Origin of the sequence: Leucobacter sp. UCMA 4100 (assembly GCF_027853335.1) — a bacterium.
Taxonomy (GTDB): Bacteria; Actinomycetota; Actinomycetes; order Actinomycetales; family Microbacteriaceae; genus Leucobacter_A.
The window spans coordinates 1,204,041-1,261,711 of the sequence record NZ_JAFEUS010000002.1 but is presented as its reverse complement, the minus strand read 5'-3'; the positions used below and the strand labels follow the sequence as shown (position 1 = coordinate 1,261,711).

Below are 57,671 nucleotides of genomic sequence, written 5' to 3'. Positions count from 1 at the left end.
GTAGTTTTCTTGCAACCGTTCAGTACCCAGCAGCGGATCGCGCCCGCCATCGTCCAGATCGAATGTCCACGACCGTACGTCGTGCGTTGGGCCGGGCATGCCGAGTGAGATGGCGTCTTCGAGCCCGAGCAGGCGGCGCACGATGATCGTGCGGTTGGCCCACGGGCACGCGGCTGCCGCGATGAGGCGGTAGCGGCCCGGCTCAACGGGCCAGGCTTCGGCGCCCTCGCTCAGCCCGTAGCCGAGCGATCCGATGTTCGACTTCGGGGGCGCGGGCAGACGCTTCACTGCCTCGGGGTCGCGCACGATGCGGTCTTCGATGTAGTTCGTGTCGCGCGAGAACTCGTTTGCGCCGGTCACGTAGGCGCCCTTCGTTGAGAACTGGCCGGTCTCGGCTGTGGTGTCGGTCATGGTGGCGGCTCCTTCACGGCTCGGGCGAAATGCACGATCTCTCGGGTGTAACGCGTGCGGGGTGCGAAGTATTCCGGGCTCGGACGTTCCCGGCGACACTACCTGGCCATGCCCGACCAAACCCGCCCGCACCAAACCCGCCCGACCAAACCATTGCCTGATTTCTTGCCCATTTTCAGCGAAAAACCCTCGAAAGTGCTCGAAAATCAGGCAATGGTTGCCTGGGTGAGCCCGTGCGTCTCGGCGCGACGTCTGGTTCAATAGAGCGACCGCACCGCACCGCACCCGAAAGACCGGGTATTTCGCGCGAACCGTAGCGGCGAACGCTACGCGTCCGAGCCGGCCTCGGCGCCCGAGCCCGCACTGCCCGCAACCCGCGCCTCGAGCCCCTTAAAGTAGCTGCGCTTCGAGCGGCGCACGTGCAGCGCCATGAGGCGGCCCGCGGTCTCGGCGTCGCCCGCGTCGATGGCCTCGATGATCGTGTGGTGCTCGGGCCAGGAGCGGCGGGGGCGGCGCTCGGCGTCGGCGACGTAGAGGCGCTCGATCGTGCCGGCGATGGTGCGCAAGAGGAGGGCCTGCACGGGGCTTCCGGCTAGGGCGGCGACGCCCTGGTGAAAGCGCATGTTGAGGCCGGCCATGAGGTCGGTGCGGCCTGCGGCGAGGGCCGCGTCACCCTCGGCCAGAATCTCGGTGATCTCGGCGCGGGCCTCGGCCCAGTCGGGCGCGACCTCGGCGGTGCCGCCGTCGGCACTGCCGTCAGCGGCAGCCCCGCCAGCGCCTGGAGCCCGCCTGGCAGCCTTGCGGGCAATCGCCTTTTCGATCGCCTCCCGCACCTCGAAGAGGTCGGTCGCGTCTTCGGCGGGGAGCTCGCTCACGTGCGAGCCAGAGTAAAGCTTCGAGTCGACGAGGCCCTCTGACTCGAGGGCCCGAATGGCCTCGCGCACGGGAACGCGGCTCACGCCAAACTCGCGGCTGAGGGCGAGCTCGTTGAGGTGCTCGCCAGCCTGCAGCTCGCCGGTGATGATGCGCTGGCGCAGGGCGCCACGAACCCTCTCGACATTGCTCACGGTCACGGGCACTCCCTTGTTCATTGCGTGAGGCCGGCCGGGGTGCCGAGCTTCGCCTTGATGGCGTGGCTCGGCACCCCGCACGCGCCTAGGCGAAAAACGCCGCCCCGGGAATCGAGTCGAGCAACTGTGCGGTGTACTCGGTTTCTGGCGTTTGGAAAATAGTATCAACAGGCCCCGACTCGACGACGGCTCCCTGCTTCATGACGAGCACTTCGTGCGCGATCTGACGCACCACGGCGAGATCGTGCGTGATGAAGAGGTACGTGAGCCCGATATCGGCCTGCAGTTCGGCGAGCAGATCGAGAATCTGGTCTTGCACGAGCACGTCGAGGGCCGAGACGGCCTCGTCGCACACGACGAGCTGCGGGTTAATCGCGAGCGCACGGGCGATCGCGACGCGCTGGCGCTGGCCGCCCGAGAGCTGCGCGGGCCTGCGCTGCGCGACCGCGCGGGGCAGCGATACCTGGTCGAGCAGCTCGGCGACGCGGGCCCTGCGTGAGGCACGATCGCCGATGCCGAAGATGCGCAGCGGTTCGTCGATGAGGCGTTCGATGCTGTAGGTCGGGTCGAGCGAACCGAAGGGGTCCTGGAACACGGGCTGCATGCGCCTGCGCGCGGCCCGCATGCGGGCACCCTTCGCGGCGGCGATGTCTTCGTCGCCGAGGTGCACGGTTCCGCTCGTGGGGTATTCGAGCCCGAGCACCATGCGCGAGAGCGTCGTCTTGCCAGAGCCCGACTCGCCCACGATCGCCGTCGTGGTGCCGGGAGCGACGTCGAACGAGATGTCGTTCACGGCGCGCAGGGTCCCGCCACCGCCACGAATGCGGTAATCCTTGGTGAGGTTGCGCACGCGAAGCAGCGCGTCTTGCCCGGCGGCAGCACCGCCCGCGGCACCCGCGACCGCTTCCGGCTCGCTCAGCACCTTCGCCGCGTCATCGTCGCCGTCGCGTGAACCGTCGCGCACCGCGACGAGCGAGGGAGCCGCGTCGACGAGGCGACGGGTGTACTCTTCGCGCGGATCCTTGAGAATCTGCTCCGGAGTTCCCTGCTCAACAATGCGCCCGTGCCGCATCACGATGACGCGGTCGGCACGGTCAGCCGCGAGGCCGAGATCGTGGGTGATGAACAGGAGCGCGATGCCCTCGGCGTTGATGAGGGTTTGCAGGTGGTCGAGAATCTGCCGCTGCACCGTGACGTCGAGCGCCGAGGTGGGCTCGTCGGCGATGAGCAGCTGCGGGTTGCAGGCGAGGCCGATCGCGATGAGCACGCGCTGGCGCATGCCGCCCGAGAACTCGTGCGGGTACTGCCGCGAGCGGCGCTCGGCGCCGGGAATGCCCGCGAGCGACATGAGCTCGGTGACGCGCTGCTTGACGCCAGTGCGCGACAGGTCGCCGTGGCTCGCGGGGTGCGCCCGAATCGTGTCGGCGATCTGCGCGCCGACCTTCATGGTCGGGTTCAGGTTCGACATCGGGTCCTGCGGAACGAGGCCGATCTGTTCGCCACGAATGCTGCGCATGTCGCGCTCGCTCGCGCCCGTGAGCTCTTGGCCACGCAAGGTGATCGATCCGCCGCTTACTCGGCCGTTTGAAGCGAGCAAGCCCATGATCGCCGCTGCGACCGTCGACTTGCCCGATCCCGACTCGCCAACGATCGCGACGCGCTCGCCGGGAAAGATGTCGAGGTCGATGCCGTGCAGCACCTGGGTCTCGCCCGAGTCGGTCGTGAAGGCGACCGTGAGGCCGTCAACCGAGACGAGTGCGTCGGTGGCGTTCGTGTTAGCGTCCTGCTGCATAGCCCTGCGCTCCTCGGGGGTTAGCGGCGGCCTGAAGCTCGCCGGTTTCGGGGTTACGGCCCACGCTTGACAGGCGCCCGAGGGCCCAGTCGCCTGCGCGGGTGACCTTGTGGCCCATGGCCTCGAGGCGTTCGATGACCTCGGTGCCGAGGCGATCCTCGACGACCATGCCGCCCGGGGTCCAGGTACGGGGCCAGAACGACTCGGGAATCGAGGTGGTGTGCAGGGCGGGGGCGTCGATGGCCTCTTGCATCGTGTAGCCGCCCACGATCACGCGCAGCAAGAAAAGCAGCTGCCACTGGTCTTGCTGGTCGCCGCCGGGCGAACCGAGCGCCATGACGGGCTCGCCGTCTTTGAGCACGAGCGTCGGGGTGAGCGTCGTGCGGGGGCGCTTGCCCGGGGTGAGCGACGAGGGGCCGCCCGCCTCAAGCCAGGTCATCTGCAGGCGTGAGCCGAGGCAGAAGCCGAGCTCGGGAATCACGGGTGACGACTGCAGCCAGCCGCCAGACGGGGTCGCCGAGATCATGTTGCCGAAGCGGTCAACGACGTCGATGTGGCAGGTGTCGCCCTTCGTCACGCCGGTCTTTTGCACGGTCGGCTCGCCGACGCCAGCGATGCGCTCGCCGGCCGCGAGGGCAGGTGGCTGGTACTCGGTGCGAAGCGGGGGCGCGAAGGGGGTGAGACCCGGCACGATGCCGGGGCGGTACTCGGCCGAGGCGTCGTCGGTGATGAGGCTGCGGCGTGCGCCCGCGTACTCCTCAGAGAGCAGCACGTCGAGCGGAACCTCGTGATCGCCGTAGTAAGCCTCGCGGTCGGCGTAGGCGAGCTTTTGCGCCTCGATGATGCGGTGCGCCCCCTCGGCGGTCGAGGGGTCGATCTCGTGGTCGTCGAAGCCCGCGAGAATCTGCAGGGTCTGCAGGAGCGCCGGGCCCTGGCCCCACGCGCCCGTCTTGGCGATCGTGTAGCCGCGAAACTCGATCGTCACGGCGTCTTCGGTCGAGGCCCTGAAGGCCGCGAAGTCGTCGCGCGTGATGACGCCCGCGTGGTCGGTGCCCGATGAGTGGCGGTGCGGGGCCTTCACGAACTCGGCAGCGGCCTCGGCGACGAAACCCTCGCCCCAGGCGCTGCGTGCTGCCTCGATACGCTCTTCACGGCTCGCGCCCTCACCGAGCTCGGTGCCGGCGGCGACGAGGCGGTCGAGCGTGCGGGCGTAGGCCTCATTGCGAATGATCGCGCCGGGCTTCGGTGCCTCACCGTCTTCGAGCCACAGCGCTGCCGAGCTCGGCCAGTGCTCGAGAAACAGCTCGCGCACGCTCTCGATCGTGGTGCTCACGCGGGGCAGGGCGGCGTGGCCGTCGCGGGCGTAGCCGATCGCAAAGGCGAGCACGTCGCCGAGCTCCCAGGTGCCGTGCTCTTCGAGCAGCAGCAGCCAGGCGTCGACAGCGGCGGGCACCGCGGTCGCGAGGGCGCCCGATCCGGGAACGAGCTCGAGGCCCTCGCCGAGGTAGTGCTCGGCGGTCGCGCCAGCGGGTGCGGGGCCCTGGCCCATGAGCACGCGCGGGCCCTGCTCGTCGCTCGCGTCGAAGAAGACGCCGGTCATGTCGCCGCCGGGGCCGTTCAAGTGGGGCTCGACGACGTGCAGCACGAAGGCACCTGCGACGGCAGCGTCAAAGGCGTTGCCGCCGCGCTCGAGCACGGCCTGCGCCGATGCGGTCGCGAGCCAGTGCGTTGAGGCGCTCATGCCAAACGAGCCGTTGAGCGTCGGGCGGGTGGTGAATTCAGCGGGTGGGGTGAAACTCATGTCGGTTACTTTCTCGCGCTCGACGGATCGAGCGCGTCACGAAGGGCGTCGCCAAAAAGGTTGAAAGCGAGGCAAATGATCATGATGGCGAGGCCGGGGAAGACGGCCGCGCTGGGTGCGCGGAAGATGTACTGCTGCGCGTCAGAGAGCATGATGCCGAGGCTCGACCCGGGAGGCTGAATGCCGAGGCCCAGGAACGAGAGAATGGCCTCGCCAATGACGGCGACGGGAATGATCACGGTGGCCTGCACGATGATCGCCGAGGTGATGTTCGGCAAGACGTGCCCGCCGAGAATGCGGAACGGCTTCGCGCTCATGGCCTTCGCGTTCATGACGAAGTCGAGCTCTTTGACCCTGAAGGTTTCGGCACGAACGACGCGGATCATCGTGGGTATCTGCGCAATACCGAGCGCGATCGCTGCATTGCCGAGGCTGGCGCCGTTAATGGCGGCGAGGCCGACGGCGATGATGAGGAAGGGGAAGGCGAGCATGACGTCGGTCAGACGCGAGACGATCGCGTCGAGCCAGCGCCAGTAGCCGGCGAGCAGCCCGAGGGGTGCGCCGACGACGATGGCGAGGGCGACCGAGAGCAGCCCCACCTGCACCGAGGCCTGGGTTCCGTAGAGAATACGCGAGAGAATGTCGCGGCCGAGGTCGTCGGTTCCAAGCGCGAAGCCGACGGTTCCTGGTACCTGGAACGGGGTGTCGAAGTGCACCTCTGCCGGGTCATAGGGCGCGAGCAGAGGCGCGAACACCGCGACGATGAGCACGATGACGAGTAGCACGCCGCCGGCGAGGCCGAGGGGGCTGCGCTTGAGCGAACGCCAGATGCGGCCGCGATCTGAACCGAGATCGTCGGTGAGTGCGAGCGCCGCGGTGCTCGGGGGCATGGCCTGGCTCATGCCAGTGCGTGAAGATTTCGAGGCCATTACTTCCTCCCTCCCACGCGAATGCGGGGGTTTAAGACCGAGTAGAGCACGTCTACGGCGAGGTTAATCACAATGTACGCGAGGGTCACGACGAGCACGACGGCCTGAATGACCGGGTAGTCGCGGGTGAACACCGCGTCGAGGGTGAGCTTGCCGAAGCCCGGCAAGCCGAAGATGCGCTCGGTCACGACCGCACCAGAGATGAGGCCGCCAAGCTGCAGGCCCACGATCGTCATGACGACGATGAGCGAGTTGCGCAGGCCGTACCTGAACAGAATGCGAAAGCGGCCGAGGCCCTTCGCGCGGGCGGTGCGCACGTAGTCAGAGCCCATCGACTCGATCATCGAGGCGCGCGTTTGGCGCATGATGACCGCGGCGAGGCTGATGCCAAGAATGATCGCGGGCAGCGTCAGGTAATAGAGCCCCGTGATCGGGTTATTGAGCACCGGAACGTAGCCCGACGCGGGGAACCAGCCGAGCATGACCGAGAGGTACATGATCGCGAGAATACCGAGCCAGAAGTTCGGCACTGACAGGCCAACGATGGCGAAGATGTTCGCGATCCACTCGGGCCAGCGGCCGCGAAAACGCTCGGCGATGACGCCGGCGAGCACGCCGACGATCACGGCGATGACGATCGCGTAGGTCGCGAGCCAGAGGGTCACCGGCAGCGTCGCCCCGATGAGGTCGCTCACGGGTGCGCCGGTGCGCACCGAGTTGCCGAAGTCGCCACGAAACATGTTGGCGATGAACGCGAAGTACTGCACGATGATCGGCTTATCGAGGCCGAGCTTCTCGCGGGTTGCCGCGATCATCTCGGGGTCGGCCTCTTCGCCCGCCATCGCGAGCGCCGGGTCGCCCGGAATCATGCGAATGCCAACGAACACGACGATCGAGGCGAGCACGAGGGTGAGGGCCGACTGCCACAGTCGGTTGAGCAGGTATTTGGGCATGGCGCGCTACTCCTTCTCGGCCACGAAGGCGGCGCGGGCGAGCCGCACGACACCGTCACTGTAGGTTCGAACACCGGTCACATCGACCGAGTGGCCGGTGATGTTTCGCTGGCGGTACGTGTAAATGAGCGGAACGTCTTCGTGCACGAGCTCGACGACCTTGCCGTAGAGCTCGGCGCGCTCGTCGATGTCGTTCAGCTGTGCTGCGCGCACGAGCAGATCGTCCATCTCGGGGCTCGAATAGCCACCGTCGTTGTTGCCGCCGCCCGTCATCAAGAAGTTGGCCATGTTGCCGTGCGGATCGATGCGGCCCGACCAGCCCAACTGGATGAGGTCGAACTTGCCCTGCTTTTGCATGTCGAGCAGCGTCGAGTACTCGACCGGGTTAATGCGCAGGTCGAAGCCGCCCTCGCGCACGCTCGCCTGGAGTGCCTGCGAGTAGCGCAGCGCGTCGGGCGAGTTGGCGACGAGCATGTCGACGCGCAGCGGGGTCTCGATGCCGGCCTCTTCGAGCAGCGCCTTCGCCGCTTCAGGGTCGTAGGTCGGGCACCCGGTCGACGCGTCGGTCGCGTACGGGGTCGTGGGAGCGACCGCGCTGCACGCGGGGTCGTACCAGTTGTTGAACACCGAGTTCACGAGCGCCGGCCGGTCGATCGACAGGTCGAGCGCCTGCCTCACGCGCGCGTCAGAGGCGAGTGGGCCCTCGCGCTGCTCGACGGGCTGGCCCGAGCCGTTGGCGTTGCCGATGTTGATCGTGAGGCCCTGGTAGCCGAGCGAGCCCGACTGCAGTAGCTCAAGATCGTTCTCGAGCAGCAGCGCGTCGGCGTCCTGCGGTGAGATCGAGTCGGCCACGTGCACGTCGCCCGAGCGCAGGTTTGCCGCGCGAATGTTCGCGTCAGACATGATGCGGTAGCTGATCGTGTCGAGGTGAATCTCGTCGGCCGCATAGTAGTTCGGGTCGCGCTCGAGCTCGATCGAGGTCTGCGGAATGCGCTTCACGAACTTGAAGGGCCCAACGCAGCTCGGGTGCTCGGCGAACTCGCCCTCTTCGGCAAGCGCCGTGGGCGACATGATCATGCCCGCGCGGTCGGCCAGTGCCGCCGTGAGCGGGGCGAAGGGCGTGCCGTACTCGATGACGACGGTGGTGTCGTCGGGGGCGCTCACACGCTCGATCGGCCCGAGCTCGGTCTTGCGCACCGAGGCCTCGTGCGTGAGGTTGCGTTCGAGGGTTTCGCGCACCGCATCGGCATTGAAGGGCGTGCCGTCAGAGAACACCGCGCCCTCGCGCACCGGAATCGTCACGCGCAGCCCGTCACCGCTCACCTCGGGAAGGTCGGTCGCGAGCTGGCCCACGATCTCGCCCTTCTCGTTGATGTCGTAGAGCTTCTCGCACATCGAGCTCATGACGAAGCGCGTGTACAGCGACGTCGACGTCGTCGGGTCGAGTCGGTCGGGCTCTGACGAGAGCGCCATGACAAGGTCGCCGCCCTCTTTCGCGGTGATGCCGTCGGTGGGCGCCTGAACGACGTCGGCCCGCTGGCTTGCCTCGGGTGGGTGCTGAATGGGCACGCACCCGGTCGCAGCGATGGCGAGCACGGCAAAACCAGCCACACCCATCAGTTTGCGGGACGCACGTGCTCGCGTTCCGTCTGTTTGCATGGTTCTCCTGACTCCGAGTTCGCCTTCGCTGGCGAACGAGACTGCCCATAAGTGTATACAAACTTCGGGGCATTTTCACAGTTTTTGTATACAAACAAGCTCGCGCGACGGGCGCGTGCTGGCACAATCGAGGCGCTTCGGAGGCGCGGCAGGGCTCTCGCCGGGCTGGTGCTTGCCCCGTGATGCGCCGGGGCCGATCCGCCAACTATTGCCTGATTTTCGGCGTAGAAATCGGGTTTTCGGGGCGATTCGGCGCGAAAGTCAGGCAAAGGTTCGCTCGGGCGCCGACACCGCGCCGCCCGGCTCGCATAGCCCGTTAGTGGCGGATCGCCGACTCACCCTGCGCACGAGCCCGTGCCCGGCGGCGGGCAATCGCGAGCGCGGCCCAGCCCAGGGCGGCTCCAAGAATCGCGCCGAGCGTGTTCGAGAGCCAATCACCGGTCGAGCAGCTGCGGCCAAGGGCGGGCACGAGCACCTGCACGGTCTCGATGAGCGCAGACCCGGCCGAAGCAACGATCGCGGTCACGACGGGGCGGCCGCTCACGAGCGCGGCGAAATAGGCCAGCGGAACAAACATGGCGAGGTTCGCGAAGGGCTCGACGTACTTGGGCAGGGGCAGCATCCACTCAACCTCGCACACCATGCTCATCTCGTACCCGGTCGGCGTGAACACGAGCGCCGCCACGGCGAGAACCGCGAGCGCGAGCAGCACCCGCGTGAGCCCCTTGCGCGCCAGCAGCCACGGCCCGACGAGCACGCTCACGATCGCGAAGCACAGCACGACGGTGGGGGTGACCCACGGGTATTCGACGAGGTATGTGGCGAGCAAGGGCGCTCCTTTGCGGCTGAAAGGGTGTTTGCAGAGTAGCAGTGCGCGGTTGACGGGGGCTTCGCATTCGCCCTAGGCTTTTCACATCGGGGTAAAAGACTGCGCCGCGTGACCCACGTCACGATCGGCGCAGCGCGTACACACGGTGCATCGGCGCCGTCACTCCTTCACTTGACTGAAGGAGCACTGTGCCCTCACCCGACCACGCCCCACGCCCGCACGCCTCGCTGCGATCAGCATGGCTGCCCATGACCGGCCTCGCTGCCGTGTTTCTCGTCGAGATGCTCGACAACTCCATCTTGAACGTTGCCCTGCCGTCGATCGGCCGCGAGCTGGGCGCCTCGACCGCGGCCCTGCAGTGGATCACCCTCACCTATAGCGTCGTGTTCGGCGGTCTCATGATTGCGCTTGGCGGCCTTGCCGATCGCTTCGGACGCCGCCGCATGATGTTCGTTGGCCTCACCATCTTGGCCACAGCGAGCCTCTCGGTGCTGCTCGTCACCGAGGTGTGGCAGCTCATCGCGATTCGCGCGGTGACGGGCGTTGCGGCCGCAATGACCGCTCCCGGCTCGATGGCTCTCGCTTTTCGCCTCTTCGCCACCGACGAGCTGCGCGTGCGCGGCATGAACATCATCGCGACGGTGGGCCTCGTCGGCATGGCCGTCGGCCCCGTCGCCGGCGGAATGATACTCGCAATTGCCCCGTGGCAAGCCCTGCTCGCGATGAACGCGCCGATCGCGCTGCTCGCGTTCGCCGCGATCGCGAAGGGAATAGCGGCGGATCGCCCAGCCGATCTGCACCGCGCCCCCATCGACATCACCGGTTCGCTGCTCGGCACCGCCGCGATCATGGGCGTCATGCTCGTGCCCACCGCCTTCACCGAGGCGGGCGCTGCCTCGCCGCTGCCATGGGTGACCGTCGCGGGGTCTGCCATAGCCGCCGTACTCTTCGTCGTGCGCGAGCGCAGTGCCACGCACCCGATCATCGAGCTCGAGCTCATCGCGCGCCCCCTCGTCGCGAGCGGGCTGCTCTTTAAGGCGGCCGCCTCGCTCGCGGTGGGCGCGCTCGGCTATCTCGTGACGCTGCACCTGCAACTCTCGCTCGGTTGGAGCCCAGCGCAGGCCGCCCTCGGCATGCTGCCCCAGGTCGTCGTGCTCATCGCGGGCGGCGCTCTCGTCACCCCGCTCGTCGCCCACGTCGGCATGACCCAGGCTGCCCGCTACGCCTCGACGCTCATCGTCGCGGGCCTCGCCGTGTACGGTCTGCTCGGCACCCGCTCATACCTGTGGATCGCGCTCGCGCTCACCCTCGTCGCCTTAGGCATGCGCGTCGTCGCGGTCGTTGCCGGAACGAATGTGATGCGCGGCCTGCCCGAAAACCGCACGAGCGTCGGGGCGGCGCTCGCCGACACTGCCGGCCAGGTGGGCACCGCTGTGGGCCTCGCCCTCGCGGGCACGACCCTCACGGCACTCTTCGCAGGTTCCCTTGCCGCCTCATCGTGGAGCCCCGACCAGTATGCCGAGTTCGACACCGCGGTCACGGTGGCTGGCGCGGTGCTGGCAGCCGTGACCGCCCTGCTCGTGGGTGCGGGACTGTGGCTTTCGCGAAAGAGTGAGCGGTGAGGTGCGTACGTGTTTAACTTGCCAGCATATCCTTCACCATCGGCACAACTTTCTCGCCGTACAGTTCGACGGTGCGCTGCTGTGCCTCGTGCGGAACCGGCTGGTCATACTTCAGATCGAACCGGTCAACGCGCAGCGTCTTCAGTGTTTCAGCGATCTTCTTCGCGACGGTCTCTGGCGACCCCACGTACAGCGCACCTTGCTCGATCTCTCGTTCGAAATCGCCAACCTGTGGCGGGGGCCAGCCGCGTTCGCGACCCATTTGCTGGCGCATCTTGATCCACCCGGGGCGCACGATCTCGCGCGCGGCCTCGTCGGTCTCGGCAATGAGGCCCGGCGAGTGCACCGCGACGGGCTTGCGCGGCGTGCCGAGCTCGTCTTGCGAGCGCTCAAAGAGGTCGATGTAGGGGGCGAAGCGTGCCGCGGGCCCACCGATGATCGCGAGAAACAGGCCGAACCCGTGCCGCGCGGTGCGCACGACCGACTCGGGGCTGCCGCCAACGCCCACCCACGTCTTGATGCCGCCCTCGGTCGTCGGGAACACGCGCTGCTCGGTGAGCCCCGCACGTGTGGTGCCCGACCACGTGACTGGCTCCTCTTTTAAGAGCGCCGCGAGTAGCTCGAGCTTCTCTTCGAAGAGCACCTCGTAGTCTTGCAGGTCGTAGCCAAACAGGGGAAACGACTCGATGAACGACCCGCGCCCCGCCACAATCTCGGCCCGCCCCTTCGACACGGCGTCGAGCGTCGCAAACCGCTCGTACACGCGCACTGGATCGTCAGAACTCAGTACCGTGACCGCTGACCCGAGCCTGATGCGCTCGGTCTGCCCCGCGATCGCGGCGAGCACCATCTCGGGGCTCGACACCGCGTAGTCGGGCCGGTGATGCTCGCCTACCGCAAAGAAGTCAAGGCCGAGCTCGTCGGCAGTCACCGCATCACTCACCAGATCGCGGATCACCCGTGGGTGCGCAACCGGCTTCCCTTGCGCGTCGATCGTGACGCCGCCGAACGTGTCTAGGCCGAATTCGATGTTGGTCATGGAGGGTGTAACGCAGGTGTGGTTAGCTTATTCCTTTTCGCGATGGCTGTGCGGAAGGGAATAGGACGCACTTGTACACAGTCTCTACTGAGGGTGTCTTACGGTGGGCAGAACCCCTCGGCCTTGCTTTGCTGGGTTAAGCCTGTCTGCTCGTTAGTGTGAAAGTGCCAGAACTAACTGGTGCTTAACCGTGATGGCCATCGGCGAGGCCTTCGGCGAGTTTCTCGAATTAACGGGGGGGGGGGGGGGTAATTAGGTCATTACTGCAAGACGTAAAGGATAGTCGCTTGGCCACCTCACTGAACTATGTTTCACGGCCTTCTACACATAGTTGATACTTACCACTCGCACTTTAATTCCACGGCTCTCTAGCTCATCAAACACGCGTACGAGTGAAACCTTGCTGAAACTAAATAGGTGGTCCGCCGTGAGCTTTCCGCCTTGTTGTCTTGGCCGGATTGCAAAGATGACTTTTCGAGGCTTCATACCTATGAGATCAGGATCACCTTTACGTTCTTTGACACGCTCTCGCAATTTATTGCGAGCCTCTTCGTCGTATTGTAGTGAATGGGCGGAGTTTCCCCCCTGTGAGAACAGGTGGCTCAATGGCGCAGACGAGGTAGCCGACTTCACGTGTACGTAAACATCCTGTTCTGTAATCAGGTCACTGGCCTCGAAGCCACGTTTGTTTTGAGTCGTCTGAATAAGCTTTCTATCCATCAGAACCGCACCTAGAGCTTTTGCGGTTTTCTTGTTGTAGGCTTCCTCGTTATCTGGGGCGGCCCAAGCAGGCATGGTGATACCTGCCTGCATTGCAAAGATCTGCTGGACACGATCATCCAGCAGCTTCGCGTAATCAAGATCCATCGCGAACCATTGCCCGTTGTATAAGAAGTACCGTAGTCCGTTTATTTCTTCCTCGTAAGCCACCCACTTGCGTAGGGGTATTTCCGCACTGATGGGCTCGTTGCCTTCAGCGTCCGAGAATAATTGGATCTTGATGAGCTCCAACCAATCAAACTCTCGATCTTTCATAAGCTCTAGAATCAGCTCTGCGGTCGGTAAACCTGGGCGAGGCTCTGAGTTTCCTACGCGTTTTACGCGGAAGGACTCGGGTGGCAAATTTTCATCAAGGTGCTCATGCGGCCATGTGGCGGCAATTTTTGACGCTCCCGCACCTTTTTGTAGTTCTGCCTTAAGGCGGGTATCCAGCGTGTTATGGAGGTGGCTCTTCCTCTTGACAGGTACTAGTTGCTCCAAGACTTCTAGCTCTGGCCGTGGATCTTGAGAAAGTAGGTTATCAAGTACGTTTAGATCAGATAGGAGTGCCGCAGGGCTCAGCCCAAGCGGCACCGAAATTGCGTCTGCCCCACGCACGCGGAATGCTTTACCGACAGTGAGGCCTTCGATTTCGGCTTTGCCTACAACACGGGTCACGAGCTCGCCGAACCCACCGATCCCAAATCCGGTCAGTCCTGCACCCGCAGGAATCGATGACCTGTCAACTTTGGCACGTTCGTCCAGTACCGTCCGCGTCAGTGAGCTTAGAAGGTCAGGGTCTGCGGACCTAATCGCCAGTTTCTGGCCGAAAGAGCTCTCGACCAAGGCCTGATCTAGAAGCAGCCATCCCATGCCCCAGGAGAGGGCCCACGTTGCTGCATCGCTGTCATCGTTTAACCTCAACAGCAAGACACCGCCGGCGGTCATGTTTTCAGCAGTCACTGCCACTTGGGTCAGCTGATGCACGCGGCTCGCCCACTTGACCGTCCCCCCGGCTCCGATTGACCCGTGGACCAGGACTGCATCCTGGGAACCTATTTTGCATTCCTCCACGGTGATCGCTGAGTCATTGCGGTACTTTTCCTTGACCGCCTGCTCTAGCTTGTCAGTGTGACGTAAACGATACAACGTCGTAGCTTGCGTCGTCGCCTTTGGTCGAGCCAATTTGTTAGCCTCTCTGGGTATGCCAGCCACCCCTTCGTATGGTTGGTCACTCTCATCCTGGCATCAGAATTGCAATTTGACTCTCAGCCGCGCTGGATTTCAGGCACGAGTGGAAAAGCCACGGCGGGATTGAAGTGAACGCGGTGTAATGACTACACAGAATGGGGCTCTCGAATGCTCAAAATTACGATGCGTGGGACTGAAAATTTTCTCTTAAGCTTATTAGTTTTGTCGCTGTTCAAGAGAGTATCCAGAATGGCTTGCTGGAGCTAGGTGAGAGCCTATCCATTTAGATGTTCATAAACACTCTTCATGATTTAGTTTGAGCGAGCTCCGGCTCGCCGGGGACGCTCCTTTAATTTGTTAATGGTCAGGAAAATGCAGAGCCATGTGTGTTAAAAAATCCGGGAAATGCATACTTTGCAGAACCGCGGATCGCAAGTTCGACTCTTGAACCCCAACGGGACCAGCCGCTGAACTTGTGAAACAAGGCAAAAGGCAGTCGGCGCCGGGTCGATCCACTGGCCGGTGCCGCGCGTGGTATCGCTGCTGCGCTCGATGGCATCGACCCAGTAATTCTCGATAGTAGGCCAGCGGCTATGTACGTCGTGACGGCTTTTGCTTTGACGGCCACGAGGCCGTCTTCTGCGATGTTGGCTGCGGAGAACTTTTCCTTCCTCTGGCTTGCTTGCTTCGAATATGAAGATACTTGTGGTCACCCCCGACACCAAAGAACAGATTTTCGGGAAGTTTTGCTACCTGTAGTAGCCGGTGGCGCCGCAGTATGCGGGACATTTGTGTTTTACTTGTCTTCTCCAACTTTTTATCGGGCAGAATAAAGCCACAGAGAGTGCCGCGGTCCACGCTGTTGAGAACATTCTCGACGTTTTTCATACAGCCGAGCTTGCTTTCGTATGGAGGGTTCATTAAGATCTTCGTCGCACGAGTGGTCTTCATCCATTGGCTGCCGCTCTCGGTTCGGGCGTCCATGTGGGCAAGGTTCGTCATCCCGTCCTTATGAATGAGCATATTCGCGCATGCGAGGGCGTAAATCTCCCGGTCAAACTCGATGCAGCAGAGCTGTTCTCCCTTGAATTGCTTGGCCCTCATTGTGTTTACACCCCTGCCTCGCGTATCATGCTGCTCATCGATTTGACGAGGAACGAGCCTGAGCCGGCGCAGGCGTTGTACAAGCGAGCGGATTGGGTGCAAAACGCGCATCAACAGCAGTTGGCTGAACCTTGGAAGCACTGCGAGAACCGCGCGGTTTCGTGGCAAAAGTCCTCGTGGAATCTGCTGAGTGCAAGCTGAACCAGTCGCGCTTCCAATGCTTCAGCGTTGAGCAACTTATCGGGAAGGGTGCGCTTGTACCAACGGATGCAGTGTCAGCTGACGTTCCGCTAAAGGTGTTCACCGCACCAAATGGTTCGGGTGTTCACTCATGCTGAACTTTCTACTGCACTGCTCTACGCATCCCCTTCATGCTCGGGAGGTTCCCACAATTCGATGGGAAGCGTTGGGCTCTCACGGAAACGTTTAGTGAGCGTCTTCGAATCGGCGATGCTAGCCACCGAAGCCCTCGCACGTGTAACGGCCGCATAGAAACTACATGCTCTTTTGTCCACCAATGGTTTACCAGTAGAGATGAGCGCTAGCATCGGCTGCGTGGGATAGATGATCACTCGGTCGTAGGTCAGATCTTTGACCTGGCCAATATTCGTGAATCCAAGATGATTGAGGTGTTTTCCTGATGCTGCGCTGCCACTCAGCGGAACCGCCCCATAGCGTTGAATGTAGTCATTCAGATGCGCCTCATTTACCAGGAAGACACCATCGTGGCCAGTGGTTTCTTTGTTGGCCGACGTTGTCGGCGCGAATCCCAGTTCTGCGGGGACGATCACGTCAGAGAAGCTCGCGATGACCTGGTTAGACTTGAGAGTTGTGGTCATCTCCTCGATAGCGAGACGTCCACTGTTTTCATGGTCTCGATACCAGCTCAATAGCTGCAACCGATCCGCGTTCTTGTTCCTGGCTGGCATCAGGTCGCTGTCAAGCAAGGATTGCCGAACACCGCCAACCATGACTAAACGTAGGCTCGTACAGTCGAGGAGCCGGGCCAGTAAGTCCAGACTCTTGCGACTGATGTCTTGCACTTCATCGATGATGATTTCGTCGTAGATTCGACTCAGTCGATGCTCGACCTTTCCTTGTGCCGCTTCGGCCACCTTAACGGAGAGCTCAGGCAAGCTCTCTCGATAGATCGAGCCGTTAGAAGAGAAATAACGTGCTTCACCTGCCAATCGGAAGTGGTTCTTCGGATGCAGGTCGCGGTCAAAAATGAATCCCGTGGGTCTGAGCCCATCGAAGAGGTACGGCAGGTACGGGCGCACGTAATGATTGATTAGGAACGCATATCAGCCAATGGCGTCAGGTACCTGGTCTGCACTGCAGGCATCGGAGAGCCTCGATATCAGCTCCTCCTGACCCGACTGGATCAGGGTGATGATCAGCCTGCGTTTGGGCTTGTCTCGATTTGCGCAGGTACACACGATGTGTTCGGTTTTGCCAGATCCGGTTGCAGCATGAACGAACAGGTGAGTCATGAGCCTGCTTGCGTATCCGCCATGATCGCAGCAATGGCATCACTGATGTACTTCGGAGGCGTTAACTGCTCATTGTCTTCCGCAAGCGCTAAAGCAGTGTCAGTCTTGTTGTTGGTCATCCACTGGAGGAGATCCTTACCGTTTTCCACATCGAGTATCCGGCGGATAAGTTCGTCGCTGTTTGTGTGAATCAATTGTGGTTCGAGGGTTTCACCACCTTCCTCTTCCCCAACGAAGAGTTCACGTCGGTCATCGCTCAGGTACTCGCTCAACTTTGCGCGAACATCGTCAGGGTTCTTGCCGTCGTTGTCACGGATCGCAACCATTCGTTTGTCGAGTAGTGTCGCAAGCTCGAAGCCACGCCTGAATGATGTGCCACTGATTGACATGACACCGACACCCAGGTCGAGGGGTTCCTTGCCATACTTGTCTGAGAAGAAACGGTTGAACAGAATCTCGTCGGAAGGCCCTTCAACGAGCACCATGCGGTCGGCGAGCAGGATTCAGAGGATGTCGAAGCCCGAAAGTTTTCGGAAGTATGCCGTAGTGGTGGCATCCATGTCGCTGAGCCTGTGAATACCTCCGTCGTTCAGGAGCGCAAGCTGATCAACACCTAACCGGTTGAGAACGTAAGAACTGTGGGTCGTGACGAAGACCTGCCGGTCTGCCTCCCGTTCATTGATCAGATTGAGTAGCACTCTCAGGCGAGTGTGCGTCAGGTGATTCTCTGGCTCCTCGACGAGCACATAGTTACTCTTCGAAGTCGTTCGATTCATGACAAGCGCCGTCTTGGCTACGGCTTGTTCACCTTGCCCGGACAGGCTGAACGGGATCGAGTCGAGGTCGGGTACGAGAGTCGCCTCGCAAGATGCTGCCCGCGACTGGTTGACCTGAACGCCCACCGTAGGCCCTTGCAGGCCTTCGGACTCCTTTGCCAACGTGCTATTTAGGTTGGACAGCATCTCGTGGCCGAGCTGTGAGCGCATCTTTCGGTGCTCGACAGCGATACTCGTGCGAGCGCGCTTATCTAGGCGCTCTTCAAGCAATTATTTTGTGTAGTAATCGAGTGCTCGCTCTGACCGGATCGTCTGACTATCGATAACCGCGATATTGAGTTCTTTGGGCTTTCGATGCATCACTTGTCAGTGCGAAGTCGTGCCACTCCAGCTGGTAGTACTCAACAGGCAGTACCCGTGGGCACTCGTCTGCGGCGAGATACTCCTCGAACTCCTGGGCATACTCGGTATCGGGGCGAGCGTGGAGAGTGATGCCAACAGAGTCGTGTTGTTTGAGCATGTTGTGAATGCCGCGCATCTTTTCCGCATCACCTCGTTCCATATCCAGGTAGACGTCGATTCGGAACTCAGGCGGCTTCGGCTTCTTGCCTGCTTCGAGGTCGTCGAAGAACGCGGCTACCAGGTCTTTGTTGAACCAATATGGGTTGAGTAGATCGCCCGCCCAGAGCCCACCGTTTACGCGGCCAGTCAGCGACATCGAGATAGCTTCAAGAATCGTAGGCTTGCCAGCCTCGTTGCCGCCCACGATGATGTTCATTTTCTTGTCGGGGGTCAAAGTCAAGCTCTTTGAAACAACGAAAGCCTCGAATGTGAACCTTGGTAATCACGACACCAGCTCCCCAATGTCTCGAGCCAGGGGGAGCGCTCGGTCGAGCTTGGCAGCAATGTGTTCTTGCTCTGCAACGGGCGGTAGAGGGATCGGAATCCCATAGAGGATCGTATTACTGAGGTTTGCAATGTTTGTCGTTTGAGTCGACTTTTCGGCGAATGCACCGCCAAGGAACAGTGTTCGTAGGACTGTATGAAGATATCGAGTGACAGCGGGTCGGTTATCAATCGCACGAGCAACAGTTAAGAACCCGCCGAATGTGCGCTCCTGAGCCTGATCCCAGTAGATCGATTTTCCTACTAACGCGGTTGAGTTTGCTGTTGACAAGATGGCATCACCGCGAGCTAGATACTGATCGGAGCGCTTAACGAACGAGGCGTCTACGAACACATCAGCGCTGTCTGAATACCTACTTTGCACCGACCCTGTGGTCAGACACCGGACAGCTCCAGTAAACGATTCCTTGTGTTTCGCTGACGCCGGGAAGATGATACCACGAATCAGTGTGACAAGCTCGCCCAAAGCGGGGTGCGCCCACGTCTTTGGCAGGTCGAGGGGTTCGTCTGTTTTATCCGCTGGTAGTAGTGGTTTCTGTTTTTTGACTTTGCCCTCCTTTCGAGTTTTTGGCGTTTGGTTTTGATGGTTTCGAGGAGTTCTTCTGCGGTGCCGTCTTCGGGGTGTTGCTTGGTGAGTTTGCCGCTGATGGCGGCTTGGAGGATCGCGCGTTCGATTGCTTTGGCGAACTCGTGGTCTAGATGCTCTCTCTCTTTCTCGAGTTCAGCAAGTTCATCGATGAGCGGCAGAACCTCATCAAGCTTTGCGATGATTCGAACCTGCTCCGCTAGAGGCGGAATAGGGAGTTGTAACTCAAGGATGGTTCCCAAATTGAGTTCTTGCTGCTTAGTGGTTCCGCTTGTCAGGTCGTCCATGTTCTGCTGAATGTGCGGCGACGAGATGAAGACGTCGACGAACCGGGGAAGAACCTCTGGGAAGGTTCGTATGACGGTAACGTGCGAATCTGCAGCCATCTTGCCAAAGTCACCTGACTCTGGCAGGACGGTTGACCGCCCTACTGTGCCGGTACCTGTCGAGTTCCAAAGAATGTCACCCGCACTCAGAATCCGATCCTGTGGAAGCGCCGCGAACGCCTCGGGTGCATACGGGCGTGCCAGAGCAGGATCGAACCCTGTCCAGCGTACACACTTCTGAGAGACCGCCAAATACGGGGAGACATCGGCATACGTTGGAGACTTGCCTCGCTGGGCATACCTTGTGGCCTCCCCGAAACGTGCCCATACCCAATTGGAGGGTATCTGGAATGGCCGATCTTCCTCCGTGACGGGTGGCAGCGGTTTCTGCTTCTTAAGCTTCTTCGCGTTGACCAGCGCAGCCCTTTCTGTAGCGATCTGCTCCAGGAGTTCTGTTGCGGTGCCGTCTTCTGTGCGTTGGTCGGTGAGTTTGCCGCTGATAGCTGCTTGGAGCACGGCGGCGCGGAGGCGGTCGGCGATCATTCTGTCACCGCCAGGAGTGCTTCGATCTGGGCGATCTTAGCGTCAATTTGCGCATCAAGTTCGGCTCGTTTGGCCTTATAGTCAGCGATGGTTTCTTCTGGGCTGAGTACGACCGTGGTTGCCCGTGGGAAGCCGCAGAGGTCAAGGTTGTAACCTCCCTCGATGAGTTGATCGGCGGTGAACAGCCTCGCTTTAGGATTGCCGTCTGCGTCCTGGATCTCTCGACGATCCACCCACCACTCAGCGGCGTCTGCCAGGTGTTCTCTCAGCATTGGCCTGGTCTTGGAGAACGCTTTGTAGCCTTCGGGGAGGTCTACTCGGTAGTACCAGGTCTCTTTGGTTTCGCCGGTGTTGTCGAAGAACAGAAGGTTGGTGGCAATGGAGGTGTAAGGCGAGAATACTGATCCGGGCAGGCGGACGATGGTGTGGAGGTTGAACTCCTTGAGGAGCCGTTCCTTCAGTGCGAGCTTCGCTCCGTCGTTGCTGAAGAGAAACCCATCGGGCAATACGACCCCGGCTCGTCCGTTTCGTTTGAGCCTGTAGGTGATGAGCGCGATGAAAAGGTCTGCGGTTTCAGAGGAACGGAACGTTTGAGGAAAGTTCGCTTTGACTGATTCTTGTTCAGTTCCACCGTAGGGCGGTTCCCTGCATTGTTCGCATGTGTTGTAACTTGACTCTTCGACCGGCCTGACCGCTACTTTGAAAAGTAACCATCTGTCCCTAAGCATCCGCGCGTCAGAGTCAGGATGTCTGTACTTCCCTCTTTACGCACCCCAGAGCGCCCGGACGAAAATCGAATCGTCTCCGCGATCGGGGCGCTAACAGTTGCAAGACACCCCCCATGATTTTTCTCCGCATGGACATAGCACGAGACTGTAGACAGGTTGTCCTCGCCATCAGCTGGGTAGTCGGCAAAAGGAGTGCGTAACCATCAATCGAATGTAAAGAATCTGATACATTGAAGAATAGATTAACTTGCACCTAATTCACGAGGATCAATGACAGCACTGACACCAGATGAGCAACTCATCAAGTCGCGCCATCGAGTGAGAGCGCATGGTGAGGTATTCACCCCAAGGTCGATGGTCAATCGGATGCTTGACCTCGTGAAGCCAGAGTTAGAAACCGGCCCTAACTTCGTAGACAAGACGTTCTTCGAGCCTGCCGCTGGCGACGGAAACTTCCTGATCGCCATACTTCGCCGGAAGCTGCACGCCATCGAGAAGCGCTACCAGCCGACAGTGTGGCAGACCGAATCCTTGTTTGCCCTCGCTTCGATCTACGCTATCGAGCTCCTCGAAGACAATCACCGGGCAGCGCAAGAATCGCTTCTAGACATTTTCGTCGAGTTCCACCAACGCGCCGGAAACTCCTGTGGACCACGCACGAACCTCTACCGTTCGGCAGCCAAGCTTATCGAGCGCAACATTCTCCAGGGCAACACCCTCACAGGTCTTGATGCCGCTGGTGCAGAGATTCAATTCTCGTGGTGGCATCGCGTGCTCAACGAACCAGGCATGGTCCAGCGAGAACCATTCTCTCTTTCATCATTGCGAAACTCATCTACTGGCATAGGGATGTTCGATTTTGCGATCTACGACTCCTACGCAGTCTGCCGCGTCGAGCACGTCTACAAAGAAGTGAAGGCTAATGTCTAACCCGAAGATCAGCACTTTCCACGAAGTCACTCCGTACGTATACTCGTGGACTACCCCCGACATTCCCAAGTACGCAGGTTGGGAGAAAATCGGATACACCGAGCAGGCCGGCGGCCCAGATGTACGCATCGCGCAGCAGGCATCCCAACTGTCCGTGCGCAAGGAAAAGTTGTGGGCGCTGCGGGCTTTTTTCCAGACTGAACGCGGTGGACGATTCACCGACAAGGACTTCCATACCTACTTGAAGCAGCAGGGCATTGAGCGGGAATACAACCCCGATGCCCAGCCAAAGCGCACCGAGTGGCATCACTTCGCCGACGCTCCGAGAACCTCCAAGGATTACTTCCTTCAGTTCGCCAGCCAGGATGAAGTCGATATGCAGCGCGTGGGCACTGATGAGTACAGCCTACGCCCCGAACAGGAAGCTGCGGTCAAACAGGCGCTGGAAGCGTTCGCTGCTGGACATGACGAAGTGCTCTGGAATGCCAAGCCACGTTTCGGCAAGACCCTGACAACCTACGACCTTATGCGCCACCTTGAGGCTCGCAAGGTCCTCATCGTGACCAACCGTCCTGCTATCGCCAACTCATGGTTCGACGATTTCACCCGCTTCATCGGGCATCAGACTTCCTATGTTTTCGTCTCAGAATCAGCATCGCTGGCTGGCCGCGAGACAATGACCCGTGAGGACTGGCGCAAGTACTCTGCCCAGAATCAGGACGAGGACCCTCGCGTTGTGGAGTTCCTTTCGCTGCAGGACCTCAAGGGTTCCCAGTACTTCGGCGGCCACCACAAGAAGCTGAAGCACATCGCCGATTTCGAGTGGGACCTGCTGGTCATCGACGAAGCCCACGAGGGCATCGACACCACGAAAACCGACATCGCGTTTGACAACATCACTCGCACGCAGACGCTGCACCTGTCCGGCACCCCGTTCAAGGCCTTGGCCTCAGGGAAGTTCGATCAGGAACAGATCTTCAACTGGACCTACGAAGACGAACAGACTGCTCGCGAAGAGTGGTCGGATGAGTCGCGGGACAATCCTTACGCATCCCTGCCTACGCTGAACATGTTCACGTACCAGATTTCGCGCATGATCACCGATCGTCTTGCCCAGGGCGTAGCGATCTCCGAAGACGCGGCCAACATTGATTATGCCTTCGACCTCAACGAGTTCTTCACGACCAAGGACAACGGCGTTTTCGAGCACCGCGAGGACATCCTCAAGTTCTTGGACTGCCTGACACACAATGAGAAGTACCCGTTCTCCACGCCTGAACTACGCGAAGAAATCCGGCACTCCTTTTGGCTGCTGGACCGTGTCGCTTCGGCCAAGGCGCTCGAAAAGCTGTTGAAGCAACACGAGGTGTTCAAGGACTACACGATCATTCTCGCTGCTGGCGATGGCAAGAGCCACGACAGCATGGACACGGCGGTTTCCGAGAAGTCGCTGGACAAGGTGCGAAAGACTATCGCTGAAGCCGAGAAGAACGGCGGCAAGACGATCACTCTTTCTGTCGGGCAGCTGACCACCGGAGTCACCGTGCCGGAGTGGACAGCGGTGCTGATGCTGTCGAACCTTTCCTCGCCGGCACTGTACATGCAGGCAGCTTTTCGTGCTCAGAATCCCCATACCTTCATGCGGGGCGAACATGTGTTGCAGAAGAAGAACGCCTACATCTTCGACTTTGCACCCGAGCGAACCCTCACGATTTTTGACGAGTTCGCCAACAATCTGCGCTCCAACCAATCCGGCAGCCCGGAGGCGCGTCAAGACAACATCCGCCGCCTACTGAACTTCTTCCCGGTCATTGGTGAAGACTCAGAAGGCCGGATGGTGGAGCTTGACGCCGCCCAGGTGCTCACCATTCCGCAGGTTTTCAAGGCCAAGGAGGTGGTGCGACGTGGGTTCCTCTCGAATCTGTTGTTCGATAACGTGGCCGGAATCTTCCGCTACTCGGAGCACGTCAAGAAGATTCTTGAGAAGCTCCCGGAAGCCAAAGAAGGCAAGCTCAAGAGCGGCACTACGATCTCCCTTGATGAACCAGTACCTTCAACCGACCGCGAAGGCAACGTCCAGGTTGATGTTGACACGGTCATCAACCCGAAGGTTGCTGAACTTGGCGCTCCTGTGTGGAGCAAGGAAGAAGCGCCTGCCATCAATCCAGCGAAGCCACCGACTAAGTTAGCCAAAGAGCTCGCCAGCTTCGTCACTGAGAAGACTAAAGACATTCGTGAGAGACTCAAAAACGAATACGGCCTGACTGCCGCCCAGGTGAACCGGGACATCAAGCAGACTGAAGCCAAGGTGGAGACTGCTGTTGAGCGTGCCATCGTCGAAAAGAACATTGCTGAGAAGCACCTCGACGACGAACGGGAGAAGGCCACCACTGACGAAGAAGTGGCAGCTGTCGAAAAAAAGAAGGCCGAAAATGATTCTGTGTTTGAGACAGAGCTCATGGCCATTCTGAAGAAATCTTCCGAGGACGTGGCAATGGAAACCGTTACCCGTGAAGAGACCAAGAAGGAGCAGAAACGTGCCAACACCACGATGGACGATGCTCGCTCCCATCTGCGCGGTTTTGCACGCACCATCCCTCTGTTCCTGATGGCATATGGACGCGAGGACATGCGTCTGGCAAACTTCGATGACCACACCCCAGATGAGGTCTTCAAGGAAATCACCGGTATCAGCGAATCCGAGTTCCGCATCCTCCGGGACGGCCAGGAAATAGTCGAAGAAGACGGGAAGGTAGTCCAGATCCCTGGTTTCTTCGATGAGGCTGTATTCGATCAGTCAATCCAGGAGTTCCTTGCAAAGAAGAAAGAACTCGCTGATTACTTTGACAACTCGCTCACCGAGAACATCTTTGCCTACATTCCACGGCAGAAGTCGTCACTGGTGTTCACGCCACAGGCTGTGGTGAACCAAATGGTTGACTTGCTTGAACAGGAAAACCCAGGAATCTTTGAGGATCCGTCAAAGACCTTTATCGATCCTTTCTCAACGGCAGGTCTGTTCATCATGGAACTGGTTCGTCGCCTGGATTCGGGGCTTGCTACTACGATCCCTGATCAGCACCAGCGGCTCAAGCACATCTTGACGAAGCAAGTCTTCGAGATGAGCCATAACCAGATTCTCCATGACATCACCATCGAAGCTGTCTCTGGCGGCCTGGAAGAACGCAAAGAGTGGATGACGGAATCAGGCCATTTCCGGGTGCAGAACGTCACCGAAATGAGCACAGCAGAACTCGCGAAGCTTGTCGATAACATGCTTACCGAAAGGAACTAATCATGACCAAGAAGTTCGATGTAGTCATCGGAAACCCACCATATCAAGATGAAGCTGTGGGCGGTGCCACCAGTGCGCCGCCTATCTATCCGCAATTCATGGATGCGGCATACGAAATCGGCTCGAAAGCAGTTCTGATTACACCCGCCCGTTTCCTGTTCAACGCGGGCTACACAACGAAGACATGGAACCAGAAAATGCTCGATGACAAACATCTGAGTGTCCCGGTCTACGTACCAAATAGCAATACACTGTTCCCAGGAACGGACATCAAGGGAGGCGTCGCTGTCACTTATCGCGATTCTGAGCAAAATTTGGGTCCACTTGGAGTCTTCACCAAGCACGAAGAGCTCACTAGCATCATGCGAAAAGTTACTTCATTCGGTGGAACTTCATTTGCGAGTCTCGTGACCAAGCGGGATGCCTACAAATACACGCACAAAATGCACGAGGAACATCCAGAAGCGTCGGAAGCTATGTCGCATTCTGCCCAGCACATCGTGATTGCTAACGCTTTCGAAAAGCTCCCTTTCCTATTTACCGCTGGTAAGCCGGATTCGAGTGATAAATATGTACGGATTATGGGTCTATCGGGCAATAAGAGGGAAATTCGCTGGGTTCGTCGTGATTTCATCACAGGGCCAAAAAGCTTTGAACATTTCAAAGTGGCCGTCGCAAAAGCTAATGGTTCTGGGAATTTTGGCGAAGCTCTTTCCACCCCAGTTGTACTCGAGCCGCAAGTCGCGACTACTCAGACATTCCTGACTGTTGGAAGCTTTGAGAAGTCTGAAGAGGCTTCTGCTTGTCTCAACTACATCCGAACGAAGTTTGCTCGTGCACTTCTTGGCGTGTTAAAGATTACGCAAGATAATCCGTCTCGTGTCTGGGAGCATGTCCCGGCACAGGACTTTTCGTCCGAGTCTGATATCGATTGGTCGAAGTCAATCCCCGAAATTGACCAGCAGCTGTACAAGAAATATAATCTCAGCGCTTCGGAAATGGACTTCATCGAAACCAATGTCAAAGCAATGAGTTGAGCACGACAGTCATGGCTGAAACCGATTCAACCGCCATGTCTGGGATCGCCATGCAGGTCTGTGTTGCGCGCAAAGACCTCGGGTGGTCTCAGGGCCTACTCGCTGCGAAGGCGGGTGTATCCCGCCCGTCGGTGGCACGAGTCGAAGCAAGTGACGCTGTCAGCACGGATACGTTGAGCAAGATTTCCGAGGTGCTGGGCCTTAAGCTTACCCTCGCTGAGGTGCCACCCGACGACGATCAGTAGACCGTCAGCTACCGTCTTTCGGCCGCCGGATGCCAACCACCTTGGACTTGTCCGTCCTACCATGCTGTTGCTCCAGTGACAGCACGTTGATAACACGCTCCAGCTGCTGCCGGTCGTTGGTCAGCTCGCGGATCTCTGCTCTGAGCCGCGTGATCGTCTCGTCGCGTTCTTTGAGCTGTTCGCGTAGCTTGACCACCACGGCAGGTTCGCCGCCAGTGAGCTCCATGCGGACCTTGAACTCGTCTTGCAGGTCGGTGAACTTGTGGGTCAGCAGCCAGCGTTTGACCCCGGCTTCGTTCGCGAGTGACTTGATGGTGAGCTTGCCGTCTGAGCGCAGTGGCTTCCCCTCGACCAGCCTGGTCATGGCATCACGGATTGCCTGGCGCTGAGTTTCGTCAGTCATAGCTCCACCCCTGTTTCATCGTGGGCCTGTACCAGTGCCTCCAGCAAGCTGACGCGCTGCTTCGAACGCTCACGCAATGGCAATGGCACCGCCTCGGATTCTGCTTCCCGCTTGGACTCGTCAATCAGCTGCTGGATGCGTTCGATGTGCTCATCGGTCCGCGCAATGTTGGCACACCGTGAGTCGCAGGCTGTCGCGTCCGGGCTCTGCCCTACAGACGTGCTCACTTTCCGGTCTGGGTGGCACAGGGCCTTGGCGGGGTCGTAACAGCAGGCGAGAATCTGCGGCCCGTTGTCGTAGATACGCAATGCCGGATTCCGCATCAAGGATGCGGCTTGTTTAGCGTTCATGACCTTGCCAGAGTACACATCCCGGTATTCTTCCACCGCACGCTTGTACCGTTCGGCAGCAGGTCCGCTGACGTGGCTCCCGTTGTCAGCGGCATCCACTGCACGGGCCAGCCCATCTGACACGCTCAGGGCTTCCTCCATGGGAAACAGATCGCGTAACCCTGCCGATACCCTGGAACCGTAGCCATCAGTGGTGTAGCTGTGCAGATGCCCGTACTGGACACCCAACGCGACCCGGCCACCTGGCAGTCGGTAGATGAACCAGGCCAGGGTACGCCGGAACCGACGGAGGACAACCAGGCCGGCCGGGTCTTCTGGGATGATTTCGTGTTCGCGTTCCAGCCGCTCGGCCTGCTCGTTGCACCAGTCGATGAGCCAGCCGACATTCGCCTTAGCACTCTGGTTACTGACGCTGGTTCCTCTTGTTGCTGAAGGCCTAGATATGACGTTAAATTCGCTCTGCGGGAAGAGCAATTCTTGACCGTGCAGTCGTTCAGCAATATGAATAGCATGAGCGACAGGTCCGATCACAGTCCACGGAACCTCTCGGGTCTTGCCTCCAGGAATGAGATTCCCATGCTCATTAGTAGCGGATTTGAAAGTCTGACCCTCGATACGGAAACTCGTCGATCCGTCGTCGTCTGTGATTTCCGTGCAGCATCCTCGTTTGAGCGCTCTGACTTCTTCACCTCTCATCCCGCTCAGATAGCAGACGACCACTAAGCAGGCAGTAAGCACCAGCCGCTTCAGGCGGGTAGCTTCGTAGTAGTCGATTGAATCAGTCCATGGTTTGCCGTCGATAGTTCCCATCGGCTTGTAGGGCAGTGGAGCAGAGGCTTCGTTGGATACCTCGTATTTGTGGTGAATCCCTTTCAGGGCGAACTGGGGTACGCCTAGTGTCGCGGAGAGGTATTCAGCTGCTACAGCTGTGCTTCTTCCTTGCCGTCGATTCCTTACGATCGTTGCTGGTAACTTCTGTCCAGTTAGCTGGAGTTCTCGGATATATGAATTGATGATTTCCAACCCGTTCGATGGCTGTTCCTTGGGGATTGAGGACTTCATCTTGTCTCGCACCGAGGAGGCTTCGATGACATCGGTGGACAGATCGTTGACCAGTCGTTGACACCAGATCAACAGTGGCGACATGGTGGCTGGATGAATTGGCTCAGTCTTGTTTTCCGCAGTCCAGTCAGAGGCCCCCACGATGTCTTCGAGGTTTCCCAGCCGCTCCCAGGGCGGGGACACAAGTCGGTAGTGGGCAGGCAGAAATGGACTAAGCAACCAGACGCGGCTCACCGCCAGTAACTGCCGCCGCTTGGGGTTGTAGGAGACCTTGCTGTCAGCAATGAGATCCGCGTACTGGTCCAGCGCTTCCGGGGTCAGATCCGACAGGTTCCGTTCTTTACTAAACTCAAACCATCTCAGGAACGGTAATATGTCGTGGTAGGTTGTCCGCACGCTCTGCACCGATAACCGGCTGCGAATCGAATGCTTGCGGTTCATCTGGTTAATTGGCGTTTCCTCATTCAGAAGCAACCAGAGGAAATGCTTACAAAAGTCCCTAGTCCTAGGTGGCACGTTCGCAAAATGAAAGTTGATCAATGGGGCCGTTGACTTCTGCCGGCTGACATCAAGCGTCCACACGCCGTCGCTAAAGACCGAGTCTGACAGCTCCGGATGGACTTTCGTGTGCCCCTGGATAGGCAAACGTTGGGCGACCTCAGCGTGCCTTTGCGTAGTCATGCGTCTAGCTCCCTTCCGATGAGTCGAGAAATCAAATCCTCAGTTTCCGTTGTCTTCTGCAACCGTGCTCCAGCGATCTCTGCCTTGGTGGCAAGCCGAGACAAGAGGTTCCGCAGCCTTGCCTGGTGCATTGCAAACTCCCGGTTCCACCGCTCTTCGCTGACCGTGGACGAGATGGACTGCAAGGCATCAAATAGCACCACAAGCTGGGGCAAGTGCCGTGGAGTGGCAACAGCGTTGTCACAGCCGAGGCACATCATGAAGGAAGCCGCACAGGCACCGTTCTGGTCTGTATCGAAGGGGCTGTGGAAGAAGTCAGTGCAGGCGGCAGTAGCCGTATCCAGTGCCCCGTTGAGCAGCGACTGGGCTGCCTCCTGGCCGATACCCAGCCGTGCGGACAGCGCTTCCACATGGGCTCCGTCCGCCGGCAGCTCTTGTGTGGTGACGGTGCGGATTTCGACAAACCTCTGTGCGTGCTGGAGAGCTTCTTGCTGCCCTTGCAAGAGCACCGGTACCGCTTGCTTGACAGTCGCTGGCTCGGACCGCCGGTAGATTTCCTCGCTTACCGTCTCGGAGTTCTGCCGGCTCCTCTGGCTGTGTACCTGCTCGGTCAGCCGGAGACGGCGAAGATTCAGGTGAAGTGGAGTACCGTCGTCACCGAGCACTGGAGCCAGCTTCTCCAAGGACTTCACAAAGTAACCGCTCGTTGACCAGTCCGTAATGAAAATCCCGGAAGGATGCCTGGTCGTGTGTGTGCCCAAAGCAATAAGCAACTGGTTTGTGGGGAACCCTAATTGCTCAAGTGTGTAGCGAGCTGGCTGGGTCATCCGAATAGCCCGCTCCATGAGACGGGATTCGTTTCCCGCGAAGTTGCTGGTGAAATACCTTTTGGCTGGACCACGCCGGGGTTTGTCCAAATGGGCCGTATACACCGATCCGCTGGACTTGATGGGGATCCCAGACGCCAACTCGGGAACTTCCATGCCGAACACTACCGACGAGTTGTAACCCCGCTCGCAAATGAACAGCACTACCAGGGCCAAGATTTCCGCAGGACTTGGAAACAGCAAATTCCTCGACCGTTGATGAGGTTCAAGACCGAAGTGCTCTTTCAAACCTGAATGGTGCGGAAACTTCTCCATGACCTTCGGTATCTCACCGGTGGTCAGCAGATGGTCAAGAATCTGGCCTTTGCTCCAATCCTTCCATCTCGCCCTATACGGTTTATCCTCAGGATCTTCTACTCCGTTCCAGTAGTCGATCAGGGTCTTCACGTTGGACGTAATGCGCTTCTCAGCCTCCATCACGTAGCCCGTATACACACGCTTGATCCGGGCAAACTCTTCACGGGAATAGGCGTTGTAATCACGGGACTTTGGCTTCGGTGCCCTGGTTCGTAGCACCAGTTGGGTAGCCTCGGGAAGACCTTCAACGTCAGCAAGCAAGGATCTGCTCAGATTGATCTGTCCTGGCCATTTCACCCGGCTCTCAAGGTCGGCACGCCAGGAATTCCAGACCTCCGGTGTAATGCCCTCAATGCTCTCTACATCTGGGTGATTTGCTTCCACGAACTTCAGGAATGTACCAATCACGCTCTGCCCTGCCGCGCAGCTTCCAGCACGCCTCCAGCGCCCACCCGAGCTGGTGGCTTTGATGAACGCAAGGATCAGAGACTGCCGAAGCGTCCCGACTAATGGGTACCGGCTGAAGTCGAAAGAACCCAGCGACTCACCGTTCTCACCAACAACAGTAACCACAGTTTCTTTGCTGTCCGTCCTCTTCGGGCGACGATACGCCTCGGACGGAAACTCAGCTCTGAGTCGTGGCATGCTAACGAACTCCCTTGTTGACTAGAGGTGAGGACAGGATTTCTCTGGACAGTACAGCCGAGAAGTCGTGCTCGTCGTTTTCGCCGGCGTTGAGGAACAAGTCAACCTGCAATCCCTGGACCGGTTCCAAGTACACTTGCCTGGTTATTTCGACGTTCACATGACCGAGCATGGTCTGTACCAGAACCCATGGGTCTCCAAAGAGCATCCGGTACTCGCGCCGTTCCTCCGGCGTGATGCCAAGCCGGGTATCGGTGGCGTGGATGAGCGACACCAGCATTCTCAAAGCGAATGAGTGACGCAGCATGTGCGGAGTGCAGGCTATCGGAACCGACTGGGACCGACAGCGTTGTGAAGCTGTACTGAACACCATCTCCCAGGTCATGTACTTCATCGGCAGACCCGATTCAGCCAGCCAGACCATTGCTGGCTCAAGCCCCGCATCGCCTTGGATGAACAGGCGTTCGCGTTCTTCGGCGTAGAGGTCGTCCAGCGAGCAAGCGGTCACGCGGCCGTTGTCATCGATGAGCTTGGCTCGGCGGTTTGCGTCCACGGACTGAAGCACCAGTTTGCCAGAAAGATTGTCGTACCGCCCCTCCTTCTGGGCCCGTGAAACAGCTTCTGCGCGAGTGGTCAACTTGTAGGCCCCGAGGCCTTGCAAGGCTGCCCTCGACACCCAGAAGTTACGACCTCGGCCTTTCGCCACTGCGGTCGCCAGCCGCGCCTGGTGGAAGTTCGTACGTTCTTGGAGTGCAGGGACCTCGCACCACAGCAGCGTTGCGCCTTCACGGAGCCGGAGCCCGGAATCCCAGAGCAGGTCGGCGAAACAGATGTTGCGGTCTTCGTTCCTCCCGCGCCAGTTGTGCCTCTGCCGGCCTTCCAAGTTGTAGCCGGACAAACCAACATGCTTCCACTGGCGGTAGGCCTCGGGGGTGAGCCACTTGACCCGGTTGTTCCGGGCGTTCTTGGGCATCAGCGGTACAGATACACCGGCCCGGTTCGAGGAGCTGTCATCAGTGAACGTTTGAATGGGAGAGATGCGGATGGTGCCGCGTCTAGCGTGCCACTCGTAGAATCGGCGGCAGGCTGCAAGCTCTCTGCTGAATTTGGCCCCAGAGATCCTGGAGGGATTCCGTTCATCGCGGCGACGCCAGTATTCGTAATCTTCAAATAGTTCGACTGTGCATTCTCGCCAGCCAATGTGCTGGCTGTACAGGAAGTTGAAGTGTGTGCGCAGATCCTTGGCGTAGGAAACTTGTGTCGCGCGGGATAGACGGCGGAACGACCGGTCGTGCAGATAGGCACTAACATCTAGGTCCGGGTAGCCATCGGGCTTGAGGAGGAAGAGCTCGTCGTTGCGAAGCCCCGCTTCCTCTTCTCGCTGGGCGAGATTCAGGAAATCTTCAGGCAGCCAGCTGGAAGGAGTGTCTGGTCGGCGTGGCCGGGCGCTGCGTAGTCTCCATCCGGCAATCTCGTCGTTGCTCGTCATGGCAGCACCCTACACCCCAACACGGACATTTTGGAGGGAACGGGGGGTTCATGGTGACGACGTCGAACTTCTCGCTGTCTTTGAAGTCACGTACGTTGCGTTCGAGCGAGTTGCCGTGGATGAACTGTGGCTGGTCGACGTCGTGTAACAGCAGGTTGGTCACGCCAAGTAGGTAAGGCATTGGCTTCTTCTCAATGCCGTAAACGCTAGAACGGTATGCCTCGCGGTCTTCAACAGACTCGACTTGTTCGTCGAGGTGTTTGAGTGTTGAGGTGAGGAACCCGGCTGTTCCGGCAGCAAAGTCAGCGACCGTTTCACCTAGTTTCGGGTTGATCATTTCGATCATGAAGTCGGTGACCGCGCGAGGGGTGTAGTACTCACCGGAGCTGCCAGCGCTTTGGAGTTCTTTCAGCAGGGTCTCGTAGATTTCACCGAAGGCGTGCCGGTCTGCATAGTCCTCAAAGTCAATCTCGTCGATCAAGTTGACCAGCTGGCGGATCAGGATGCCGTCCTTCATGTACTGGTTCGAGTCCTCGAAGACTGCCCGAACCACCGACTGACTGAGCGGCGTCGAAACAGTGATCGGCAGCGATTTGAGAGCTGGGAAGAGTTCAGTGTTGATGAACGTCAGCAGTTCTTCACCGGTCTTGGATCGTCCGTCTTTACGGTCGGGCGCCCAGGAACGCCAGCGGAGTTGTTCGGGGATGATCGACTGATAGGCGGGGTTGTGGAACTCCCAGTCTGATTCTTTCGCGTCGTAGACCTTGAGAAACAATAGCCAGGTGAGTTGGGCGATGCGTTGGGCATCGCCGTCGACCCCGGCGTCTCCGCGCATGATCTTGCGGGAGGTGGAGATGAACGAGTTCAGGCTCATTGGCTACTTGTGCTCCTTATGCAGCTTCGTAGAGGGCGTCTTCGAGTTCACGAATCGCCTGTAGGTAGGCGTCGCGTCCTCCGAAAAGGCGGGCAATCTTCTGCGGCGATCCGTACTGGATGAATGGGTCAACGCTGAGGATTCTGGTTGTTTCGATTTCAGATATACCGATCTCTGCGTACTTATCCAAGAGCGCTTCCAACACTTCGCGGCAGGTGTCTGAGTATTTGTGCAGGTAGCCACGCTTCTTGACGTGATCGATACGCTCATGTTTGGTCAGTGGAGGTTTATCGAAGGCAACGTGGAGGATCAGGTCGAAATTGTCAACGTCGAAGAACCTGCCGTCCGCTTCTTCGCGGATGGCCTCAAGTAAGACGCCTCGGCTGCTGAGCTGGCCGATTAGTTCGTCCTTTCTCTCGGCCTGCGACCAAGCGGTAAGGAACGAGTCGAGGCTGGAGTACGTGTTTAGAAATGACCGCTTCGAGAAGTCTCGGATCGATTCGGTCACGAGTTTGCCGGTAACGGGATCGACGTACTGCACACGCTCGTTGAGCAGTTTCACTTCGACACCGCGAACTCGCACCTTGCCTTTCTTTTCAGGGTCAGAGTCGTCGGTCCAAGGCGGATCCCAGATGATCACATCCTCTGGGCCGAAGTCCTCGATGTCTGTGTCTTCGACTGTCTCTTCGTCGTCTGGCCATACGGGTTCGAGGATCTCGCCGTCATCTCCAGGCTCGGGCAGAGGCATGTCTATGCTGCCTGCCGGGTTGCCGTCGAAGTCCGGGTCGGCGAAGAGCCGCGTGGAGCCCCGGAAGTCCATGATTGTGAAGAATTCTTTGCCGTGCTCAGGATCGAGCCGGGTGCCGCGTCCGACGATCTGTTTGAACTCAGTCATCGACCCAATGTTGGATTCCAAGACGATGAGCTTGATCGTTTTGACGTTGACGCCTGTGGTGAGCAGTTTCGATGTGGTCACCAGCGTTGGGTACTGCTCGTTAACATCAGCGAAGTTGTCGAGTTGATCCTTGCCTTCCTTATCATCTCCGGTGATCTTCATGACGTACCGGTAGTCCTCGATGATCCGTTCAAGGTTCTCATTCGCGAGGGCTTGGCGCATTCGTTCAGCATGCTCAATATCAACGCAGAAGACGATGGTCTTCGAATCGGTGCCGTACTTCTCCAGCCAGGACGTCACGTATTTGGCGACCATCTGGGTGCGCTCATCGATGATGAGATTGCGGTCGAAATCCTTGACGTTGTACTCGCGATCCTCAACCTCATTGCCATCAACGTCCACTTGTCCCTCGAATGGCCGCCAGCTCTCCAGATCAACGTCCAGGCCAACACGGATCACCTTGTACGGAGCGAGGAAGCCATCCTCAATGCCCTGTTTCAAGCTGTACGTGTAGACGGGTTCACCAAAGTAGTCGATGTTCGACACTTCCTTGGTTTCCTTAGGTGTTGCCGTCATACCAATGTGGATGGCACTCGAGAAGTAGTCCAGCACCCGTCGCCACAGAGATTCTTCGCGTGCGGATCCTCGGTGGCACTCGTCAATGATGACAAGGTCAAAGAACTCAGGTTTGAACTGCCGGAACGGTTCTTCACCCTCCTCGCCAGCGAGCTGCTGGTACAGGCTCATGTAGACTTCGTAAGAAGAATCCAAGTGTTTGCCTTTGACCTTGGTGATGCGACCTGAGAGCGGCTCGAAGTCACCGGTGATTGTCTGATCGATCAGCACGTTGCGGTCGGCAAGGTACAGTACCCGTTTCACGGTTCCAGCTTTGAGGAGCCGCCAAATGATCTGGAAGGCCGTGAACGTCTTGCCGGTGCCGGTGGCCATGACCAAGAGTAGGCGGCGGTCGCCGTGGGCGATGGCTTCCAGTGTGCGGTCTACTGCTACCTGTTGGTAATAGCGAGCTTCTTGCGGTTTGAACGCGTCAAGGTGGTATGGCTCAGCGATCAGGGCCGCGCCCTGAGCGTCGAGCCCTTTACCGACCAGGTAGCGTTGCCACAACTCCTCTTCGGTTGGGAACTCATCCAAGCTGATCTCTCGCTCAACACCGGTGAAGAAGTCGTGTTCGATGAAACCCTTACCGTTTGATGAGTAGGCGAACGGCGCGTCAAGCTTCGCGGCATAACCGAGTGCCTGCTGGAGCCCTGCACGGACAGTGTGCTCCATATCTTTAGCTTCAACAACCGCGAGCGGCTTACGTGACTTCGAGCCAAGCAGAACATAATCCGCTTTGCTGATCTTGCCACGCTTGGTCTTGGTGCCTTGGACAATGACCTGGCCGGGAGCGATGACAAGCTCCATGCGAAGTTGCTCTTTAGGCCAACCAGCCGTCTCCGTGACTGCAGGAGTAATGAACCGAAGCTTGACGTCCTCTTCAGTGAGCTTTGGCATCGCTATCCTCCTTCGTGGCTTCGACAATCTCCGCGATGTCGATAAGTTCGCAGTCAAGTGCTTCGGTGATTTTGACGAGCACGGCGGTGGTGACGTTCTCGTTCTGTTCGAGCTTCGCGACGGTGCCGGTACTGATACCGGCCTTCTGCTGGAGGTCGCGCTTCAACCAGCCTTTATCGACGAGCTTCTTCCACAACGGGTTGTAGCTGATTCTTCTCATTGCTCCTCCGCTTTTTGCTCGTCTGTTTTCTTATTCCATTGCCAACCGTAAAGGGCTTTGCCGTCAGGCCCGAGTGTGATGAAGCTGGTCTTGTTCACGATCTCTTCTACAGAGGTGCCTTCGTAGTCTTGCTCTCGGGCGAAGGCAATCAAGACTTGCTTGTTTGACTGCTCGTGCAACTCAAGGAGCTTGCCTACGATGTCCTTCTCGATGTTGTTGAACAGCACGGATTCCTGCATGATCACAGGAATCGGGGTCAGGCTGAACACTGCAAGGTCGAACGGGGACAGGCCTTTGTCAGCTACGCCGAAGCCTTCGTCATCGGGTGACTCAAACTTGTAGTTGGTGCCGTTCTCGTTGAAGTTCAATACGGGCGGTTGCTGGTCGGCTGCCGCGAGGCCATTCAGTTCGACAAGCTTGCCGTTCGTGGCTCTTCGTGCAACAATCAGCGCGGACTGTCGGAGTGACTTGAGTTCCTCTCGCAGACGATTTCGTTCTGCAAGACTCGCTTCCTTTCCATCCCAGATTCCGAGTTGGATTTTGAGCGCCTTGCGATTGGCTGAAAGCTTGCCGTATTCGTCCCAAGTCTCGTCAAGGATGTCGACCGGTTTGCCCAGCGCCCGGATGCGATCTTCCACGTAAGCAATCTGACCGTCTGTCTCACGTGCCGCGTTCGTGTATACGTCGAACTGGCGCTGGTGCTCGTCGCGTAGCGCGTCGGTCAATTCGCGATGGAAACCTTCGACCCCATGCAAACGAGCAACGTTGACCTGCGGGAAGTACGACGTCAAGGCGTCGAGGTCTTCTTGCCCGATGGGTTGTGTGCCGGTGAGTGCTTGTTCTGCGATGTTTGCTTGGGGTTGGTACTGGCCTCTTCGGATTCTGGGCTCTTGTAACTGAGCCTTGAGGTTGGCAACTTCGCTTGAGCGGTCTTGATCATCAATACTCAACGTGTTATCGGTGCGGTTTCGAAGCGCCCGTAGCTGCGGTTCGGTTGCGGCCAGCTTGATTCGCGCTAGTTCACCTGACGCAATATGTCGGAGCTGCTCGTCGAAAAAGTACAGCTGGTGAACAAGGTTGAAGGATGCACCCGGGCGAAACTCGTCCAGGCTCTGTCCCGAGGTGGGATCAAATCCCTGCATGGGGTGCCAGTAGCCGGAGAGTCGATAGTAGTTCAGCTGACGCAGCAGTGCTTCAGCTGAGGCTGGGTTTTCGATGGTCATGCCCCGCTGTTCAAGAAGCGCAAGCTGTTGCGCATACGTCTTGAACTGCTTGGCGCCCGCCATCGTCACCGCCCGGAGAGAAAAACGAGGACCGGCCCTGGACTCCCACCGAAGCGGGCAGCGGAACCGGTCTTGTTACCTACAAAGTTAGCACAAATGCGACCAAGAATGAAGACCGACTCTGGTCGGGTCTGCTATATGGGTTGGTGACACTCAATGTGGCTGGATACTGGCTAGTTTGGAAAGATGTCATTATGCCGAAAATGTTTCCGAAGGAGTTTCGTGAGGACGTGGTTAGGGCGCGGGGAATCGTGGGCCCGGGGTTGCGATCGCGCAAGTGGCCAAAGACCTTGGCATTCATTAAGTAATCCTCGAGAAATGGTTGTATCGAGAACGCGTTGATTCTGGCGAGAGTCCTGGCATCACGACTAGTGAGAACGAGGAATTACGTGAGCTGCGCAGGCACAACAGGCTCTTCGAACAGGAAGTTGAGGTGTTGCGGCGCGCAGCAGCGTATCTGTCCCAGGCGCATTTGCCGGGAAAATGATGTACCCGCTCGTGAAATAGCTCGCCGCGGGTGGGAATCCCGTCGTAGTGTCGTGCGGGATTTTGAAGCTCGCCCGCCAGTCCTACTATCGGTGGCTGACGCAGCCCATTGATGAGCGGGAACTTGTCGAGGCGTATCGTGCGAACGCACTCTACGACGCGCATCAGGACGATCCGGGTGAACCGATGGCAGATCGGACTGCGTGGCGGATTTGTTCTGAACAGGGCTGGTGGAGCGTGTTCGGGAAGGAGAAAGCACGAAGGAAAGCAAAGCTGCCAGGCCTACCGTGCATGATGAATCTCATGCAGCGTGAGTTCGCTGCGGAGACGGTGGACACGCTCTGGTTCACCGATATTTCGGAGCACCGAACCGGTGAGGGCAAACTCTACTTGTGCGCAGTGAAAGATGTGTGCTCGAACCGGATTGTGGGGTACTCAATCAGTGACCGCATGAAGTCATCTCTTGCGGCCACAGCGCTTCAGAACGCGGTTGCCAGGCGTGGAGGTGTTAGTGGGTGCGTGATACAACAGTGACCGTGGGTCGCAATTTCGTAGTGGGAGGTTCCGGCGAGAACTCACCCGATAGAAGCTCGTCGGCTCGATGGGGCGTGTGGGTGCTGCCGGGGATAACGCGGCGATGAAATCGTTTTTCTCCCTGTTGCAGAAGAGTGTGCTGAACCGGGGCTTCTGGGCAACTCGGGAGGAGTGGCGTATCGCGATCGTGACTTGGATCGAGCGGACTTATCGTCGCAGGCGTCGGCAGGCCCGGTTGGGTCGGTTGACGCCGGTCGAGTTCGAAGCAACCATAAATACGTCAGTCGCGCTTGCGGCCTGACAGACCAACTGTCACCAACCCATACATGCAGACCCTTTACGTGGCGATGAGAAAAGCGCGTCACTGCTTTCAGGGATATGGGGCCAGACTGCGGCCGCGATGAGTGCTGAATAATGCGGCTGATTTAGCGCCCTATTAGCTCGTTTCATTCGTAGGTCCATACGGCCCGGCGAATAGACCACTCCCTAGGCTGAAGCCATACGCGAGGGAAGAAGGTCAGTATCGTGTCTGCAGTGTGTGACCCGGTTCAGCCCAGTACGACGCGGCCCTGGCTGGCCTCGTACGCCGAGGGGGTTCGCCCCCAGATTGATCCGGTCGATCTGACGTTGCCGGAGGCGCTGAAAGTGAGCGCCAAGCGGTTCGGGGGCCACGTCGCTCTGGAGTTCTTCGGCCGCACCACTACCTACAAACAGCTCTACGAAGAGGTTGAGCGCGCCGCCGCCGGCCTACGCAACTTGGGCGTGAGGGCTGGAGACCGGGTCGCCCTCGTGCTGCCGAGCTGCCCGCAGCACGTCGTCGCCTTCTACGCCGTGCTGCGCCTCGGCGCCGTCGTCGTTGAGCACAACCCGCTCTACACCGAGCGCGAGTTGCTGCACCAGTTCGCCGATCACGAGGCTGGCGTGGCGATCGTCTGGGACGTCGTGAGCGAGAAGATCGACCGCCTGCCGGCGAGCGTGAAACCCGGGCGGATCGTCTCCGTGAACATGACCAAAGCGATGCCAAAGGCCCAGCAGCTTGCACTCAAGCTCCCGGTTGCGAAGGCTCGCGAAGCGCGCAAGAAGCTCACCGCGAAGCCCGCGTCGAGGCACATGCGCTCGTGGGAATCGCTCTTTGGCGGCCGTCTGCCGAAGCGTGTGGCTGGCCCAGAGGTCAACGACATTGCCGTGCTGCAGTACACGAGCGGCACCACCGGAAAGCCGAAGGGTGCGATGCTGACCCACGGCAACCTGCGCGCGAACGCGATGCAGGGGCGCGAGTGGCTGCCGGGCCTGCACGAGGGCGACGAGGTGTTTTACGGCGTGCTGCCGCTTTTTCACGCGTACGGGCTGACACTGTGCCTGACGTTTGCGATGAGCATTGGTGCGCGTCTCGTGCTGTTCCCGACCTTCGACGTTGATCTCGTGAAGAAGGCCGCGAAGCACACGCCCCCGACGTTCCTGCCCGGGGTGCCCCCGATCTATGACCAGCTCGCCCGCGCCGCCCTGCACGGCGAGATCGACCTTTCGACGGTGCGGTTCGCCCTCTCGGGCGCGATGCCGCTGCCGGTTTCGACCGTGCAGCGTTGGGAAGAGGTGACCGGTGGCCTGCTCGTCGAGGGCTATGGAATGACCGAGGCCTCGCCGGTCGCGCTCGGCAACCCTGCGGGGCCCTCGCGCAGACCTGGTTCGGTTGGCGTGCCCTTTCCCAGCACCGAGATTCGGGTGATCGACCCCGACAATCCCTCGCAGGAGGTGGCCATCGGCGAGCCGGGAGAGCTCTTGATTCGCGGGCCGCAGGTCTTTGGTGGGTATTGGAAGCGCCCCGAAGACACCGCCGAGACGCTGCTGCCTGACGGCTGGCTGCGCACGGGCGACATCGTGACGCTCTCGGCCGATGGCTTCGTCACGGTCGTTGACCGCCGTAAAGAGCTCATCATCACGGGCGGCTTCAACGTCTCACCCTCTGAGGTCGAAGAGGTGCTCATGTCGCACCCCGATATTGAAGACGCGGCGGTCGTCTCGCTGCCGCGCGGTGACGGGGCCGAGATGGTCGCGGCCGCGGTCGTGCTGCGCGACGGAGCGGCCGTCGAGCCCGAGGCCGTGCGCCAATTCTGCCGTACGAGGCTGACGGCCTACAAGGTTCCGCGGCGCGTCACCTTCGTTGATGAACTGCCGCGCTCGCTCGTGGGCAAGGTGCTGCGCCGCGAGGTGCGCGAGCTGCTGCTCGCCAAGAGGTAGGGCGCTAAGCCCGGGCGAGGTGGCCAGAGCCCGTCGCCTCGCTACAACCCCGCCCCCTCGTACACCGCATAGATCTCATCGAGCACGGCCTCGCGGGCTGCGCCGGGCTGGGCGGCGTACGCGGCGTAGAGGGTGTCGAGCCGTGCGTGCGTGGCCGCGTCGAGGGCGTCGAAGCGGTCGCGCCAGGCCTCTTCGTTGTCGGTCCAGTAGCCCACGAGGTGCGTGTTGGCTGCGGGGAAAGCGAGGGTCTTTCGCAGATGGGTGCGCACGCGACGGGTCATGGCAGACTCGCCGGCGATCCACGCGGTTTCTGATCCGTCGGTCGCGAGGGGGCGCGCATGAAGGCGTCGGCGACGCGGCTGGCGTGCGAGCCGTTGCCGGCGCGGTAGATCCACACGGTGTCGACGTTGCGCGATGCGGCTGCCTCGGGCAGGCGGGCGTCGCGTTCGTCGGTGACCTCGCAGAAGATGCGCAGCTCGGTCTCGGGCGATGTCTCTTCGACGATGCGCTCGACGGCAGGCAGCGCGGTCGCGTCGGCGACGAGCGTGAGACGGTGCGGTGGCAGCTCGCCCCACGCGAACTGGGCGAAGGGGCGGCTTAGGCCAACGGCGCCGCCCGGGCGCACCCGTTCGGCCCAGTCGGCGGCGAGGCCTCCCGAGTGCCGCACGAAGTCGATCGTCACGCGGCCGGGAGCATGGGAGCGGATCGTGTAGGTGCGCATCTCGGCGGGTGCGACACCTTCGGGGTACTCCCACCCGCGGCCCACGACGCGGGGCAAGCGGGGCTCGGCGGTGGGCTCATCGGCGAAGAAAAGCCGCACGTACTCGTCGGGCGAGCCCGTGGTCGGGTAGTCGTCGAGGTCGGGGCCACCGAGGGTCACGCGCATCATGCCGGGGCTGAGCGCCTCGGTCTCGAGCACGATCGCGCGGTGCACGCGGGGCGGGCCGGGAGGGGTGGGAGTCTGGGTCATCGGGCTAGCGGGCCAGTGCTTCGGCGAGCTCGGGCACGAACTCGTCGAGCACCCACGGAACCGAGAGCACCGAGGGGGCAGCGACAGCCTGCGAGACCTGGCGGTCGGTGAGCCACACGGCGTGATCGTTTGCGATCGGCTGCCAGCTCGCGAAGTGCGGCTGGGCGAGCGCGTAGTCGACCTCGTCCTGGTTGTTCACGACGCCGAGAAAGACGTCGGCCTCGATCTCGTCGACCTTTTCAAGGCTCACGCCGAAGTAAATCTCGTCGGCGAACTGCTTGGCGCGATCCACCACCTGCGGCGAGAGGGCGAGGCCGAGATCTTCGATGATGCCGATGAGTGAGGTGCTCGGGGCGTGGAATCCGACGTCGGTTGAGCCCTCACTCACCGCGGTCGAGTAGACGAACGTGGCGTCTTTGAACTCGGGATGCTCGGCACCCTGCGCCTCAACGGCCGCTCGCGTGTCGGCAACGAGATGCTTCGCGAGGGCGGGGCGGCCGAGGGCCTCGCCCATGAGCTCGGCATGATCTTGCCAGTCGAGCGACCAGGGCTTCTCGGGGTACGCGAGGGTGGGAGCGATCTCTTCGAGGCGCTCGTACTGGGTGTCGGTGATGCCCGAGAACGGGGCGATGATCGCGTCGGGCTTCAGCGCGAGAATCTGCTCGAAGTCGATCTCGCCGATGCCAATATCGTTGAGAGTTTCGGGCAGGGGAGCGCCAGCGGTCTCGACGGTGTCGCGAAACCACGGCACGAGCCCGTCGTCGTCGCCAGCCCAGCTCTCGGGAACCGCGATGGGCACGACGCCGAGCGCCGCCGAAATATCTTCGCTCGCCCAGCCGATCGTCACGACCCGCTCAGGTGCCTCGTCGAGTTCGAAGGTGCCGAAGGCGTGATCGACGGCAACCGGAAAAGCGCCCGCCTCTGGCTCGATCACGATGCGCGACGATGCCTCGGCATCACTCTTCTCGGGGCTCGTGCCCTGAGCGCCACAGCCGGTGAGGGCAAGGGCGAGGGTGGCGAGCAGAGCGGCGGTGGCACGGGCAGATGCGCCGGTGCGGGTCGCGGCAAGACGGGTCATGGTTCTCCTAGCGTTTTCGGGCCCGCGGTGGCGGGCATACCGAGCCTAAGAACTCTCGATGTCGCGCATCGGGCACAACGTGCCTGAATCGGCGCACGCGGCGGCATTCTCGTGCGCCTCGGCGGTGGGCCCACGCAGGTACGCGCCGGGCGTCTGCCCGACCTCCTGCCGAAACGCGGTCACGAAGGCACTCGGCGAGCTGTAGCCCACGCGCCGGCCCACCGCGGTCACCGGCAGCCCCTCGGCGAGCAGCGACATCGCGGCCTTCACCCGCACCTGGCGGCGCCAGCGCACGAAGCTCATGTCGGCGGTCTCGGTGAAGGTGCGCGCGATCGTGCTCACGCTCGTTCCCGTGATGACCGACCACTGCTCGAGCGAGCGGTCGTCGGCCGGGTCGGCAAGAATGGCGCGCGTGATGCGGCGAATGCGTGCGTCGTCTGGAACGGGAATTCCGGGGCCGAGCGCTCGAGACGCTCCGATCATGTCGAGGCACACCTGCTGTGCGCGAAGCCGCTCATCCTGCGGCATTGCCGTCTCGTTGAGGTGCTGCAACATCTCCATGAGCGCGCGGCTCATGCTCACCGAGACCGGCTGGTCCTGCGGCAGGGCGCCCGGCACCGTGCGCAAATAGGTCGCGCCGATGCGGGCCGAGCGCATGACCTGCGAGCCGTGCGTCATGTGGGGCGGTACGACAAGGCCTTGCCCGGCGCGCAGCACGTAAATCGCCCCGGCCGCGCTCACGTTGACGACGCCCGAGGCGACCCAGATGAGCTCGGCGACGGCATGGCTGTGCTCGATCCAGTGCGCGCTCGAGGGCTGCTCGCGCACGAGGGTGGTGAGCAGAAACGGCTCGTCGATAAGCGTCTCGGGATCGGTGACGTCGTGCACCTCGGGCGGCGCGGCTTCGGCCAGTGACGAAAGAGGCATGGTGTTAGGTTACCCTTAACTAGATCAGATAAGGAACAGCGGCGGCGGGTACGAACACATGCACAGACAGCTCATTTCGCGCGGATCGCCCCGGCTGTGCTCGCTCCCGCGCGATCTACTTGACGGAAAGCAGGGTGTTTTCCGCGTTGCACCCTGCTTTCCGTCAAGTAGACGCGTTTTGAAGGTTGCGCGACCCGAGCGCCGCTCAGCTGCCGCGCGCTAACCGTCGCCGACCGCCTTCTCCGCCCCATACCGGGGCCTGGGCCGACGCTTGCACGCCCCATTTTCGTTCACTTGACAGAAAGCAGGGTGTTTGTCGGAAAACACCCTGCTTTTCGTCAAATAGACGCGGATCGCGCAAGCAAGCCAACTCAACGCGGATCGCGCCCGCAAGCCAGCACTAACGCTGACCGAGCGCGCCAGCCCCGAACCGGCAACCGCGCTAGCCCCGAGCCACCATCGCCACTCACCGAGCCACCAGCGCCACTCACCGAGCCGCAGCCCCCAGCTCCCCCACACGCGCCGCCACCTCGACGAGGCGCCCAGCGAGTTCGTCGACGCGAGCGGCCGGCATGCGGGCCTCGGCGGCCGAGATGGTGATGGAGAGTACGGGCGATGATCCGCTGGGGTGGGGTACTGGGCAGGCGATGCCGGCAACGTCGGGCACGACGGGCAGGCCGCCGCACCAGCCGCGCTCGTGCACCTGGGCGACGAGGGTGCGAAGCCGCTCGGCGAGGGCTTCGGCGTCGCGGGGCAGCCAGCGTGAGGGCGGGTTGGCGGCGGCTTCGGCGATGGCCCGCTCGCGTTGGGGCTCGTCGAGGCCCGCGAGCAGGGCGACGCCCGCGTAGCTTGTCGCGAGGGGTTTCACTTCGCCGACGTGCACCGAGAAGACGCGAATGGGTGAGTCGCCGTCGCAGCGCATGAGGTAGGTGGCCGAGCGGTAGTTGCGCTGGGCGAGGTAGACGGTGTCGCCGATGTCGGTCGCGAGCTCTTGCAGTAGTGCGCGAGTTTCGTCGAGGTGGCGCAGGGGGCCCGGCGTGGGCAGGGCGAGCGCGAGTTCTTCGAGGGCGCGGCCGAGGCGGTAGTGGCGGGTGGCGGTGCGCTCGACGACGCCGAGGTCGGCGAGGTCGGCGAGCAGGCGGTGCACGGTGGGGCGGGCGAGGCCCGAGAGTGGCACGAGGTCTTGCAAGCGCAGCCCCGGTTCGTCGGCTTCTGAGAGCAGGCGCAGCAACACCGCGGCGCGCGGCAAAACGCCGACGGGGGCGTGTGGTTCGTGCGAGAGGGGCATGGTTCCATTCTCTCGCATCGGCGAAAATTCGATTAACGGACATAAGTGCGTTACGCTACAAGAAAAGTAGGCAGAATTCTCATGTAATGTCCAATAAATGAGAATCAGAACGGCAAAGGAGCGTTATGTCTCTCACTGAAACGACGCAAACCTCGCAGCTCGACGTGCACGGCAGCATGGTGACCGTGCACGATTCGACGACAACCATCGACGGCGGCCGCCCGCTCGTGCTCGTGCACGGCACCGGTGGCACCACGGCGAGCCACTTCGGCCACCTCTTCCCGATGATGGCGACCAGAACCCGAGTGATCGGCGTCGACTGGGCGCCACCGGCAGAGGGCACCGAACTCACCCTCGACCTACTCGTCGCACAGGTGCGCGAGGCGGTCGACACGGTACTCGGCCCCGACACCCCCTTCGACCTGCTGGGCTACTCGCTCGGCTCGGTCGTGGCCGAGGCGCTGGCCGCGAGGCTCGGCTCACGCGTGCAGCACCTCATTCTCGTTGCGGGGTGGATCACCACCGACCTTCAGCAGGGCCTGCGCAACCAGGTGTGGCACAGCCTGTACGAAAACGATCGCGATGCGCTGAGTCGCTACACCGCGTTCTGCGGTTTCTCGGGCCAGTTCTTGCAGCAGTTCACCCCCGAGATGCTCGAGGGTGCGCTCACGACGCTCACCGCGGACGAGTTCTTGCGCCAGCAGATGGCGCTGAACGCCGAGATCGACCTGAGCGACGAGATCGAGCGCATCACCGCACGCACGCTCATCGTCTCGTGCAGTGACGACATCATGGTTCCGGGCCACCACCAGCGACAGCTGCTCGGCGCGATTGAAGATGCGCGCCTGACGACCGTTTCGAGCGGCCACGCGATCTTCTTTGAGCGCCAGTCTGAGCTCATGCAGATCACCGATCTCTTCCTGCGCGAGCCCGACCGCTTCGCTGCAGGGTCGATCATTCCCGAGACCCGGTCTTGACTGAACACTTCTGAAAGAACACGAACATCATGACAACTGAAACACACACCACCGAACAGGCCGGGGCACAGCAGCTCGACGAAACGGCCGAGATTCTCATCATTGGCGCGGGCTTCGCTGGTCTCGGCATGGGCGCACAGCTGCGTCGTGCCGGCCGCGAAGACTTTCTCATCATCGAGCGTGCCGGCGAGGTTGGCGGCACCTGGCGCGACAACACTTACCCCGGGGCGGCGTGCGACGTGCCGAGCCACCTCTACTCGTTCTCGTTCGCGATGAACCCCGACTGGTCGGGCTTCTACACGCCCGGTCCCGAGATTCAGAACTACCTGTTGAACGTCACCGAGCAGGAGGGCCTTCGCCCGCACCTGCGCTTGAACGCGAACATGGACGAGGCGAAGTGGGACGAGCAGGCGGAGCGGTGGATCGTGCGCACCTCTCGGGGAACCTACACCGGCCGGTACCTCATCACCGGCACGGGGCACCTTGCTGACCCGAGCCTGCCCGATATCCCGGGCCTCGCCGATTTCGAGGGCGACATCTTTCACTCAGCGCGGTGGAACCACGATGTCGACCTCACCGGCAAGCGCGTCGCCGTTGTCGGCACGGGCGCCTCGGCCATTCAGGTGGTGCCAGAGATGGCCGAGATCGCGAGCGAGCTCACGGTCTTTCAGCGCACGCCAGCCTGGGTGATCCCGCGAATCGTGAAGCCATACTCGGCCGCCACCCGCCGCAAGTTCGCGCGCGACGCCGAGTCGATGCAGCGCGAGCGTGACGACATCTTCTGGTTCGCCGAGTCGGCCTACGCGCAGCGCCGTGCGGTTCCTGCGGCGCTCGCCGAGGTGACGGCCAACGCGCTCGGCAACCTTGAGCGCGCGGTGCCAGACCCCGAGCTTCGCGCGAAGCTCACGCCGAGCTACATGCCCGGTTGCAAGCGCGTGCTCTCGTCGAACGCCTACTACCCGACCTTTAACCGCGAGAACGTGACGCTCGAGGCAAGCGCGCTCACGCGGGTCGAGGGCACCACGGCCTACGGGGCCGACGGCGTGGGCTACGAGGTCGACGCGATCGTGCTGTGCACGGGCTTCGAAGCGGCGCAGCCCCCGTTCGCCGAGGCGATCTTCGACGGCGAGGGAGTCTCGCTCGCCAACCACTGGTCGACCGGCATGTCGGCGTTCGATTCGACGGCGGTTTCGGGCTTCCCGAACCTCTTCGCGATCAACGGCCCCAACACCTCGCTCGGCCACAACTCGATCGTCTACATCATCGAGTCGCAGGTGCAGTACATTCTCGAGGCCCTCGACCGGGCTGATGCCGAGGGGCTGCGCACGCTCGTTCCGGCTCGCCCAGCCGAAGAAGAGTACGTCGCCAAGATTCAGGAGCGGGCCGCAACCTCGGTCTGGCTCATGGATGGCGGCTGCAACTCGTGGTACGTCGATCCGCGTTCGGGCAACCTCACGCTCATCTGGCCCGACTACGCCTACGACTTCAGGGCGCGCAACGGTCACTTCACGGGCGCGGGCTTCCTCTCGCGCGGCGCCGACGGCACCGTTCGCCCGCTCACCGAGCAGCAGCCGAAGGCCGAGGCCACGCTCATCTAGCGCACGCAATTGAGAGAGGCGGATCGCCGCGAGTCACCGGGTTCACCGGTTGCTCGCGCGATCCGCCTCATGCGTATGGTGCCGTCCCGACGCTGCCCACTCGCCTTCGAACTGCCCGCTAGTGTTCGGCGTGCTGCCTGCGGCGGGAGATCGAGCCGGCCGCGAAGAGCGCCGTCGCGGCGAGAAGCGCGATGAATCCGCTCGCGGCGATGAGCGCGAGGGCGTTCTCGCCCGTGCCGGTCGCGGCGAGTTGCCCCTTGGCGGGACCCTTCGGGGCAGGCTTGGCGACGGGCGTTGTCTGGTCGTTCGGGGCCGGCTTCGTGGTGCCCGGGCCATCTTTGCCTGGTGTCTGATCGTCGGGCTTTGGCTTCGGCTCTGGATCTGGATCTGGATCTGGATCTGGATCTGGATCAGGGTCTGGCTTCGGCTCGGGTTCCGGGTCGGGCGTCGCGAAGTCGTTTGTGACCGAGAGCGCGAAGGTGCTGTCGGGGTTCGTGGTGATCGAGACGCCCTCTGAGGCGGTGCCGGTTGCCCCCTGGGCGTCTGACTCGGTGACGTCGCAGTGGGTTCCCGCGGGTGCTTCGATGGTGGTGCTTTGCTCTGCGGCCAGCTCGATGTCTTGCGGGAACGTGTCGGCTGAGACCTCTTCGGCTCGGCAGTCGACGGTGAGGATGAAGGTTTTGCCCTCGGCGCTCTCGAGGTGTCCGGTGACGTGTTTGGTGACGGTGAGGTCGCGCATCGGCGTCGGGAAGTCGTTCGTGACCGAGAGCGCGAAGGTGTCTTCGAGCACGTGAGTGATGGTCACCTCTTGCGAGTACTCGGCGACGGCATCGCCAGGGTCGGGCTCGGTGACGCTGCAGGTTGAACCGATTGCCGCGTACACGGTTTGGGTTTCGCCCGCCGTCACCAACACCTCGTCAGACGGAGTGACGCTCACCGGCTGCCCGCCGCTGTCGAGGCACGTCACCTTCAGGCGGTAGGTATCGGCCGGGTCGAGATCGCTTGTGTAGCCGGTGACGGTTTTGCTCACCTCAATGGCCCGGTTGCCGTTAGCGCTGCCCGGAAAGGCCACCGTTTTGTTTCTCAGGTCTGTTGGCGTTCGTTGCCCCTTGAACACCATTGAGTTTGACCAGCCGGCACCGCTCGCGAGCGAGAAGTCAGTCACCACGGTTTCGTACGAAAGGTTGATGTACGCGATGCGCTCGGTTCCGGCTCCTCCCTCGCTGCTCGGGTTGCCGCCCGGCTCGGGGGCGGGAATCTGTGGGGCAAGAACGCCCTCGAAGCCGGAGCCCGGGTTACAGCTGTAGGTGTCGCTGACCCATGAGACATAATCTCCGGTGAACCCATCTTTGCCCTCTGGGTACGACTGATCCCACCAGCGGATCGAGCCCGAGATCGTCGAGCAGTCGAGTGCTTGCCCGGCTCCGATGTCGTCGTGCAGGGTGACCGCGCCCGCCGGTTCGGGCCCGATCGGCGACATGTATGTCCAGCGAATGCGCGGCTCGCCCTCGCTCGTGAAGAAGAACACCCCACTTTTTCTGGGAGCGTAGGTCGCGGGAACGATCGGCGCGCCCTCGATTTCCTTCGGGAAAGTCTGATTGTCTGCGACCCACTCCACCGGCCTGGTTTGGCCTGCTTGAATGTCTCCAGTGTAGGTAAAACGCGCGCAGGGTTTGGCCGTTGTCTCGATGGCTCCCCACGAAGCAGCGTTCGGCACTCGAGTGATCGTGACGGTTGTCGCGGTCACTGTGACGTGTGCGAGAACCACGTCGCCCGGGCCGTAAATCGGTTGCCCCGAGGGGAATGCGCTGGGAGCTGACAGGGTGAAATCTTCCGGTGCCTGCAGCGTGACGGTATCGTCGGCGTCGCTGCCCGCCGGGAAGGTGAAGCTGAAACAGACCTCGCCGCCCTGTCCGTTGCTGAGCGTGCTGGTCGACATGGTGACGTCGGTCACCTCACCCGTGACCGCTGCATGGGCAGGTAACGCGGCCCCGAGGCCGATGCACCACAGGGCGAGGGCGAGCACCATCGCGGCGGCTACGGCAAGCCGGTTTCGAGCGTGAGCGACTGTCGACGTGAAGTTGGTTTGCCCCGAGAATCGTCGCGAACCGGGCATTCTGAAACGAGCAGACACTGGTAACCCCTTTGTGCAGTGAACCCTGCCGCCATCATCACCGAAAAGGGCGCCAATGTCAATGGATTGCTGCGCGAGCGGGCTCTCGCTGCCCGGCGGCCTGCGACGCGTCGGTGAGGCGCTGCTTGCCTGCGTTTTTCGCGCCCACTTGACGAAAAGCAGGGTGTTTTCGCTCTCACACCCTGCTTTTCGTCAAGTAGAGCCGGTGGCGGGCTGCCACCAACCTTCGCCCCCTATGCTTAAGCCATGACGCATACCGACGAGCCCGAGAGTGGCACCGAGCCAGGCGAACGGCCAGACCGCCCCGAGCGGCCGCTGCTGAGCGCCGTGCTGAAGCCGTTCGCCGCGCCCCGGCTCAACATGCGTGAAGACTACGAGAAGGTGCGCCGGTTCCAGCGCCGCCTCGCCTCGCGGCCCGGGGCCAAGTATCAGGCGCTCGACCGCGAGCTTGTTTCGGCCGATGGCACCCACGAGATTCCGCTGCGCATCTTCGTTCCGAAGGAGCTCACGCGCGACGAGGTGCTCCTCTTCTTCCATGGCGGCGGCTGGGTCACGGGCGATATCGAGAGCTACAGCCCCTCGTGCGCGACGATGGCCGAGCTCACCGGCTGCATCGTCGCCTCGGTTGACTACCGGCTGGCGCCTGAGCACCCGTTTCCGGCGGGCCTTGAAGACTGCCTGCGCATCACGAGGCTCGTGCTTGCCGACCCAGAACTCGTGGGCGCCGAGACCCCCGAGCAGATCGTGCTCGTGGGCGATTCGGCCGGGGCGAATCTCGCGGCCGTGGTCTCGCAGCAGCTGCGCGACAGCGGCGAGCCCGGTGCCGCGCGACAAATCTTGCTGTACCCGGTGACGCACTGGGATCACGATCCGCACACCTCGCCGTTTGCCTCGGTGCGCAACCTCGGCGACGACTACCGGCTCACGAATACCGAGGTGCAGGACTATCTTGACCTCTACGCGCCCATCGAGGCGGATCAGCGCAGCGCCCGAGTGGCCCCGCTGCTCGCGACCGATTTTTCCAGCCAGCCCAAGACGCTGCTGCTCTCGGCCGGGCTCGATCTCTTGCGCGACGAGGGTGAGGCTTACGCCGAGGCGCTCGCCGCCGCGGGCAATGACGTGCGCGTGCACCGGGTCGAGGGGGCGCTACACGGGTTCATCACTCTGCCGCGCTTCTCGCGTTCGCTGCGCGAGGGCTACGAGGTAATCACCGAGTTTCTTGACGCCGGGCTCAGAGGGCCGGGCGGCGAAGCGGGAGGCGCGTGAACCGCCGGGCGTGGGTGAGGCTCGACAACGCCTCGAACATTTTTCTCGCGGCTCGAAGCGATGTCGACCCCAAGGTGTTTCGGGTGAGCGCAGAGGTCGATCACGAGGTTGATCCTGAGCTCTTGCAGCGCGCCCTCGACACGACGTTCGACCGCTACCCGCTGTATCACTCGGTGCTGCGCAGCGGCATCTTCTGGTACTACCTGCAAGACAGCGATCTGCGGCCCAGAGTGCGGCCGGAGAGCCAGCACACCTGCGCCCCCATTTACTTCGATGACAAGCGGGCGCTGCTCTTTCGCGTCATCTACCACCGCAAGCGCATCATGCTCGAGATTTTTCACGCGCTCTCTGACGGCACGGGGGCGCTCTGGTTCTTGAGCGACCTCGTCGAAGAGTACGTGTGGCTGCGCTCGCCGGAGGCCGCGGGCACGCCAGGCGGCCCGAAGCTCGAGATCGACCAGGGCTGGGGATCGCCAGTGGCGCGGGGCATTCCCGCCCCCGAACCCATGCACGAGCTCGTGGCCGACAGCTTCTCAGAACACTTTGCCGGCAAGCGGGCCGCCGGCGACGAGCCCAAGCCGCAGAGCGGCGACGGGGCCGCACGCTACGCCCTGCGCGAGGCGAAGGGCGCGCTTCGGCCGAAGGGCGGCCGCGTATACCGAGTGCGGGGAACGCGCACGCCCGACAACCGCACGAGACTCGTCGAGCTCACGGCTCCCGCCGGCGAGGTGATCGCGCTCGCCAAGGCCGAGGGCGTCTCGCTCACGATGTACCTCACGGCGCTGCTGCTCGACTCGGTCAACCGGGCCTCTGGCGGGCTCGGCAAGGCCCGCACGATGGGGGTCTCGATTCCCGTGAACCTGCGCCAGCACTTCCCGTCGACCTCGGCCCGCAACTTCTTCGCCACCGTGCGCGTCGAGCACCGCTTCGGCGAGGGACTAGACGACATTGGCTCGATCTGCCGCGACCTCGACGAGCAGTTCAGGCCGCAGGCCACCCGCGAGGCGCTCGAGGCGAAGGTGCAAAAGCTCATCGCGTTCGAGCGCATGGCGCTGTTGCGCATCGTTCCGCGGGCGCTCAAGAACGTGATCCTGCGACAGATTAACCGCGCCAATAACCGCGGCCTCACCGTCGCCCTGTCGAACCTCGGCAACGTGCGCCTGCCTGGCCAAGCCGAGGCCCACGTTGGCCGCATGCTCTTTCACGTCGCCTCGGTGCGCCCCCAGTTCTGCGCCATGTCGCACGCGGGCGAGCTCACCATCAGCTTCACCTCGCCCTTCGTCGAGACCGACCACGTGCGCGAGTTCGCCAGGCGCCTCACCGAGGCGGGCGTGCACGTCACGGTCGCGGCGACCCGCGTCACCGAGCAGGAGCTCGACGAGCAGCAGCGGGCGGTGGTGGCCCCGTGACGGGATGCGACGAGTGCGCTGTGCAGCTCGAGGGCGCGTGGGCGAGGTGCCCGCTGTGCGGGGCTGACGCCGCTGCGGGTGGGGCCGGGGCCTCTGGCGTGGCTGTGGCGAGGCCCGATCCGCTGCCCTCGATTCCACTCGCCTTCTCGCGCCGGCGCCTGTTTCGCGCCCTCTTCCTCACGTCGCTCGCGATGATCGTGCTCTCGCTCGCCGCGCAACTGCTCTTCAGTGGGCAGCAGGGAGCGCCGGGCGCGCTGCGCATCGTGTGGCTCGCCATCGTGACCCTGTGGCTCGTCACCATCATGGCGGTGCGCAAACGCCACAACCTCGCGAAGGGCACCCTGTACCTCGTCGTGATCGTCAGCGCCATGAGCGTCTACTGGGACTACCTGACAGGCTGGCACGGATGGTCGCTCAGTTTCACGATCCCGATCGTGTGCGGATCGTCGATTCTCGCGCTCATGATCACGGTGCAACTCACCCGCATCGAGGTGGGTGACCACATTCTCTACACCGTCGTCACGGTGTTGCTCGGCCTCGCGCCCATCGTCTTCTTGGTGCTCGGCTGGGTCAGCACGTCGATTCCATCGCTCATCTGCGGATCGCTGAGCGTCATCACCCTCGCCCTCCTGCAAACTACGCGAGGCGCCGAGGTGCGGCACGAGCTGAAGAAGCGGCTGAACGTGTAGGGCGGGGTGCGGGGCGTTCGGGGCTGCGGGTGCGGGGCGTTCGGGGCCCAGCGTTCGGCTGCTTGTCGGCCCTTTCGCGGTCTACTTGACGAAAAGCAGGGTGTTGAGGCGAAAACACCCTGCTTTTCGTCAAGTGAACCGGAAAACAGCGCGCACCGGCCCGAAACAGCGACCCCCCGCCGAAACACAGAGCCCCTGCCGCGACACCCGCCGAGAGCACACCCCCGTCACGAACCCGTTAGCGTTTCCCGGCACGTCGCGTCAAAGCCGTATGGGTTCCGTTAGGAGGCCTGGCGGCGGAGGCTGCCGGGTGCTTCATTAGGGGTGCGCCGGTTGGGGCGCGCGGCATGCGGGTTTCGCTGCCGCAGGTGTTCGAATGGAGACGGTCGTGCTTGACGTGGTCTTTGTGCTCGGGGTGGTCGCCCTCTTTGGCGTGCTCGGGCTACTCGGAAGGGCGGTCTCGAAGTTATGATCGTCGCTGAAATCATTGCCGCAGCGCTCGGCGTCGCGGCGCTCGTGTACCTCGTGATCGCGCTCGTGAATCCGGAGCGTTTCTAATGTTTTGGGTTTATGCGTTGCTTTCGCTCGCAACCGTCGCGCTCGTGCTGGTGCTGGCGTTTAGGCCGTTTGGCGATTACATGGCGTGGGCATACACGTCGAAGCGCGACTGGAAGGTTGAGCGGGCGTTCTACAGGGTGATCGGCGTTGCGCCTGAGTCGCAGCAGAGCTGGCAGGCTTACCTGCGCGGCGTGCTGAGCTTCTCGGCCGTGGGGCTGCTGCTCGTGTATGCGTTACAGCGCATGCAGCCGCTCCTCCCGTACGCCCTGGGTCTCGACGCGCCCTCTGAGCAACTCGCCTTCAACACCGCGGCGTCGTTCGTGGGCAACACGAACTGGCAGTCGTATGCACCAGAGAGCACGCTCGGCTACACCGTACAGTTCGCGGGGCTCGCGGTGCAGAACTTCGTCTCGGCGGCCGTCGGCATGGCGGTCGCGATTGCGCTCGTACGTGGCTTCGCGCTGAAGCGTTCGGGCACCATCGGCAACTTTTGGGTCGACCTGACCCGTGGCGTCGTGCGCATTCTGCTGCCGCTTGCCACGCTCGCTGCGATTGCGCTCATGATCGGTGGGGTGGTGCAAAACTTCGCTGGTTTCACGCAGGTGACGACGCTCACGGGGGCAACGCAGGAGATTCCGGGTGGTCCTGTCGCCTCGCAGGAGGCGATCAAGTTGCTCGGCACGAACGGCGGTGGCTTCTTCAACGCGAACTCTGCTCACTCTTTCGAGAACCCGAGCGCGTTCACGAACCTGTTGCAGGTGCTGCTCATGCTGATCATTCCGTTTTCGCTGCCCCGAACGTTCGGGCGCATGGTGGGCGACACTCGCCAGGGGGCCGCGATCGTCTCGGTTATGGCGCTCCTGTACCTTGCCTCGTGGGCGGCGCTCACCGCGCTCGAGCACGCCGGCATGGGTCAGGCACCTGAGCTCGCCGGGGCCGCGCTCGAGGGCAAAGAGCAGCGGCTCGGCATCATTGGCTCGACGCTGTTCTCGACCACGAGCACGGGCACCTCGACCGGCGCGGTCGCCGCGATGCACGACTCGTACACGGCGCTTGGCGGAATTCTCCCCATGCTCAACATGATGCTCGGCGAGGTCTCGCCCGGCGGCGTCGGCTCGGGGCTGTACGCGATACTCGTGCTGGCGGTGATCGCGGTCTTTATTTCTGGGCTCCTCATTGGCCGCACCCCCGAGTATCTCGGCAAGAAAATCGGGCCGCGCGAGATGAAGCTCGCCGCCCTCTACATTCTCGTCATGCCCACGCTCGTGCTCACGGGCACGGCGCTCAGCTTCGCCATTCCTGGCGTGCGCGACGGGGTGACTGAGGGATCCATCGCGAACCCGGGCATTCACGGCATGTCAGAGGTGCTCTATGCCTTCACCTCGGCCGCGAACAACAACGGCTCGGCCTTCGCGGGTCTTGGCGCCGACACCCCGTGGTTCACGGTGGCGCTTGGCGTTGTGATTCTCTTGGGCCGCTTCGTGCCCATCGTGTTGGTGCTGGCGCTCGCTGGCTCGCTCGCCGAGCAAGACCGGGTTCCCGCGGGCGTTGGCACGCTCCCAACCCACCGGCCCATGTTTGTTGGGCTGCTCACCGCGGTCACGGTTCTCGTGAGCGCACTCACGTTCTTTCCTGTTCTTGCGCTGGGTCCCCTGGCAGAAGGGCTGATGTAACCATGTCTCAGATCGCGGCGGATCACGCCGATACGAACCCGCTCGTCGAGCAGGCCGAGCCCGGCTCCGAGCGTGAAGCGAAGCCCGGTTCTGCCGGGCTGGGGTCGCTCGTGCGCGCGGCGCTTCCCGGGGCGCTTCGCAAGCTGCACCCGCGGGCGCAGCTGGGCAACCCGGTCATGTGCCTCGTGTGGGTGGGCGCCGTGCTCACGACGCTTCTCGCCGTGGCCGAACCCTTTCTGGGCGGGCCCGCTGATTCGGGCGGCAGCGTTGTGCCCGTCGCGTTCACGGGGGCAATTGCTGCGTGGTTGTGGCTCACCGTGCTCTTTGCAAACCTCGCTGAGTCGGTCGCTGAGGGTCGTGGCAAGGCTCAGGCCGAGACGCTGCGCAATACCCGCACGAGCACGATTGCCGAGCGCGTCACGAGCTACGACTTCTCGCAGGATCCGGCGGCACTTGAGGCGCCGCGCGAGAGCCTCTCTTCGGCCGAGCTCGGTGTGGGCGACGTGGTCGTGGTCGAGACGGGCGAGCTCATTCCCGGCGACGGCGACATCGTGTGGGGCATCGCCTCGGTTGACGAGTCGGCCATTACGGGCGAGTCGGCCCCGGTTGTGCGTGAGTCTGGCGGTGACCGCTCTGCGGTGACGGGTGGCACCAGGGTGCTCTCTGACCGCATCGTTGTGCGCATCACGTCGAAGCCGGGTGAAACCTTCGTTGACCGCATGATCTCGCTCGTCGAGGGTGCGAGCCGACAGAAAACCCCGAACGAGATCGCGCTGAATATCTTGCTCGCTTCGCTCTCGATCGTGTTCGTGATCGTCGCGTTGACGCTCAACCCGATCGCCTCGTATGCCGCGGCGCCCGTGAGCGTGACGGTGCTCATCGCGCTGCTCGTCTGCCTCATTCCGACGACCATTGGGGCGCTGCTCAGCGCGATCGGCATCGCGGGCATGGACCGTCTGGTGCAGCGCAACGTGCTCGCCATGTCGGGCAGGGCGGTTGAGGCCGCGGGCGACGTGACGACCCTGCTGCTCGACAAGACCGGAACGATCACCTACGGCAATCGCCGCGCGAGTGCTTTCGTGCCTCTTGACGGTGTGCGCGAGACCGAGCTCATGCACCTCGCGGCTCAGTCGTCGCTCGCCGACCCCACCCCCGAGGGGGTTTCGATTGTCGAGCTCGCCGAGCGGCAGGGCGCGGCGCTTGATCGAAGTGGCGTGGGCGAGATTGTGCCCTTCACCGCGCAGACGCGCATGTCGGGTCTTGACCTGCCCGACGGCACGCAGATTCGCAAGGGTGCCGGATCGGCAATCACCGCATGGCTCGCGAGTGAAACCTCGGGTGTCGCACCCGAGGCCATCGCCGAGCTTGAGGCCTGTGTCGAGCGCATCTCGCAGTCGGGCGCGACGCCTCTCGTGGTGGCGGTCACCGATGCGCAGGGCCGGGGGCGTGTGCTCGGCGCCGTTCACCTCAAAGACGTCGTGAAGGAGGGCTTGCCAGAGAAGTTCGCCGAGCTGCGCGAGATGGGCATTCGCACGGTCATGATCACGGGCGATAACCCGCTGACCGCGAGGGCAATCGCCGCAGAGGCCGGGGTCGACGACGTGCTCGCCGAGGCAACCCCCGAAGACAAGCTTGACTACATTCGCCGGGAGCAAGACGGCGGCCATCTCGTCGCGATGACGGGCGACGGCACGAACGACGCCCCGGCACTCGCCCAGGCTGACGTGGGCGTGGCGATGAACTCGGGCACCTCGGCGGCGAAAGAGGCGGGCAACATGGTTGACCTCGACTCAGACCCTTCGAAGCTCATCGATATCGTGCGCATCGGCAAGCAGCTCCTCATCACTCGTGGGGCGCTCACGACCTTCTCGATCGCAAACGACCTCGCGAAGTACTTTGCGATCATTCCGGCGATCTTCATGGGGGTGTTCCCGCAGCTCGGTGCCCTGAACATTATGGGCCTCAACTCGCCGGCCTCGGCCGTGCTCTCGGCGATTATCTTCAACGCGATCGTGATCGTCTTTCTCATCCCCCTCGCGCTCAAGGGCGTGAAGTACCGCTCGGGGAGCGCCTCGAGCGTGCTTGGCCGCAACCTCGCCGTATACGGGCTTGGCGGGGTCGTGACCCCGTTCGTGGGCATCTGGCTCATCGACCTGCTCGTGCGTCTCATTCCAGGCTTTTAATCGACACGAAAGAAGAACCCCATGAACACCATCATGCGCGGCCAGGGCCGCACCGTTTGGGCGGCCGTTCGAGCTATGGCGTTGTTTACCGTCCTACTCGGCATCGGCTATACGGGAGCCATCACCCTTGTCGGGCAGGTCGCCCTCGGCGAGCAAGCTGGCGGATCGCTGCGCAGCACCGCCTCGGGTGAGGTCGTCGGCTCGGCACTCATCGGTCAATCGTTCTCAGACGCTACGGGCGATCCGCTCGCCTGGTACTTCCAGCCGCGCCCCTCGGCCGCTGGCTCGGGATACGATGCCGCCGCCTCGTCGGGCTCGAACCTCGGGCCCGAGAATGATGAGCTCGTCGCGGCGATTGCCGATCGGCAGGCACGCATCGCGGCTCGTGAGGGCGTCGCCCCTGACGAGGTGCCGGCAGATGCGGTGACGGCCTCGGCGTCTGGCCTTGATCCGCATATCAGCGAAGCGTATGCCGAACTGCAGGTTGAACGCGTTGCCGCCGCCAGAAATCTGCCCGCTGACGTCGTTCGCGAACTCGTCGCTGAGAACACTCACGGCCGCTTTCTCGGATACTTGGGAGAACCAACAGTCAATGTTCTTACACTGAATATTGCGTTAGACGATCGAAGGGAGTAGCCATGACAGGGCGCGGGCGGCTCAGCGTGTTGCTTGGGGCGGCTCCTGGCGTGGGCAAAACCTTCGCGATGTTAGAGCTCGGGCATCGCCTCGTGGCAGAGGGAACCGACGTCGTGATCGGCGTCGTCGAGACGCACGGCAGGGCCGCGACTGCAGCGCTCGTCGAGGGCCTGCCCGCGGTTCCGAGCCTCGTGAGCGAGCATCGCGGCATGCAACTGCACGAGATGCACCTCGAAGCGGTGCTTGAACGCCGCCCGGCGATCGTGCTCGTCGACGAGCTCGCGCACACGAACGCGCCGGGCTCGCGCAACGAGAAGCGCTGGCAAGACGTTGACGAGCTGCTTGGCGCTGGCATCGACGTCGTGTCGACCCTCAACATTCAGCACATCGAGTCACTCAACGATG

The 57,671-nt window shown here is 61.6% G+C and carries 47 protein-coding genes and 3 pseudogenes (2 of these 50 cut by a window edge); 19 read left to right on the top strand and 31 right to left on the bottom strand.

Features of this window, described 5'->3' with window-relative positions; genetic code table 11:
* The 8 genes from JSO19_RS05995 to JSO19_RS05960 form a co-directional block, all read right to left on the bottom strand.
* A protein-coding gene (locus JSO19_RS05995) for a glutathione S-transferase family protein (protein WP_270910399.1) crosses the window boundary here: on the bottom strand, positions 1 to 411 show its 5' portion. 687 nt of this gene lie to the left of the window's left edge; 411 of the gene's 1,098 nt are visible here — the first part of the coding sequence; it begins with the start codon at positions 409 to 411; its stop codon lies beyond the left edge, outside the window.
* Between the two features lie 326 nt (positions 412 to 737).
* Positions 738 to 1,484, bottom strand: coding sequence for a GntR family transcriptional regulator (locus tag JSO19_RS05990; RefSeq protein ID WP_270910398.1), 747 nt, complete (start codon positions 1,482 to 1,484; stop codon positions 738 to 740).
* An 82-nt stretch (positions 1,485 to 1,566) separates the two neighbouring features.
* Entirely contained in the window at positions 1,567 to 3,273 is a 1,707-nt protein-coding gene (locus JSO19_RS05985; RefSeq protein WP_270910397.1) for a dipeptide ABC transporter ATP-binding protein, read from the bottom strand.
* Positions 3,257 to 5,074, bottom strand: coding sequence for a gamma-glutamyltransferase family protein (locus JSO19_RS05980; protein WP_270910396.1), 1,818 nt, complete (start codon positions 5,072 to 5,074; stop codon positions 3,257 to 3,259). The genes JSO19_RS05985 and JSO19_RS05980 overlap by 17 nt, the downstream gene beginning before the upstream one ends.
* Before the next feature lie 5 nt (positions 5,075 to 5,079).
* On the bottom strand, positions 5,080 to 6,003 hold the full coding sequence (locus JSO19_RS05975) for an ABC transporter permease (protein ID WP_270910394.1): 924 nt from the start codon (positions 6,001 to 6,003) through the stop codon (positions 5,080 to 5,082).
* Entirely contained in the window at positions 6,003 to 6,956 is a 954-nt protein-coding gene (locus JSO19_RS05970) for an ABC transporter permease (RefSeq protein ID WP_270910393.1), read from the bottom strand. Before JSO19_RS05970 ends, JSO19_RS05975 begins: the two co-directional genes overlap by 1 nt.
* A gap of 6 nt (positions 6,957 to 6,962) precedes the next feature.
* Positions 6,963 to 8,573, bottom strand: coding sequence for an ABC transporter substrate-binding protein (locus tag JSO19_RS05965; RefSeq protein WP_442915709.1), 1,611 nt, complete (start codon positions 8,571 to 8,573; stop codon positions 6,963 to 6,965).
* Positions 8,574 to 8,931: 358 nt separating this feature from the next.
* Positions 8,932 to 9,444, bottom strand: coding sequence for a VanZ family protein (locus tag JSO19_RS05960; protein WP_270910390.1), 513 nt, complete (start codon positions 9,442 to 9,444; stop codon positions 8,932 to 8,934).
* Positions 9,445 to 9,632: 188 nt separating this feature from the next.
* Here JSO19_RS05960 and JSO19_RS05955 point away from each other — a divergent pair, with 188 nt between their 5' ends.
* On the top strand, positions 9,633 to 11,066 hold the full coding sequence (locus JSO19_RS05955; protein WP_270910388.1) for an MFS transporter: 1,434 nt from the start codon (positions 9,633 to 9,635) through the stop codon (positions 11,064 to 11,066).
* Between the two features lie 13 nt (positions 11,067 to 11,079).
* On the opposite strand, the gene JSO19_RS05950 is transcribed toward JSO19_RS05955, so the two are convergent.
* Both JSO19_RS05950 and JSO19_RS05945 read right to left on the bottom strand, forming a co-directional pair.
* A complete protein-coding gene (locus tag JSO19_RS05950; RefSeq protein WP_270910386.1) occupies positions 11,080 to 12,105 on the bottom strand; it encodes an Atu2307/SP_0267 family LLM class monooxygenase in 1,026 nt (341 codons plus the stop codon).
* 321 nt (positions 12,106 to 12,426) lie between these two features.
* Complete coding sequence (locus JSO19_RS05945) at positions 12,427 to 14,049, bottom strand: DUF6119 family protein (protein WP_270910384.1); 1,623 nt, start codon at positions 14,047 to 14,049, stop codon at positions 12,427 to 12,429.
* A gap of 1,017 nt (positions 14,050 to 15,066) precedes the next feature.
* Here JSO19_RS05945 and JSO19_RS05940 point away from each other — a divergent pair.
* Positions 15,067 to 15,360, top strand: coding sequence for a hypothetical protein (locus JSO19_RS05940; protein ID WP_270910383.1), 294 nt, complete (start codon positions 15,067 to 15,069; stop codon positions 15,358 to 15,360).
* Positions 15,361 to 15,515: 155 nt separating this feature from the next.
* Here JSO19_RS05940 and JSO19_RS05935 read toward each other — a convergent pair whose 3' ends face one another.
* From JSO19_RS05935 to JSO19_RS05910, 7 genes are all read right to left on the bottom strand, one after another.
* On the bottom strand, positions 15,516 to 16,439 hold the full coding sequence (locus JSO19_RS05935) for a hypothetical protein (protein WP_270910382.1): 924 nt from the start codon (positions 16,437 to 16,439) through the stop codon (positions 15,516 to 15,518).
* Between the two features lie 209 nt (positions 16,440 to 16,648).
* Complete coding sequence (locus JSO19_RS05930; RefSeq protein ID WP_333735222.1) at positions 16,649 to 17,152, bottom strand: ATP-dependent endonuclease; 504 nt, start codon at positions 17,150 to 17,152, stop codon at positions 16,649 to 16,651.
* A gap of 3 nt (positions 17,153 to 17,155) precedes the next feature.
* On the bottom strand, positions 17,156 to 17,698 hold the full coding sequence (locus JSO19_RS05925) for an ATP-dependent nuclease (RefSeq protein ID WP_270910378.1): 543 nt from the start codon (positions 17,696 to 17,698) through the stop codon (positions 17,156 to 17,158).
* 46 nt (positions 17,699 to 17,744) lie between these two features.
* On the bottom strand, positions 17,745 to 18,224 hold the full coding sequence (locus JSO19_RS05920) for an ATP-binding protein (protein ID WP_270910377.1): 480 nt from the start codon (positions 18,222 to 18,224) through the stop codon (positions 17,745 to 17,747).
* Between the two features lie 48 nt (positions 18,225 to 18,272).
* Entirely contained in the window at positions 18,273 to 18,800 is a 528-nt protein-coding gene (locus JSO19_RS13120; protein WP_442915677.1) for a restriction endonuclease subunit S, read from the bottom strand.
* Complete coding sequence (locus JSO19_RS05915; RefSeq protein WP_270910375.1) at positions 18,779 to 19,789, bottom strand: restriction endonuclease subunit S; 1,011 nt, start codon at positions 19,787 to 19,789, stop codon at positions 18,779 to 18,781. The genes JSO19_RS13120 and JSO19_RS05915 overlap by 22 nt, the downstream gene beginning before the upstream one ends.
* The gene (locus JSO19_RS05910; RefSeq protein ID WP_270910374.1) at positions 19,786 to 20,517 is read right to left on the bottom strand and encodes an HsdM family class I SAM-dependent methyltransferase; all 732 of its coding nucleotides are present in this window, start codon (positions 20,515 to 20,517) and stop codon (positions 19,786 to 19,788) included. Before JSO19_RS05910 ends, JSO19_RS05915 begins: the two co-directional genes overlap by 4 nt.
* Before the next feature lie 270 nt (positions 20,518 to 20,787).
* Between JSO19_RS05910 and JSO19_RS05905 the strand changes: the two genes are divergently transcribed.
* Genes JSO19_RS05905 through JSO19_RS05890 form a run of 4 tightly spaced genes read left to right on the top strand, consistent with a single transcriptional unit; the run spans position 20,788 to position 26,024 of the window.
* Positions 20,788 to 21,447 (top strand): hypothetical protein, encoded by a 660-nt coding sequence (locus tag JSO19_RS05905; protein ID WP_270909085.1) that lies wholly within the window; start codon positions 20,788 to 20,790, stop codon positions 21,445 to 21,447.
* Entirely contained in the window at positions 21,440 to 24,742 is a 3,303-nt protein-coding gene (locus JSO19_RS05900) for a DEAD/DEAH box helicase (protein ID WP_270909086.1), read from the top strand. Before JSO19_RS05905 ends, JSO19_RS05900 begins: the two co-directional genes overlap by 8 nt.
* A 2-nt stretch (positions 24,743 to 24,744) precedes the next feature.
* The gene (locus tag JSO19_RS05895) at positions 24,745 to 25,779 is read left to right on the top strand and encodes an Eco57I restriction-modification methylase domain-containing protein (RefSeq protein WP_270909087.1); all 1,035 of its coding nucleotides are present in this window, start codon (positions 24,745 to 24,747) and stop codon (positions 25,777 to 25,779) included.
* 11 nt (positions 25,780 to 25,790) lie between these two features.
* Positions 25,791 to 26,024: a helix-turn-helix domain-containing protein gene (locus tag JSO19_RS05890; protein WP_333735021.1), complete on the top strand. Its 234-nt coding sequence runs from the start codon at positions 25,791 to 25,793 to the stop codon at positions 26,022 to 26,024.
* Between the two features lie 4 nt (positions 26,025 to 26,028).
* Here the strand turns inward: JSO19_RS05890 and JSO19_RS05885 are convergent, their stop codons facing one another.
* Genes JSO19_RS05885 through JSO19_RS05850 form a run of 8 tightly spaced genes read right to left on the bottom strand, consistent with a single transcriptional unit; the run spans position 26,029 to position 36,625 of the window.
* Complete coding sequence (locus tag JSO19_RS05885; protein WP_096256314.1) at positions 26,029 to 26,427, bottom strand: hypothetical protein; 399 nt, start codon at positions 26,425 to 26,427, stop codon at positions 26,029 to 26,031.
* Positions 26,424 to 28,520 (bottom strand): hypothetical protein, encoded by a 2,097-nt coding sequence (locus JSO19_RS05880; protein WP_270909088.1) that lies wholly within the window; start codon positions 28,518 to 28,520, stop codon positions 26,424 to 26,426. Before JSO19_RS05880 ends, JSO19_RS05885 begins: the two co-directional genes overlap by 4 nt.
* Entirely contained in the window at positions 28,517 to 30,349 is a 1,833-nt protein-coding gene (locus JSO19_RS05875) for a hypothetical protein (protein ID WP_270909089.1), read from the bottom strand. The genes JSO19_RS05880 and JSO19_RS05875 overlap by 4 nt, the downstream gene beginning before the upstream one ends.
* Before the next feature lies 1 nt (position 30,350).
* On the bottom strand, positions 30,351 to 31,838 hold the full coding sequence (locus tag JSO19_RS05870; protein ID WP_270909090.1) for a site-specific integrase: 1,488 nt from the start codon (positions 31,836 to 31,838) through the stop codon (positions 30,351 to 30,353).
* Complete coding sequence (locus tag JSO19_RS05865; RefSeq protein WP_270910373.1) at positions 31,753 to 32,712, bottom strand: class I SAM-dependent DNA methyltransferase; 960 nt, start codon at positions 32,710 to 32,712, stop codon at positions 31,753 to 31,755. The genes JSO19_RS05870 and JSO19_RS05865 overlap by 86 nt, the downstream gene beginning before the upstream one ends.
* A gap of 16 nt (positions 32,713 to 32,728) precedes the next feature.
* On the bottom strand, positions 32,729 to 35,119 hold the full coding sequence (gene hsdR, locus JSO19_RS05860; protein ID WP_270910372.1) for an EcoAI/FtnUII family type I restriction enzme subunit R: 2,391 nt from the start codon (positions 35,117 to 35,119) through the stop codon (positions 32,729 to 32,731).
* Positions 35,103 to 35,339: a helix-turn-helix domain-containing protein gene (locus JSO19_RS05855; RefSeq protein WP_270910371.1), complete on the bottom strand. Its 237-nt coding sequence runs from the start codon at positions 35,337 to 35,339 to the stop codon at positions 35,103 to 35,105. Before JSO19_RS05855 ends, hsdR begins: the two co-directional genes overlap by 17 nt.
* Entirely contained in the window at positions 35,336 to 36,625 is a 1,290-nt protein-coding gene (locus JSO19_RS05850) for a DUF2326 domain-containing protein (protein WP_270910370.1), read from the bottom strand. The genes JSO19_RS05855 and JSO19_RS05850 overlap by 4 nt, the downstream gene beginning before the upstream one ends.
* A gap of 758 nt (positions 36,626 to 37,383) precedes the next feature.
* Between JSO19_RS05850 and JSO19_RS13115 the strand changes: the two are divergent.
* The 3 genes and pseudogenes from JSO19_RS13115 to JSO19_RS05840 form a co-directional block, all read left to right on the top strand.
* A pseudogene (locus JSO19_RS13115) lies at positions 37,384 to 37,799 on the top strand (transposase); the annotation flags it as partial.
* The gene (locus tag JSO19_RS13110; RefSeq protein WP_442915708.1) at positions 37,779 to 37,943 is read left to right on the top strand and encodes a hypothetical protein; all 165 of its coding nucleotides are present in this window, start codon (positions 37,779 to 37,781) and stop codon (positions 37,941 to 37,943) included. The pseudogene JSO19_RS13115 and the gene JSO19_RS13110, both read left to right, overlap by 21 nt.
* 224 nt (positions 37,944 to 38,167) lie before the next feature.
* Positions 38,168 to 39,880 (top strand): long-chain-fatty-acid--CoA ligase, encoded by a 1,713-nt coding sequence (locus JSO19_RS05840; protein WP_270910368.1) that lies wholly within the window; start codon positions 38,168 to 38,170, stop codon positions 39,878 to 39,880.
* Positions 39,881 to 39,921: 41 nt separating this feature from the next.
* On the opposite strand, the pseudogene JSO19_RS05835 reads toward JSO19_RS05840, so the two are convergent.
* The 5 genes and pseudogenes from JSO19_RS05835 to JSO19_RS05815 all read right to left on the bottom strand — a co-directional run.
* Positions 39,922 to 40,320 (bottom strand): annotated as a pseudogene (locus tag JSO19_RS05835) (SIP domain-containing protein); the annotation flags it as partial.
* Positions 40,221 to 40,850: pseudogene (locus tag JSO19_RS05830) on the bottom strand (siderophore-interacting protein); the annotation flags it as partial. The pseudogenes JSO19_RS05835 and JSO19_RS05830, both read right to left, overlap by 100 nt.
* Before the next feature lie 4 nt (positions 40,851 to 40,854).
* Positions 40,855 to 41,928, bottom strand: coding sequence for an ABC transporter substrate-binding protein (locus JSO19_RS05825; RefSeq protein ID WP_270910366.1), 1,074 nt, complete (start codon positions 41,926 to 41,928; stop codon positions 40,855 to 40,857).
* A 45-nt stretch (positions 41,929 to 41,973) separates the two neighbouring features.
* Positions 41,974 to 42,855, bottom strand: coding sequence for a helix-turn-helix domain-containing protein (locus JSO19_RS05820; protein ID WP_270910364.1), 882 nt, complete (start codon positions 42,853 to 42,855; stop codon positions 41,974 to 41,976).
* Positions 42,856 to 43,342: 487 nt separating this feature from the next.
* The gene (locus JSO19_RS05815) at positions 43,343 to 44,143 is read right to left on the bottom strand and encodes an IclR family transcriptional regulator (RefSeq protein WP_270910362.1); all 801 of its coding nucleotides are present in this window, start codon (positions 44,141 to 44,143) and stop codon (positions 43,343 to 43,345) included.
* 125 nt (positions 44,144 to 44,268) lie between these two features.
* Here JSO19_RS05815 and JSO19_RS05810 point away from each other — a divergent pair, with 125 nt between their 5' ends.
* On the top strand, positions 44,269 to 45,120 hold the full coding sequence (locus JSO19_RS05810) for an alpha/beta fold hydrolase (protein ID WP_270910360.1): 852 nt from the start codon (positions 44,269 to 44,271) through the stop codon (positions 45,118 to 45,120).
* A 29-nt stretch (positions 45,121 to 45,149) separates the two neighbouring features.
* The gene (locus tag JSO19_RS05805) at positions 45,150 to 46,718 is read left to right on the top strand and encodes a flavin-containing monooxygenase (RefSeq protein WP_270910359.1); all 1,569 of its coding nucleotides are present in this window, start codon (positions 45,150 to 45,152) and stop codon (positions 46,716 to 46,718) included.
* A 118-nt stretch (positions 46,719 to 46,836) separates the two neighbouring features.
* Here JSO19_RS05805 and JSO19_RS05800 read toward each other — a convergent pair whose 3' ends face one another.
* The gene (locus JSO19_RS05800) at positions 46,837 to 48,852 is read right to left on the bottom strand and encodes a DUF5979 domain-containing protein (protein WP_270910358.1); all 2,016 of its coding nucleotides are present in this window, start codon (positions 48,850 to 48,852) and stop codon (positions 46,837 to 46,839) included.
* A 246-nt stretch (positions 48,853 to 49,098) separates the two neighbouring features.
* On the opposite strand from JSO19_RS05800, the gene JSO19_RS05795 reads away from it, so the two are divergent.
* The 8 genes from JSO19_RS05795 to JSO19_RS05760 form a co-directional block, all read left to right on the top strand.
* Entirely contained in the window at positions 49,099 to 50,118 is a 1,020-nt protein-coding gene (locus JSO19_RS05795; RefSeq protein ID WP_442915676.1) for an alpha/beta hydrolase, read from the top strand.
* The gene (locus JSO19_RS05790) at positions 50,115 to 51,527 is read left to right on the top strand and encodes an alcohol acetyltransferase (protein WP_270910356.1); all 1,413 of its coding nucleotides are present in this window, start codon (positions 50,115 to 50,117) and stop codon (positions 51,525 to 51,527) included. Before JSO19_RS05795 ends, JSO19_RS05790 begins: the two co-directional genes overlap by 4 nt.
* A gap of 20 nt (positions 51,528 to 51,547) precedes the next feature.
* Entirely contained in the window at positions 51,548 to 52,216 is a 669-nt protein-coding gene (locus JSO19_RS05785) for a DUF6320 domain-containing protein (RefSeq protein ID WP_270910355.1), read from the top strand.
* A gap of 468 nt (positions 52,217 to 52,684) precedes the next feature.
* Positions 52,685 to 52,774 (top strand): potassium-transporting ATPase subunit F, encoded by a 90-nt coding sequence (locus JSO19_RS05780; RefSeq protein ID WP_270910353.1) that lies wholly within the window; start codon positions 52,685 to 52,687, stop codon positions 52,772 to 52,774.
* Positions 52,774 to 54,447, top strand: coding sequence for a potassium-transporting ATPase subunit KdpA (kdpA, locus tag JSO19_RS05775; RefSeq protein ID WP_270910351.1), 1,674 nt, complete (start codon positions 52,774 to 52,776; stop codon positions 54,445 to 54,447). The genes JSO19_RS05780 and kdpA overlap by 1 nt, the downstream gene beginning before the upstream one ends.
* A 2-nt stretch (positions 54,448 to 54,449) precedes the next feature.
* Positions 54,450 to 56,630 (top strand): potassium-transporting ATPase subunit KdpB, encoded by a 2,181-nt coding sequence (kdpB, locus tag JSO19_RS05770; RefSeq protein ID WP_270910350.1) that lies wholly within the window; start codon positions 54,450 to 54,452, stop codon positions 56,628 to 56,630.
* 21 nt (positions 56,631 to 56,651) lie between these two features.
* Positions 56,652 to 57,266: a potassium-transporting ATPase subunit KdpC gene (gene kdpC, locus JSO19_RS05765; RefSeq protein WP_270910349.1), complete on the top strand. Its 615-nt coding sequence runs from the start codon at positions 56,652 to 56,654 to the stop codon at positions 57,264 to 57,266.
* 2 nt (positions 57,267 to 57,268) lie between these two features.
* A protein-coding gene (locus JSO19_RS05760) for an ATP-binding protein (RefSeq protein ID WP_270910347.1) crosses the window boundary here: on the top strand, positions 57,269 to 57,671 show its 5' end (the start). The gene runs 2,111 nt beyond the window's last position; 403 of the gene's 2,514 nt are visible here — the first part of the coding sequence; the start codon lies at positions 57,269 to 57,271; its stop codon lies beyond the right edge, outside the window.

Bases quoted from the DNA above. Each gene is read 5' to 3' on its own strand.
- JSO19_RS05900 (WP_270909086.1), top strand. From the start codon at position 21,440: ATGTCTAACCCGAAGATCAGCACTTTCCACGAAGTCACTCCGTACGTA.
- kdpB (WP_270910350.1), top strand. From the start codon at position 54,450: ATGTCTCAGATCGCGGCGGATCACGCCGATACGAACCCGCTCGTCGAG.
- JSO19_RS05865 (WP_270910373.1), bottom strand. From the start codon at position 32,712: ATGAGCCTGAACTCGTTCATCTCCACCTCCCGCAAGATCATGCGCGGA.
- JSO19_RS05780 (WP_270910353.1), top strand. From the start codon at position 52,685: ATGATCGTCGCTGAAATCATTGCCGCAGCGCTCGGCGTCGCGGCGCTC.
- JSO19_RS05855 (WP_270910371.1), bottom strand. From the start codon at position 35,339: ATGAGAAGAATCAGCTACAACCCGTTGTGGAAGAAGCTCGTCGATAAA.
- JSO19_RS05910 (WP_270910374.1), bottom strand. From the start codon at position 20,517: ATGCTTAGGGACAGATGGTTACTTTTCAAAGTAGCGGTCAGGCCGGTC.
- JSO19_RS05980 (WP_270910396.1), bottom strand. From the start codon at position 5,074: ATGAGTTTCACCCCACCCGCTGAATTCACCACCCGCCCGACGCTCAAC.
- JSO19_RS05895 (WP_270909087.1), top strand. From the start codon at position 24,745: ATGACCAAGAAGTTCGATGTAGTCATCGGAAACCCACCATATCAAGAT.
- JSO19_RS05810 (WP_270910360.1), top strand. From the start codon at position 44,269: ATGTCTCTCACTGAAACGACGCAAACCTCGCAGCTCGACGTGCACGGC.
- JSO19_RS05795 (WP_442915676.1), top strand. From the start codon at position 49,099: ATGACGCATACCGACGAGCCCGAGAGTGGCACCGAGCCAGGCGAACGG.
- JSO19_RS05965 (WP_442915709.1), bottom strand. From the start codon at position 8,573: ATGGGTGTGGCTGGTTTTGCCGTGCTCGCCATCGCTGCGACCGGGTGC.
- JSO19_RS05890 (WP_333735021.1), top strand. From the start codon at position 25,791: ATGGCTGAAACCGATTCAACCGCCATGTCTGGGATCGCCATGCAGGTC.
- JSO19_RS05850 (WP_270910370.1), bottom strand. From the start codon at position 36,625: ATGGCGGGCGCCAAGCAGTTCAAGACGTATGCGCAACAGCTTGCGCTT.
- JSO19_RS05820 (WP_270910364.1), bottom strand. From the start codon at position 42,855: ATGCCTCTTTCGTCACTGGCCGAAGCCGCGCCGCCCGAGGTGCACGAC.
- JSO19_RS05885 (WP_096256314.1), bottom strand. From the start codon at position 26,427: ATGACTGACGAAACTCAGCGCCAGGCAATCCGTGATGCCATGACCAGG.
- hsdR (WP_270910372.1), bottom strand. From the start codon at position 35,119: ATGCCAAAGCTCACTGAAGAGGACGTCAAGCTTCGGTTCATTACTCCT.
- JSO19_RS05805 (WP_270910359.1), top strand. From the start codon at position 45,150: ATGACAACTGAAACACACACCACCGAACAGGCCGGGGCACAGCAGCTC.
- JSO19_RS05975 (WP_270910394.1), bottom strand. From the start codon at position 6,003: ATGGCCTCGAAATCTTCACGCACTGGCATGAGCCAGGCCATGCCCCCG.
- JSO19_RS05905 (WP_270909085.1), top strand. From the start codon at position 20,788: ATGACAGCACTGACACCAGATGAGCAACTCATCAAGTCGCGCCATCGA.
- JSO19_RS05870 (WP_270909090.1), bottom strand. From the start codon at position 31,838: ATGACGAGCAACGACGAGATTGCCGGATGGAGACTACGCAGCGCCCGG.
- JSO19_RS05875 (WP_270909089.1), bottom strand. From the start codon at position 30,349: ATGCCACGACTCAGAGCTGAGTTTCCGTCCGAGGCGTATCGTCGCCCG.
- kdpC (WP_270910349.1), top strand. From the start codon at position 56,652: ATGAACACCATCATGCGCGGCCAGGGCCGCACCGTTTGGGCGGCCGTT.
- JSO19_RS05985 (WP_270910397.1), bottom strand. From the start codon at position 3,273: ATGCAGCAGGACGCTAACACGAACGCCACCGACGCACTCGTCTCGGTT.
- JSO19_RS05970 (WP_270910393.1), bottom strand. From the start codon at position 6,956: ATGCCCAAATACCTGCTCAACCGACTGTGGCAGTCGGCCCTCACCCTC.
- JSO19_RS05915 (WP_270910375.1), bottom strand. From the start codon at position 19,789: ATGATCGCCGACCGCCTCCGCGCCGCCGTGCTCCAAGCAGCTATCAGC.
- kdpA (WP_270910351.1), top strand. From the start codon at position 52,774: ATGTTTTGGGTTTATGCGTTGCTTTCGCTCGCAACCGTCGCGCTCGTG.
- JSO19_RS05940 (WP_270910383.1), top strand. From the start codon at position 15,067: ATGAATGAGCATATTCGCGCATGCGAGGGCGTAAATCTCCCGGTCAAA.
- JSO19_RS05950 (WP_270910386.1), bottom strand. From the start codon at position 12,105: ATGACCAACATCGAATTCGGCCTAGACACGTTCGGCGGCGTCACGATC.
- JSO19_RS05880 (WP_270909088.1), bottom strand. From the start codon at position 28,520: ATGACTACGCAAAGGCACGCTGAGGTCGCCCAACGTTTGCCTATCCAG.
- JSO19_RS05825 (WP_270910366.1), bottom strand. From the start codon at position 41,928: ATGACCCGTCTTGCCGCGACCCGCACCGGCGCATCTGCCCGTGCCACC.
- JSO19_RS05815 (WP_270910362.1), bottom strand. From the start codon at position 44,143: ATGCCCCTCTCGCACGAACCACACGCCCCCGTCGGCGTTTTGCCGCGC.